The organism is Streptomyces sp. NPDC050121, from assembly GCF_044460385.1.
GTDB classification, from domain to species: domain Bacteria; phylum Actinomycetota; class Actinomycetes; order Streptomycetales; family Streptomycetaceae; genus Streptomyces; species Streptomyces soliscabiei.
This window is the reverse complement of record NZ_JBITJV010000023.1, coordinates 111,822-161,838: the sequence shown is the minus strand read 5'-3', so window position 1 is coordinate 161,838 and position 50,017 is coordinate 111,822. Positions and strand designations below refer to the sequence as shown.

The following is a 50,017-nucleotide window of genomic DNA, read 5'->3' as shown; positions in this document are numbered from 1 at the left end:
TCCGCGTACTGGGCGTACGCGGACGATCCCGACAACGCGGCGAGGCGCCGTGCCAGGCGTCGCGGGCCAGACGGGACTTTCGAAACACGCCCTAGGAACGGTCGCCGTCCAGTACTCGTGTGACGGAGCTGTACGTGACGCCGTGGTCGGCGAGGATCTCCGACGGGGCCCCGCGGCGGGCGGTCAGGGCGAGCAGGAGGTGCTCGTCGCCGATGGACCGTTCGCGGCGGCCCACGGCGATGCGCAGCGTGTCGGTGAGCAGGTCCTTGGCCCCGCGGTCGAAGGGCCGTCGATTCAGGAAGCGTCCGCCGGGAACTGCGCCGCCGTCGGCGGCCAGCGCCCCCTCCCCGTGCGCCTCCTCGACCCGCGAGACGATCTCCGTGACGTCGATGCCCAGCCCCGAGAGGGCGTCCGCGTCGGCGCGGGAGAGACCGCCCCGGCGGCGGACCTCGCCCAGATCCCGTACGACGCCCTCGCGCCGGCCCGGCGGCAGCCCGAGCGAGGCCAGCGCGAACGAGCCTCGGCTGCCCTCATGGTCGAGCAGCGCGAGCAGCACATGCCCCTCCTCGACCCGCTCCGCCCCGGCCCGCTCGGCATGCGTCACCGCCGCCTGCACCACGGCCCGGGCGTCCTTCGTGAACCGCTCGAACATCACTGCCTCCCGTATTTCTTGTGCACGGCCTGTCTGCTGACCCCGAGTTCCGCGGCGATCTCCTGCCAGGACCAGCCCTGATTGCGCGCACTGCGCACCTGCACCGCCTCCAACTGCTCCAGCAGTCGGCGCAGTGCGGCGACGGCACGCAGGCCGACCCGTGGATCGCGGTCGCCGGCCCGCTCGGCGAGATCCGTTGCTTCGGTCATGATGTCAACTTACATTGACATGAGAGCCATGTCAACCACAGTTGACAAGAACGGCATGCGAAAGGCGGGCCCGGATCCCCGGGCCCGCCTCAAAGCAGACGGACAAGCAGACGGACAAGCAGACAGACAGGCAGGCGGATAGGCCTGCGGAGAGGCCGTCAGCCGTGGGTGAGCACGATCTTTCCGAAGTGGTCGCCGGACGCGAGCCGTTCGAAGCCCTCGCGAGCCCGGTCGAGCGGCAGCACCTCGTCGATGACGGGGCGGACACCGGTGGCGGCGCAGAACGCGAGCAGATCCTCCAGCTCGTCCTTGGTGCCCATGGTGGAGCCGACGATCTTCAGCTCCAGGAAGAAGATCCGGGTGAGCTCGGCATGCGAGGGCCGGTCACCGCTGGTGGCGCCGGAGATGACGAGCGTGCCGCCGGGCCGCAGCGACTTCACCGAGTGCGACCAGGTGGCCGCGCCGACGGTCTCGATGACGGCGTCCACCCGCTGCGGCAGCCGCGCACCGGGCTCCACCGCCTCGACGGCGCCGAGTTCCAGCGCCCGCTTCCGCTTGGCCTCGTCCCTGCTGGTGGCGAAGACCCGCAGCCCGGCGGCCTTGCCGAGGACGATCGCCGCGGTGGCGACACCGCCGCCGGCGCCCTGGACGAGCACGGAGTCGCCGGGTCGCACCCCCGCGTTGGTGAACAGCATCCGGTACGCCGTCAGCCAGGCCGTGGGCAGACAGGCGGCCTCCTCGAAGGAGAGCTCCTTGGGCTTGGGCAGGATGTTCCAGGTCGGCACGGCGACCTGCTCGGCGAAGGTGCCCTGGTAGCGCTCGGTGAGGATGGACCGGGGTTCCTTGGGCCCGACCCCGTGCCCGGTCTGCCCGATCACGGAGTGCAGGACGACCTCGTTGCCGTCCTCGTCGATCCCGGCGGCGTCACAGCCGAGGATCATCGGCAGCCGGTCCTCCGGGAGGCCGACGCCTCGAAGCGACCAGAGATCGTGATGGTTGAGGGAGGCGGCCCGGACCTGGACGGTGCTCCAGCCCGGCCGGACCACGGGGGCCGGGAGCTCCCCCAACTCCAGTCCGGAAAGCGGCTGATCGCGGTCGATGCGGGCGGCGTAGGCGGCGAACATGCAGCCGACGATAGGCCGCGGGCGGGGTCGGCGAAACCGGACGCCGCTGTGAGACATGCCCTCTTGCGAAGTCGGCCGGTCCGGGCGCTCTCCTCGCGGGCCGGTCACGGCAGCCACCCGAAGGGGCAGGTGGAGCGCGGAAGTGGCCCCGCCCGGACGGACGGGGCCATTCACAGCCGCATCAGCGGCGAGCGACGCCCTCGGCACGAGCCGCGGCGGCGACCGCCGCGGTCACCGCGGGGGCGACCCGCTCGTCGAACGGCGACGGAATCACGTAGTCCGCCGCGAGATCGTCCCCGACGACCCCGGCCAGCGCCTCCGCCGCCGCGAGCTTCATGCCCTCGGTGATCCGCGACGCCCGCACCTGCAGCGCCCCGGCGAAGATCCCCGGGAACGCCAGCACGTTGTTGATCTGGTTGGGGAAGTCCGACCGCCCGGTGGCGACGACCGCCGCGTACTTGTGGGCGACGTCCGGATGCACCTCGGGGTTCGGGTTGGCCATCGCGAAGACGAACGCACCCTCGGCCATCGAAGCCACCGCCGCCTCCGGGACCGTACCGCCGGAGACGCCGATGAAGACGTCGGCGCCGGCCAGCGCGTCCTCCAGCGACCCGCTCAGCCCGGCCTTGTTGGTGAAGGAGGCCAGCTCGCGCTTGACGTCGGTGAGGTCCTCCCGGTCCGCCGAGACGAGGCCCTTGCGGTCGGCGACCGCGACGTCCCCGATGCCGGCCTCGACCAGCATCCTGGCGATGGCGACACCGGCCGCGCCGGCGCCCGAGATGACGGCCCGCAGCTCACCGATGCCCCGCCCGCTCAGCCGTGCGGCGTTGCGCAGCGCGGCCAGCGTCACGATCGCCGTGCCGTGCTGGTCGTCGTGGAAGACCGGGATGTCGAGCGCGTCCTGGAGCCGGCGCTCGATCTCGAAGCACCGCGGCGCCGAGATGTCCTCCAGGTTCACTCCGCCGAACGAGGGAGCGAGCCGCACCACGGTCTCGATGATCTCGTCCACGCCCGTGCAGGCGAGCGCGATCGGAACCGCGTCCACCCCGCCGAACTGCTTGAAGAGGATGGCCTTGCCCTCCATGACCGGAAGGGAGGCCTCCGGACCGATGTCCCCGAGCCCGAGGACGGCCGTGCCGTCGGTCACGACGGCGACGACGGACGACTTCCAGGTGTAGTCGTTCACCAGTTCCGGCTGCTCCGCGATCGCGGTGCACACGCGCGCGACGCCGGGCGTGTAGGCGAGGGACAGGTCGTCCTTGTCACGGACGGGGACGGTGGCCTGCACGGCCATCTTCCCGCCACGGTGCAGCGCGAACACCGGGTCGAACGAGTCGAGGGGCTCCGCACCACCCTCCTGGCCCGCTCGGTCGGCGCTCTCGCTGCGAGGATTGACGATCTCCGCTGCCACTGTGTCTTACCCCTTAGATGTTCATGGTGTTTGAGGGTGGCCACTCCTGATTGAGAAGTGGGCGGGCATCGCACAGGGCCCACGAGGTGATGCGTACGGGCGCCTGCGCGTCGGGCGCGCCGCACACGCGCCCTGAGCCCCGGATGAGGGGTGTAAAAAACCTTCTTACCGGACGGAGACCACGGCCGACGAGTCCATTCCGTGCAAGGTCACATCCCTCGCTCTGTTGACCTTCGACAGTGGTCACCACGAGTGACATGGTGAGCGACACGGCGAGCAACACGCGAGTGACATGATTCATGCCACAGGGACCACACCCAAACGATCACATGACGAGATGAACCGAAGATCTTTCGGCCGGAACGGGAGATTCCCGCAGATGGTCCGGCTCCGTCCGGTCGTGATGTACCGGAGTGATGCGGTTCGGGGGTCGCCCGTTATCCGATTTTGACATGGGTGGCCCCCTGATTGCCGCCGTCCGAATGGCAAGATGCGGTAATCACACGAGGTCGCGACACCCAAAGGTGTGTGTTCTCGTCGACCCATCGGCTTTTGTCGACCCATCGGCATCTCCATCCATCCGCCGGAGGAACCCACCATGACCGCAAGCTCCACCCGTCGCACGACCGCCGCGCGCACCCGCCTGGCAGCGGTCGGATCCCTCGCGGTCGCGGGCGCCTTGCTGCTCACCGCTTGCGGCGACCAGACCAATGGCGGCGGCAGCAGCAACACCTCGGAGTCGAGCAGCAGCAGCGCGGCCCCCCTCTTCTCGAAGCTCCCGGCCGGCATCCAGAAGGCGGGCGTCATCAAGGTCGGCACCAACGCCGAGTACGCCCCGATGGAGTCCGTCGAGGCCGGCAAGATCGTGGGCGTCGACCCCGACATCGCCGCCGCGCTCAGCAAGCAGCTCGGCGTCGAGTTCAAGTTCACCTCGGGCGCCTTCGACGGCCTGATCACGGCCGTCAACACCGGCCGCTACGACATCGCCATGTCGTCGATCACGGACAACAAGCAGCGCCAGGAAGGCCTGGACGACAAGGGCAAGAAGCTGGGCGAGGGCGTCGACTTCGTCGACTACTTCACCGCCGGCACCGCCATCTACGTCAAGAAGGGGAACCCGAAGGGCATCAAGTCCATCGAGGACCTCTGCGGCCAGACGGTGGCCGTGCAGCGCGGCACCACGTACGAAGAGGCCCTGCAGACGCAGGCCAAGGCCTGCACGACCGGCGGCAAGGCGGCCCTCAAGATCGAGTCGTTCGACAACGACACCGAGGCCCAGACCCGCGTGAAGTCCGGCGGCGCCGTGGCCGGCGTCAACGACTACCCGGTCGCGGTCGACCTGGCCCGCAAGGCCGACGGCGGCAACAGCTTCGAGGTCGTCGGCGAGCAGTACGAGGCCGCTCCGTTCGGCATCGTCGTCGACAAGAAGAACACCCAGCTGCGCGACGCCCTCAAGGAGGCCGTCGACGCGATCATCAAGGACGGCTCGTACCAGAAGGTGCTGGAGAAGTGGGGCGCCCAGAGCGGCGCGATCAAGGCTGCCGCGGTCAACGGCGGCAAGTGATCCACCCGCACCTCCTGAAGCCTTTGAAGGGCAGTCCCCATGACTGACAAGCTCCAGAAGTCCTCCGAGGGCGCGCCACCCGAGGACACCCCGCCGGTCTCGAAGGAGTCGGCGTTCTCCGGTCCTCCGGAGGCCATCAAGGCGATCCCGGTACGCCACTACGGCCGCTGGGTCAGCGCCGTGATCGTCGTCGCGCTGCTCGCGCTGCTCGTCAACGCGTTCGCGAACGGCGACATCCAGTGGCACGCGGTGTCCGACAGTCTGTTCGACTCGACGGTCGTCGCGGGCGCCGGCCGCACCCTGCTGATCAGCATCCTGGCCATGCTGCTCGGCGTGGTCCTGGGCGTCCTCCTCGCCGTGATGCGCCTGTCGAAGAACCCGGTGACCAGCACCATCGCGTGGCTGTACATCTGGTTCTTCCGCGGCACGCCGGTGTACGTGCAGCTGCTGATGTGGTTCAACCTGGCGCTGATCTTCCCCGTGCTGAATCTCGGTCCGATCTACAAGGACGAGATGGTGGACGTCATGACGCCGTTCATGGCAGCCCTGCTGGGCCTCGGCCTGAACGAGGCCGCCTACATGGCCGAGATCTGCCGGGCCGGCCTGCTGGCCGTCGACGAGGGTCAGACGGAGGCCGCGCACGCGCTCGGCATGAGCCACGGCAAGACGCTGCGCCGGATCGTCATCCCGCAGGCGATGCGGGTGATCGTGCCGCCGACCGGCAACGAGTTCATCAACATGCTGAAGACCTCGTCGCTGGTGTACGTCGTCACGTACAACGAGCTGTTGCGCTCGACCTCGGTGATCGGCTCGTCGTCGTACGCCGTGATGGAGCTGCTCTTCGTCGCCTCGATCTGGTACCTGGTCATGACCAGCATCTTCAGCGTCTTCCAGTACTACCTGGAGCGCTACTACGCCCGCGGTTCCAGCCGCAGCCTCCCGCCCACGGTCTTCCAGAAGATCAGGGCGAACCTGTTCGGATCCTCGAGGAGGACGGCATGACCGCGATGGTGAAGGCGGAGGGCGTCCACAAGTCCTTCGGCCTGGTCGAGGTCCTCAAGGGCATCGACCTGGAGGTCAAGAACGGCGAGGTGTTCTGCCTCATCGGCCCGTCCGGCTCCGGCAAGAGCACGTTCCTCAGGTGCATCAACCACCTTGAGAAGATCAACGCCGGCCGTCTCTACGTGGACGGGGACCTGGTGGGCTACCGCCAGAAGGGCGACAAGCTGTACGAGCTCAAGGACAGCGAGGTCGCGCTGAAGCGCCGGGACATCGGCATGGTGTTCCAGCGGTTCAACCTGTTCCCGCACATGACGGCGGCGGAGAACGTCATCGAGGCCCCGGTCCAGGTCAAGGGCGTCAGCAAGGCCCAGGCCAGGGAGCGGGCGCGGGAGCTCCTGGACCGCGTCGGCCTCGCCGACAAGGCCGGGAACTACCCCTCGCAGCTCTCCGGCGGCCAGCAGCAGCGCGTCGCCATCGCCCGGGCGCTGGCCATGGACCCGAAGCTGATGCTGTTCGACGAGCCGACCTCGGCCCTCGACCCGGAGCTGGTCGGCGACGTCCTCGACGTCATGCGCGACCTCGCCGAGTCCGGTATGACGATGGTCGTCGTCACCCATGAGATGGGCTTCGCCCGCGAGGTCGGCGACAGCCTGGTCTTCATGGACGGCGGCGTGGTCGTCGAGTCCGGCAACCCGCGCGAGGTCCTGACCAACCCGCAGCACGAGCGGACGCAGGCGTTCCTGTCCAAGGTGCTGTAGCGCGCACGACGGCGAAAGGGGCGGTACGGGATTCCCGTACCGCCCCTTTCAGCGCCGGGCGCCCGGCCGGGGGCCCGGGGCGGCCGCCCGCAGGTCGGTCACTTCAGCGCGAGCAACAGCGTGTCCGAAGGGGACGCCCACACCGGGCGGGCCTCCCCGAAGCCCTGCGCGAGCAGCACGCGCGCGTGCCATGCCGCCGAGGGCATGTCCCCGTCGGCGTGTTCGCCGTAGATCTCGAAGCGGCGGGCGGTCGGCGCGGCGAGGACCGGGTCCTGGGCGGCGAGCTGCCACCATTCGGCCCAGTCCGGGACCCCGCCCGCTTTGGCCTGATCCATACGGGCGTGACGCTGGGCGCGCTCCGCCGCGTTGATCCGGGGCGTCGTGTCGTCGATCATGTGGTCCGCGTTCATGAAGACACCGCCGTCGCGGACGAGTTCCGCGACCTGACCGTAGAGGGCCGCGAGGGGTTCGCTGTGCAGCCAGTGCAGGGCCGTGGCGGTCAGGACGGCGTCGTAGGAGTCGTACGGCAGGCGGGCCGGCCAGTCCGGGTCCTTGAGGTCGGCCGTCACGAAGGTGACGCGGTCGTCCCCCGCGAAGGTGCCCTCGGCGATGGTGAGGAGCGCCGGGTCGAGATCGAGGCCGGTGCTGGTGGCCTCGGGGAGGCGGGCGAGCAGCCGGGCGGTGATGGTGCCGGTGCCGCAGGCGAGGTCGAGGACGCGCGGGGCGGGTCCGACGAGCGCCTCCACCAGGTCGAGCATGATCCGGAAGCGTTCCTCGCGGTCGGGCATGTACCACTCCTGCTGGCGGTCCCAGCTCCGCTGCCAGGCCTCCCAGTCGGTGCCGGTCGTGGTCGTCTGCGCGTCCGTCATCGCAACCCTCCGCCGCATGTCACGTAATACCCTGGAAGCACGAACGGCCGTTACTCCGCCCGCACCCCGACCATAGAGCGCCACCGTAAGGACTACAAGTGGAACTGGCCTATTACTCGGACTACGCCGTGCGCCTCGTCAACAGCGAGGAGCCGGCCCGGGGCAAGGACGCCCTGACCTCGGTCGAGGCCGTCCGCGCCCTCTTCGGCGGCAACCAGTCGGCGGCCCGCCGGGCCACCGACGCCGACGTCACCCGGTTCCGCTCGGTCCGGGGCCGGCTGCGCGCGGTCTTCGAGGCGGCCGACGGCGGCGACGAGACCCTCGCGGTGGACCTGCTGAACTCCCTCCTCCTGGAGTTCCCGGTGAGCCCCCAGATCTCCGGCCACGACTTCCGCGACGACGACGGCAGGCCGCTGTGGCACATGCACCTGGCCGACCACCCGTCGAACGCGACGGCGGGCTACGCGGCCATCGCGGCGATGGGCCTGGCGTTCCACCTCACGGAGTACGGCGTCGACCGTCTGGGTCTGTGCGAGGCGGCCCCCTGCCGCAACGCCTACCTCGACACCTCCACCAACCGCTCCCGGCGCTACTGCTCCGACCGCTGCGCGACCCGCGCCAACGTGGCCGCCTACCGCGCCCGCAAGCGCCTGGAGGCGGACCGGACGGCCGTCACGGGCCTGGCCGCCGACAGCGCCCAGCGCACCAGCGCCAGCGGCGAGCGCCGGCCCGACTTCAGCGGGCGGTAGCGCAGCCGCACCTTGCCGAGGATCAGTTCGTCGGGCACGGTCCCGTAGTCGGTGCTGTCCCCTCCGGCGTACGCGTTGTCCCCGAGCACCCACCACCCCCCGTCCCGTCGCTCGACGGCCCGCTTGACCACCAGCAGGTCCTGCTGGAAGGGATGCCGCAGCACGACGACGTCACCGGCGCGCACCCTGGCCCCGTACTGCACCACCAGCTGGTCCCCGTGGTAGAGCGTGGGCACCATGGACGGCCCGGTCACCTCGGCCACCCCGAAGGACGCGACCGCCCTCCCCTGCTCGGTCTCCTGCGACAGCTCCGGCATCGCCGGCACCTCCCCGGTCCGTTCCTCCACCAGTCCCAGTCTGACCCCGGACTTTTGTCCTAAGCCCATGGGGGCACCCGCCAAAAGCCGTCCCTCAGGGAGTAATGTCCCACCTGAGAAGACGATCACGAGGAAGGAATGCTCCATGCTTTCCCGCCTGTTTGCCCCCAAGGTCAAGGTCAGCGCACACTGCGACCTGCCCTGCGGTGTGTATGACCCGGCCCAGGCCCGCATCGAGGCGGAGTCGGTGAAGGCCGTCCAGGAAAAGATGGCCGCCAACGACGACCCGCACTTCCAGGCGCGCGCCACCGTCATCAAGGAGCAGCGTGCCGAGCTCGCGAAGCACCACGTCTCCGTGCTGTGGAGCGACTACTTCAAGCCCCCGCACTTCGAGAAGTACCCCCAGCTGCACGAGCTCGTCAACGACACCCTGAAGGCCCTGTCGGCCGCCAAGGGCTCGACGGACCCGAAGACCGGTGAGAAGGCCCTGGAGCTCATCGCCGAGATCGACAAGATCTTCTGGGAGACCAAGAAGGCCTGAGGCACGCTCCTGTGCTCCGATCCGCGGCCGGTGCACCACCGCGGCCCGGGAAAGCCTCCAGAAGGGGCCGGTCCGCAACACGACCGGCCCCTTTCGGCGTTCGGCGGCCCACAAGTCAGCCAGCGGTCACACCCCGATGAAGCTCACCGTTTCTGTCAGGTCCGCCCGCCCCGTACGCGGCCGCGGCACGCCTTCCTTCTCGAACCCCACTGCGACACCGCAGAACAGCACGAGCCCGTCATCGGCTCCGACCAGTTGACTGACCGTCTTGCGGTACATCGTCCACATCACCTGGGGGCAGCTGTGCAACCCTTCCGCCCTCAGCAACAGCATGACCGTCTGCAGGTACATCCCCGCGTCCCCCCACTGCCCGGGCCCCATCGTCCGGTCGAGGTAGCAGAACAGCACGACCGGTGCCCCGAACGCCTCCGAGTTCAAGGCGGCGATCTTTGTGGGCCTGTCGCGGTCGTCGCGCTCGACCCCCAGCGCCTTGTACCGCTGGGCCGCCGCGGCGGAAAAGCGGTCAAGGTACGGCGAGGTCAGTTCGGCCGGGTACATCGGGTACTCCCGCTCATCACCCGGCTCACCCACGAGTGCCCTGGCCGTCGCGCGCCTCTTCAGTTCGGCCAAGGGCTCGCCGACCACGACGTACACATGCCACGGCTGGAGGTTCCCGCTCGACGGAGCCCGCGTCGCTGCGGCCAGCACTCGTTCGAGTACCGCTTTGGGTACCGGCTCATCGCTGAACGCCCGCACGGCCCGGCGACTGTCCACGGCTTCGTACACATCCACGTCTTCTCGCCCTCTCACCCTGTTGAGGCTCCTTGCAGTGCTGGTGCCCGGGCGGCGCTCAACGCGGCACGCTCCTTTCGGCGTTCGCCTTTCACCGGGTCCGCTTGAGTCTCCCCCGGGGGGGAGCGTCGAGGATGAGGGCGTGGACGGCGACGGCGGCATTCTCTGCTCGATCGGTGAACTGGCCCGGCGCACCGGGCTGACGGTCAAGACCGTCCGGTTCTACTCCGATCGCGGCATCGTGACGCCGGCCGAGCGCACGCCCGCCGGCTACCGCCGCTACGGCCCGGACGCCGTCGCCCGGCTGGCGCTGGTGCGGACGCTGCGTGAGCTGGGGCTCGGCCTCGACGTGATACGGCAGGTCGTCGACCGGGAGCTGACGCTCGGCGACGTCGCCGCGCAGCACGCCGCCGCGCTGGACGTACAGATCGGCGTCCTGCGGCTGCGGCGGGCGGTGCTGACGGCCGTGGCCAAGCGCGGACACACCCCCGAGGAGACGGCACGCATGCACCGACTGGCCCGACTCACCGAAGACGAACGTCGGCGGTTGACGGACGACTTCCTCACCGGCGTCTTCACGGATCTCGACGGCGGTGACGTCCACGCCGGGGTCCGACGCTCCCTGACGCCCGAACTTCCCGACGACCCGACCGACGAGCAGGTCGAGGCATGGGCGGAGTTGGCCGAGTTGATGCTCGACCCGGGCTTTCGCGCGAGTCTTCGGCGCGCGGTCGAGGACCAGGCGCGCCACGTGTCCGACGTCATCGGGCTGCAGGACCTGCTCGCCGCCGACGCGTCGGTGGTCGGCGACGGCGGCGGCAAGGCCCCGCAGCTGGCCAGGGCCGTCATGGGCGCGCGGAACGTGGCCCGGCTGTTCGCGTCCGTCTTCCCCCGGATGGCCCGGGTCGACGTGACGTTCGAACAGCACGAGGTGAACGGGCAGCCGGGCGCGATCTTCCGAGACCGGGACGGCAAGGTCCTCCAGGCCCTGACACTCGACGTGCTCGACGGGCGGATCCGGACGATCCGCGTGGTGATCAACCCCGACAAGCTCGCACACATGGGCCCGGTGGGAAACGCCTGGGCCGTAGCCCGAGAAGTGAAACAGGCCTCCCGACCGAGCTGACCTGACCCACGCGGGCCGGGCAGTCGGTCGGGCCTGGCGGTCGGTCGGTGCGTCAGCTGACGGCAACGGCGCCGGTGGCGGCGCCGTCGGCCGTGTCGTCCTCGCCTGCCTCCAGTAGGCCCGCCGCCGCGCCCACGACGCGCGGGTCGGCGGCGCCGACCACCTCCTCGTCCTTGTCGGCGTAGTCGAATCGGGCGAGCACGCTGCGCATGGCCTCGACCCGGGCCCGTTTCTTGTCGTTGCTCTTGACCACCGTCCAGGGCGCGTACGCCGTGTCCGTCTCGCGGAACATGGCGACCTTGGCCGCGGTGTAGTCGTCCCAGCGGTCCAGCGAGGCGAGGTCCATCGGGCTGAGTTTCCACTGCCGCACGGGGTCTATCTGACGGATCGTGAACCGGGTGCGCTGCTCGCCCTGCGACACCGAGAACCAGAACTTGATCAGGTCCACGCCGTCGTCGACGAGCATCCGCTCGAACAGCGGCGCCTGGCGCATGAAGCGCTGGTACTCGTCGTCGCTGCAGAAGCCCATGACCCGCTCGACGCCGGCCCGGTTGTACCAGGACCGGTCGAAGAGGACGATCTCGCCGGCGGTCGGCAGTTGTTCGACGTAGCGCTGGAAGTACCACTGCCCGCGCTCGCGCTCGGTGGGCTTCTCCAGCGCCACGACCCGGGCGCCGCGCGGATTGAGGTGCTCCGTGAACCGCTTGATGGTGCCGCCCTTGCCTGCCGCGTCCCGTCCTTCGAAGACGATGACGAGCCGGCGTCCCGTCTCCTTGATCCAGCTCTGCAGCTTCAGCAGTTCGATCTGCTGGAGCCGCTTGTGCAGGTCGTACTCGTTGCGCTCCATGCGGTGCGGGTACGGGTAGTTCTCCCGCCAGGTGTCGACCAGGCTCCCGTCCGGCCGGACGAGGACAGGGTCGTCGTGATCGCTGTAGTCGACTCTCAGGTCGGCCAGCTCGGACAGCAGGGGCGGCGTCGCCATCTCGTTCTCCTTCCGGTTCAGTGGAACTGCGGCACGATCAGATAGATCCCGTACGCCACCACGGCCGCGCACGCGAGGAAGCACAGGCCCGCCTGGGCCATGCCGAGCGACGACGTGCCGCCGCTCCGCCCGGCGCCGCCGCGCTGCTCGCGCGCGCCCTCCACACGGGCGAGGCCGAGCACGCCGAAGGCGAAGACGACGACCACGGCGACGGTGACGCCGATGCTCACCGCGGTGACCTGGCCGAGTGCGTTCCAGTCCAGATGCATCGAAACTCTCCCTTCCTCAGGCGGCCGTGCCGACGCCGGCCGGCGGCGCGGTGCGGACGTTGACCTCGTGGGTGTCGTTGACGTTGTTCGCGTGCACCGGGTTGCGGCGGGACAGGACGACGATGCCCGCGGCCACGGCGGCGCCCGCCAGCGCGACGACGACCGTGCCGAAGTTGCCGCCGTGCTTGACCACGCTCGCGGAGACGCCGCCGACCAGCGCGGCGGCGGGCAGCGTGATCAGCCAGGCGGCGACCATCCGGCCCGCGACGCCCCAGCGGACCTCCGCGAGGCGCCGCCCCAGGCCGGCGCCGAGGATGCTGCCGGAGGCGACCTGCGTGGTCGACAGGGCGAAGCCGAGGTGGGCGGAGGTGAGGATGACGGTCGTGGAGGCGGTCTCGGCGGCGAAGCCCTGCGGGGACTGGATCTCGGTGAGGCCCTTGCCCATGGTGCGGATGATCCGCCAGCCGCCCAGATAGGTGCCGAGGCCGATGGCGAGACCGGCCGAGGCGATCACCCACACCGGCGGGCCGGCGTCGTGGCCGAGCGCGCCCGCCGAGATCAGGGTCAGGGTGATGACGCCCATGGTCTTCTGCGCGTCGTTCGTGCCGTGCGCGAGCGAGACCAGCGAGGCCGAGGCGATCTGACCGAGCCGGAAGCCCTTGGTGACCGACTGCCTGCGGGCGCGGGCGGTGAGCTTGTACGCGAGGTAGGTGGCGATCAGGGCGGCGACACCCGCCACGAGCGGCGAGGCCACGGCCGGGATCAGCACCTTCTCGACAACCTTGTCGAAGTGCACGCCGTGCGAGCCCGCGCCGACCCACACCGCGCCGATCAGCCCGCCGAAGAGGGCGTGCGACGAGCTGGACGGCAGCCCGACCAGCCAGGTCAGCAGGTTCCAGAGGATCGCCCCGATCAGCCCCGCGAAGATCATCCCCGGGGAGACGAGGGTGTCGTCCACGATGCCGCCGGAGATCGTCTTGGCGACCTCCGTGGACAGGAAGGCGCCGACGATGTTGAGGGCTCCGCTGATCAGCACCGCAGTTTTCGGCTTGAGCGCGCCGGTGGCGATGGAGGTGGCCATCGCGTTCGCCGTGTCGTGAAATCCGTTGGTGAAGTCGAAGGCCAGAGCCGTGACGATGACGACCGCCACGAGGAACGTGATGTGGTCCATTCCCTCATGGGAACAAGCGCTTTCATACGAGAGGCGAACTGAAGGCAAAGCCTGTTCCAGGTCCTCGCACCCGCCAGGTGAGGATCGTGCGATGCTGGCGTGGTGACCCTCGAGGACCTGGTACGACTGCGGCAGGCCCGCGACCGGATGGACCGTGAGTACGCCGAGCCGCTCGACGTCCCCGCCCTCGCGCGCACCGCGCTGATGTCGCCGGGCCACTTCCAGCGGAGCTTCCGCGAGGCCTACGGCGAGACCCCCTACGGCTACCTGATGACCCGCCGGGTCGAGCGCGCCAAGGCCCTGCTGCGCCGCGGCGACCTGACCGTGACGGAGGTCTGCATGGCGGTCGGCTGTACCTCGCTCGGCTCGTTCAGCTCCCGCTTCACCGAGCTGGTGGGCGAGACGCCGAGCTCCTATCGGGCCCGCTCGCACGAGGAGAGCGCGGAGATCCCGCCCTGTGTGGTGCGAGCGTACACACGTCCGAGGCGGACGTGACGACGTAGCGCCCGCATCGACCTTAGGTTGGCCCCATGGACCTGAAACTGCACACCTGTTTCATCGCTGTCGACGACCACGACAGGGCCGTCACCTTCTACTGCGACATCCTGGGCCTGGAGATCCGCAACGATGTCAAGTACGAGGGGATGCGGTGGGTGACCGTCGGGTCGCCGCTGCAACCGGACGTGTCGATCGTCCTGGAGCCGCCCGCCGCGAACCCCGATCTCTCCCCGGCGGACCGGGAGGCGATGGAGCAGCTGCTGGCCAAGGGCGTGCTGCGCGGGGTCAACTTCACCACCGAGGACTGCGACGCCCTCTTCGCCCGTGTCCGGGAATCCGGCGCCGAGGTGATCCAGGAACCGATGGACATGCCGTACGGGGTGCGCGACTGCGCGTTCCGGGACCCGGCGGGGAACATGCTGCGGTTCATGGAGTCGAAGCCCCGATGAGCGCAACGGTGAAGGGGTCGGCGAGCGGGCCGGTCCGGTGGACCTACGCCTTCGTCGACCGGCCCGCCGCGCGCTTCGAGCGGGCCTGCGCGTTCTGGACCGCCGTCACGGACACCACGCTGTCGGAACTCCGGGGTGAGGACGGGGAGTTCGCGACCCTGCTCGCGGAGGGCGCCGACCCCTGCGTCAAGGTCCAGGGGGTGGCCGACGGCGACGGCGGCGCGCATCTCGACTTCGCCGTCGAGGACGTGCCCGGGTTCGTGGAGAAGGCGCTGAAGCTGGGCGCCGAGCCGGCCGCCGCATACGAGGGGTGGGCCGTACTGCGCTCCCCCGCGGGGCAGTTGTTCTGCGCGGTGCCGTGGCACGGGGAGACCGTGCGGCCGCCCGTGGTGGCCGGCAGCCGCCTGGACCAGGTGTGCGTCGACATCCCGCCGTCGGCGTACGAGGCCGAAGTCGCCTTCTGGGCAGGCCTGTTGCCCGACTGGCCGTCCCGGCCCGGCTCCCGGCCCGAGTTCCATGTGGTCCAGCCGCCGCCCGGCCTGCCGATTCGCATCCTGCTCCAGCGGCTCGACGAGGAGCGGCCCGGGGGCGGGGGTTCGGCCTGCGCCCATCTCGACCTGGCCTGCGGCCCGGACGTCGACGCGGTGCGCGTCCGCCACGAACGGCTCGGCGCGGTCCTCGTCGCCCGCCACCCCCACTGGACGGTGCTGCGCGACCCGGCCGGCGGCCTGTACTGCCTGACCGGACGTGACGCGGAGACGGGCGGGCTGCCGCGGGCGAGCGACTAACCGTTCGTCGGCCACGCGCAGACGACGATCAGGCGGTCGGTCGTCGCCTGGCCGTCCGGCGTCTCCTCGCCCCCGCTGTCCCCCTCGCCGTCGCCGTCGCCCTCGTTGTCGGCCTTGTCCTTGGCCTTGGCCTTGTTGCACAGGGCGTCGCCGTCCACGTCCATATGGAGCAGCGGAGCGGCGGACTCCTGGGGTGCGTGTCGGCCGTTCGGCTGTCGGGCCGGGGGTTCGGTGGAGTCCTGCAGCCACAACGTCAGTCCGGCCCCGACGGCCACGGCCGCCACCCACACCCCGACGGCCCATCGCCACCCCCGGCGCCGGCCTCTGCCCGATCCAGCCCCGGCCCCGGCCGCGGTCACATCCCCGTCTCCCCCGTCATGCGTCATGGGGGTCACGGTAGCGGCAGGGCGGGTGCGGCCGGAGGCCGACCGGTCCTGTCACGAGCTCCGGGCGGTGGGCGCTCCGGGCTCCTGGTCTGGCTCGGCGGCGTCGGGCCCGACGGCATCGGCACTGGAGGCGTCGGGCTCGTACGCGTCGGGCCGGGCGCCCGGCTCCACGTACGCCTCGCAGTCCGGGTTGTGGCACGGGCCCGGCACCCAGCGCGGGACCCACGCGCCCAGTGTCTTGTGCCGCCGGACGACGGACTGCACGGGCTGTCCACAGGCGGGGCAGACACGTTGTTCCCTGTCCATGCCCTCAGAGTAGGGCGGCCCGCACCCGAGCGCCCCCCGTCGTACGTCAGCGTTCCCTGCTGTACGTCCGTACGACCGCGCCGTTGCCGAAGGAGCGCACGCCGCCGAAGGTGAAGCGGGCGACGTCGAGCCCGGCGCCGAACATCGGCATGCCGGTGCCGTAGACGAGCGGGTAGGTCTTGATGACCAGTTCGTCGATCTCGTCGCACAGCTCGCCCGCGAGGCGGGAGCCGCCGCACAGGTAGATGTCGAGGTCGCCGTCCTCCGCCTTGAGCGCGCGGACCTTGTCGAGCAGGCCGTCGGCGATGATCTCGACGTCCGGGTCGGGCGACTCGGCGAGGGTGCGGGAGGCGACGTACTGGCGCAGGTGAGCGTAGGGGCTGGTGATGCCGTCCTTCAGAGCCAGGTCGTAGCTGGCCCGGCCCTGGATGATCGTGTCGAACCGCCGGTTGGGCAGGTCGTCGATGCCGAGCGGTCGGCGGCCGTGGGTGGGCAGGGTCTCCGGATACTCCGTCTTGAGGAAGTCGAAGAACTCCTCGTCGACGTAGGAGAGCATCGCCGTGGCGTCGCCGGTCACGTCACCGATGAACCCGTCGACGGAGCAGGCGATGAAGTACGTGAGCTTTCGCAAGCCGGGGCTCTTTCCGTAGGCTGACTTTCGAACAACTGCAGTTGTAGTACTTCAGATGTAGTGGTTGCAAGAGGGTTTCCCTGCGTTTCGGGAAACGGGGCGAAGTGAGAGGGGGGGTTCCGCATGGCCGGTAATCCGGAGCGCCGGGCGGCCCTGGTCGACGCCGGGGTCGAGGTGCTCGCACGGGAGGGGGCGCGGGGACTGACCTTCCGGGCGGTGGACGCGGCGGCCGGAGTGCCGGTGGGCACCGCCTCCAACTACTTCACCGGGCGCGACGACCTGCTGCGGCAGATCGACGCCCGACTGCACGTCCGGCTGGCGCCCGACCCCGAGAAGTTCGGCAGACTGATGGCGGGACCGCGGGACCGCTCCCTGGTCACGGCGTTCATGCACGACCTGATGGCCCGCGCGACCCACGACCGCAGCGGCTATCTCGCCCTCCTGGAAATGCGCCTCGAAGCCACCCGGCGCCCGGCACTGCGTGCCTCCTACACCACCTCGGTGCGCGGCGACCTCCAGCAGGGCATGGACTTCCACCGCGACGCGGGCCTGCCCGGCGGTGACGAGACCGTGGTCGTGCTGTACCTCGCGATGCTGGGGCTGATCCTGGAGCACCTGACCCTGCCGGGCGTCCTCAACGGCATCCTGCCCGGCGTGGGGGTCCCGGAGGGCCTGGTGGAGAGGATCGTGGCGACGGTCGTACCGGACGGGGACGTCAAACCCGCGTAGGCCGAACGACGGCGGGCCCCGCCCCCCATGGGGATGCACGGGACCCGCCGGACAAAGCCCCCTGACAAGCACCCGAAATCAGGAACCACCCGAAATCAGGAACCACCCCAAGTCAGGAACCACGCGAACTCAGGGGCCACGCGAACTCAGGGACCAAGCGGCGCGGGGGACGCCACCCCCACCGCGTCGTCGCCCTAGTTGCTGCGTCGGGTCACGAACTCCGCCAGGGAGAGCAGGCCGCCCGCCGACTCCGGGTTCGGGATCGCCCGGGACAGTTCGTGCATCGCGCGGGACATTCGGTCGGCCGCCTGGTCCTGGGCCCATGCGCGGCCGCCGGCCCGCTCGACGGCCAGCGTCGTGCGGTCCAGGTCGGCCGGCTCGTAGGGCGCCGCGTACAGCTCGGCCAGTTCGCCGGCCGCCGGGGTGCCTGAGGTCAGCGCGGCCACCACCGGCAGGGACTTCTTGCGGGCGGCGAGGTCCGCGCCGGCCGGCTTGCCGGTGTGGCGTGGGTCGCCCCATATCCCGATGACGTCGTCGATGAGCTGGAAGGCCAGCCCGGCCTCCCGGCCGAACGCGTCCAGCGCCTCGACGTCCTCCTCGGCCGCCCCCGCGTACAGCGCGCCCACGGCGCAGGCGCAGCCCAGGAGCGCGCCCGTCTTGGCCTCGGCCATGACGAGGACCTCGTCGAGGGTGATCTCGGCGGGGCCGCGTTTCTCCATGGCCGTGTCCGCCTGCTGGCCGGCGCACAGTTCGACCACGCAGGCCGCGACCCGGGCGACGGCCGCCGAGGACGCGGGGTGCGGGTCCCCGGCGAGCAGCCCCAGCGCGAGGGCCTGCAGCGCGTCCCCGGCGAGGATCGCGTCGGCGTCGCCGAACACCGTCCAGGCGGTGGGGCGGTGCCGACGCGTGGTGTCGCGGTCCATCACGTCGTCGTGCAACAGCGTGAAGTTGTGGACCAGTTCGACCGCCGCGGCCGCCCGGACGGCCGCCGCGCGGGCCGCCGGCCCGCCGAGCGCGGAGGCCGCGGCGAGCACGAGGGCCGGGCGGATCGCCTTGCCCGCGTTGTCCGCGGCCGGGGTGCCGTCCGCGTGCTCCCAGCCGAAGTGATAGAGCGCGACCCGGCGCATCGAGCCGGGCAACGAGTCGATCGCCGCCCGCAGTTCGGGGTCGACGGCGGCCCGCGACCGCTCCAGGAGCGCCGTCGCCTCATGCCCGTCGGCCGGTCCCGGACCGCCGTCGCCCTGACTCCCGATGGACCCGGTGGACCCGGTGGACCTCCGCCTTTCGCGTGCCTCGCCCCGGTACCGCCTGGTGGCGGACGTCACCGCCAGCGGCCGATCTCGACGTTCTCCAGAACGCCCAGCGCGTCCGGCACGAGGACCGCGGCCGAGTAGTAGGCCGTGACCAGGTACTTGATGATGGCCTGTTCGTTGATGCCCATGAACCGCACGGACAGGCTCGGCTCGATCTCGTCCGGGATGCCGGACTGGCGCAGGCCGATGACCCCCTGGTCCTGCTCGCCCAGACGCATCGCGATGATCGAGCTGGTGCGGGCCTCGGTCACCGGGATCTTGTTGCACGGGTAGATCGGCACCCCGCGCCAGGTGGGGATCCGGTTGCCGCCGACGTCGATCGTCTCGGGGACGAGCCCGCGCTTGTTGAGTTCGCGGCCGATCGCGGAGATCGCGCGCGGGTGGGCGAGCAGCATCTTGGTGCCGCGCCGCCTGCTGAGCAGTTCGTCCAGGTCGTCCGGACTGGGCACACCGTCGTGCGGCTGGAGCCGCTGGTCGTACTCGCAGTTGTGGAGCAGCCCGAACTCCCGGTTGTTGACGAGCTCGTGCTCCTGGCGCTCCTTGAGCGCCTCGACCGTCAGCCGCAACTGCTGCTCGGTCTGGTTCATGGGCTGGTTGTACAGGTCGGCCACGCGCGAGTGGATGCGCAGGACGGTCTGGGCGATGCTCAGTTCGTACTCGCGCGGCCGGGCGTCGTAGTCGACGAACGTGTGCGGGATGTCCGGCTCGCCGGCGTGGCCCGCGGCCAGGTCGACGGCCTTCTCGCCGTACTTGTTGGTGCGCTGCTCGGGGATCGCGCGCAGTTGCTGGAGGTGTTCGCGCAGGGTGTCGGCGCGCTCCGCGACCTGCTCGACGTCCTGCCGGGTCAGGATCAGCACGGTGCAGGCGGTGTCGGCGCGGGCCGTGTACTCCCAGATGGCGTCGGCGTCGAGCAGCGCCTGGTCGCCGAAGTACGCTCCGTCCGCGAGGACTCCGAGCACCTGGTCGTCACCGTAGGGGCCGGTGCCGACCTTCTCGACGCGGCCGTGGGCGAGGAGGTAGACCTCGTCGTTCTGGCTGCCGAAGGAGGTGATGAGCTCGCCGGGGGCGAACTCCCGCTGCCGGCAGCGCTGGGCGAGCTCGCCGAGCACCTCCTCGTCCTCATAGGAGCGCAGCGCGGGCAGTTCGCCCAGCTCGGCGGGGATGACCTCGACGCGGTCGCCGGTCTTCACGAACGTGATGCGTCCGTCTCCGACCGCGTACGTCAGGCGCCTGTTGACCCGGTAAGTACCACCCTGTACGTCCACCCAGGGCAGATTCCGCAGCAGCCAGCGGGAGCTGATCTCCTGCATCTGCGGTACGGACTTGGTCGTGGTGGCCAGGTTCCGCGCGGCCGCCGTGCCGAGACTCTGCTGCGGCTTGCCCGACTCCGCGCGGACCTCTTCGCCTACCGACATGAGAAATACCCTCCCGATTCATGCACGGGTGCCGAACTGCGCCGGTGCACTGTTCACGCGAGCAAGCCTTCCTCACGGAGCGTGAAGGTGCTATTACCCGAAAGAGCGGGAATGGATCAACGTGGGCAGGGAAGAGACACGTTTCACCGAACGGTGTTCGACAATGAGCGGGTGACCGACCTGCGCCCCCGCCTGCCCTCGCCGCTCCAGGACGTGGCCGACGACCGGTTCGAGCGGCACGGCGTAGGGCTGCTGCTGAAGCGGGACGACCTTATCCATCCGGAGCTGATCGGCAACAAGTGGCGCAAGCTGGCGCCCAACCTGGAGCGGGCGGCGGGGCGGACGATCGTCACCTTCGGCGGCGCCTACTCCAACCATCTGCGGGCCACGGCCGCCGCCGGACGGCTGCTGGGCCTGCCCACGGTGGGCGTGGTGCGCGGCGACGAGCTGGCCGGCCGGCCGCTGAACCCGTCCCTGGCCCGGTGCGCGGCCGACGGCATGCGGCTGCACTTCGTGGACCGCTCGACGTACCGGCGCAAGACCGAGCCGGAGGTGCTGACGAGCCTGCTGGACGCGGTCGGCGCCGAGGACGCGTACGTCGTCCCGGAGGGCGGCAGCAACGCGGCGGCGGTCCGCGGCTGCCGGGCGCTCGGCGAGGAGCTGCGCGACCACGGCGGTGTCGACGTGGCCGCCCTCGCCTGCGGCACCGGCGGCACGCTCGCGGGCCTGGCCGCCGGTCTCGGCCCCGGTCGGCGGGCCCTGGGCATACCGGTCCTCAAGGGCGGGTTCCTGGGCGAGGAGATACGGGCGCTGCAGCAGGAGGCCTTCGGGGGCCCGCGGGGCGAGTGGCGGCTGGACGAGCGCTTCCACTTCGGCGGCTACGCGCGCGTGCCCCCGGAGCTCGACGCCTTCGCCGAGGACTTCGAGCGGCGACACGGTGTGCCCGTGGAACGTCTCTATGTCGCCAAGTCGCTGTACGCCCTTGTCGCCCTGACCGAGGAGGGGGCCTTCCCGCGCGGGACACGGCTCGCGGCGGTCGTGACGGGCTCGCCGTTCACCGCGTGAGGCCCGGCTCACCCCGCTTCCCGGAACGCCGCCGCCTCCTCCAGGTCCAGTCGGCGCAGCAGCGTCCGCAGCATCTCGTCGTCGATGTGGCGGGCGTCGCGCAGCCGGACGAATATCTCGCGTTCGGCGCTGATCATCTCGCGTGAGAGGCGCCGGTAGGTGTCGTCGACGGTCTCGCCGGTGACCGGGTTGACCTGGCCGAGGCGCTCCCAGACGGCGTTGCGGCGGCGCTCCAGGACGCTGCGCAGCCGGTCGGCGAGGGGCGGGGGCAGGGTGTTGCGCTCGTCGGACAGCAGGGCGTCCAGGCGTTCCTCCGCGACCCGGGAGGCCTGTGCCTGGGCGTTGGCCTCGGCGAGGGTGGCGGCCTGCGGGTCGGGCTGGGGGAACCTCAGCAGGCGGATCAGCGGCGGCAGGGTCAGGCCCTGCAGCACGAGGGTGCCGATGACCGTCGTGAAGGTCAGGAAGAGGATGAGGTTGCGGTGCGGGAAGGGCGTGTCGCCGTGGTTCACGGTGAGCGGGATGGAGAAGGCGATGGCGAGCGAGACCACGCCCCGCATGCCGGCCCAGCCGATGACGATCGGCCCCCGCCAGGTCGGGTTGTCCTCCCGCGCGCGGATGCGCGCCGACACCATCCGGGGCAGGAAGGTCGCCGGATACACCCACAGGAAGCGGGCCGCGACGACCACGAGGAAGAGGACGACGGCGTACCAGGCGGCGTCCAGGCCCTCGTAGGCGCCGAGGCCCTTCAGGACGACCGGGAGCTGCAGGCCGATCAGTGCGAAGACCGCCGACTCCAGGACGAAGGCGACCATCTTCCACACGGCCTCCTCCTGGAGGCGGGTGGCGAAGTCGACCTCCCACGCACGGTGGCCGAGGTAGAGCGCGACGACGACCACGGCGATGACGCCGGAGGCGTGGAACTGCTCGGCGGCCGCGTACGCCACGAACGGGATCAGCAGGGAGAGCGTGTTCTGGAGGAGGGGCTCCTTGAGGTGGGTGCGCAGCCAGTGCAGCGGGGCCATCAGGACCAGGCCGACGACGGTGCCGCCGACCGCCGCCACCAGGAACTCCTCGATGCCGCCGCCCCAGGACGCGCCCTCGCCGACCACGACCGCGAGGGCCACCTTGTAGGCGGTGATCGCGGTGGCGTCGTTCAGCAGGGACTCGCCCTGGAGGATGGTGGTGATCCGGGACGGCAGGCCGACCCGGCGGGCCACGGCGGTGGCCGCGACCGCGTCCGGCGGCGCGACCACCGCGCCCAGCACCAGCGCCGCCGTCAGCGGCAGCCCGGGCACGAGCAGGTAGGCGGCCCAGCCGACGGCGAAGGTCGCGAAGAGCACGTATCCGACCGACAGCAGGGCCACCGGCCGCAACTGCGCACGCAGATCGAGGTAGGAGCTCTCGGTGGCCGACGTGTACAGCAGCGGCGGCAGCAGGAGCGGCAGGACGACGTCCGGGTCGAGGGTGTAGTCCGGGACGCCGGGCACGTAGGACACCACCAGGCCGACCGCGACCAGCAGCAGCGGCGCAGGCACCGGGGTGCGCCTGGCCGCCGCCGCGATCCCCGCACTGCCGGCCACCAGCAACAGCAGTGGCATCACGTCCATGTCTCGCCCGCTCTCGTTTTTCCGCGCGATCGTCCGCACAGCCGTCGTAATCTGGCCATCATGAAACAGTGCACGCACGCCGACGCGCTGCCCGACCCCGAACCCGTCCCGCTCGGCGAGACGTGTCCCGAGTGCCTGCGGGACGGCACCCACCCGGTTCAGCTGCGGCTGTGCCTGACGTGCGGCCATGTCGGCTGCTGCGACTCCTCGCCGAGCCGGCACGCCACCGAGCACCACAAGGAGTCCGGCCATCCGATCATGCGGACCTTCGAACCCGGCGAGAGCTGGCGGTGGTGCTTCGTCGATCACGTCCTGGTGTGAACTTCTCGGACGGCTCGGCCGTTGAACTCATGAGACGCCCCGGCCGTCCGGCGGGTACGGTTCGACCGTCTGACGTCTGGGTACGTCAACCCGGCGCGCCCTCTTCCCATTTGGGCCCGCAGACCCCTAGACACGGAGCGTATTCACAGCTTTACTGTGAGTGACGCCAGGGGGTTGGGGTCCCGGGGGCAGGAAACTTGAGAGCGCGATAGCGTCACCGCTGCACCACACACGCGTTACCCCGGGGGGCGACCCTCGGCCCCGAAAAGCTTGTACCACCTTGGAGGTGAGGGTGTCCCAGATCGCAGGCGAGCCCGCGACCCAGGACTTCGTGGAAGTCCGGCTGCCGGCTGCGGGTGCCTACCTGTCGGTGCTGCGGACGGCCACGGCCGGCCTCGCGGCCCGTTTGGACTTCACCCTGGACGAGATCGAGGACCTGCGCATCGCGGTGGACGAGGCCTGCGCGATCCTGCTCCAGCAGGCCGTGCCCGGCTCGGTGCTGAGTTGCGTGTTCCGACTCGTCGACGACTCGCTCGAAGTCACCGTCTCGGCGCCGACCACGGACGGCCACGCGCCCTCGCGTGACACCTTCGCCTGGACCGTCCTGTCCGCCCTCGCGGGCAAGGTGTCCTCGGCCGTCGACGAGGACAAGACCGTGTCGATCAGCCTCTACAAACAGCGCGGCGCGGGACCCGGGCCGGCGTGAGGAACGGGGACGGGCCGGTGCGGGACGAAGAGCGCGGCACACGGGAGCTGCCGGCCGAGAGCGCCGAGATTCCAGTCTCTCCGGACGGTTCCCGACGCATGGCGGACGGCATCGACGGCATCCCCGAGCAGGCCCGGCCGCATCCGGAGGACCACTCGGCCTCCGCGCAGGCGGGTCTGCCGGAGGGCGCCGTGCAGGGCTCGCCCCGGGAGAGGCGGACCGGGGGCTCGCCCCCAGGCCGAGCAGAGGCGAGGGCTCGACAGAGGGCGACGGGCGGGACAATGAGCGAGCACGAGCGAGACGGCGAACAGAGCGTGTCCGGCACGCAGCACGAACCAGCGGCACCCCCACCCCCGATGCCGGCGCCGACGCCGGGGGACCGCAGCGGGGCGCGGGCGATGTTCATCGAGCTGCGCAAGCTGCAGGACGGCAGCCCCGAGTACGCGGAGATGCGCAACCAGCTGGTCCGCATGCATCTGCCGCTCGTCGAGCATCTGGCGCGGCGCTTCCGCAACCGCGGCGAGCCGCTGGACGACCTCACCCAGGTCGCCACCATCGGTCTGATCAAGTCGGTGGACCGCTTCGACCCGGAGCGCGGCGTGGAGTTCTCCACGTACGCGACCCCGACGGTCGTCGGCGAGATCAAGCGGCACTTCCGCGACAAGGGCTGGGCGGTGCGGGTGCCGCGCAGGCTGCAGGAGCTGCGGCTGGCGCTGACGACGGCGACGGCCGAGCTGTCGCAGCAGCACGGCCGCTCCCCCACGGTCCACGAACTCGCCGAGAAGCTGGCGATCTCGGAGGAGGAGGTCCTGGAGGGCCTGGAGTCCGCGAACGCGTACTCCACCCTGTCCCTGGACGTCCCGGACACCGACGACGAGTCCCCGGCGGTCGCGGACACCCTCGGCGCGGAGGACGAGGCGCTGGAGGGCGTCGAGTACCGGGAGTCGCTCAAGCCGCTCCTGGAGGACCTCCCGCCGCGCGAGAAGCGGATCCTGCTGCTGCGGTTCTTCGGCAACATGACCCAGTCGCAGATCGCGCAGGAGGTCGGCATCTCGCAGATGCACGTCTCCCGGCTGCTGGCGCGCACGCTGGCCCAGCTGCGGGAGAAGCTCCTCGTGGAGGAGTAGGGCATGAAGGAGTCGTGACGTCGAGGAGCAGTCGGCCGGCTACTCCGAGGTGCGGCCGGGCCCCCGGATCCCGAGGGCCCGCGTCGTCTCACCGTTGACGAGCAGCACGAGCGACGCGACGGCGACAGCCGCGAGCGCGATGCCCGCCGGAATCGCCATGCTGTCGGCCTGCAGCAGGTTGTAGGCCACCGGCAGCGCCATGATCTGCGTGATGACGGCCGGCCCCCGGCTCCAGCTGCGCAGGCCCAGCAGCCCACGGGCGGCGAGCAGCGGCAGCAGTGCGAGCACGATCAGCGTGACCCCGCCGGTGACGGCGGACTGACGGTCGTCCGGGTCGCCGGTGATCCCCAGGACGAGCATCCACACCCCGCCGACGACCAGCGCCAGCCCCTCCAGGGCGGCGAGCGCGGCGGCGTACGTCAGCCGGCGCGGGCGGGGTTCTGCGGTTTCCGGGGCGACGGAGGTCTGCTCACTGCTCACCCCTGAAGGGTAGCCCGCGCCGTCCGCCGCGAATCGGGCCGCCCACGCGCGCGTGCGGCGCTCGTGTCGAGGCTCACTTCGTGATCTCTTACCTGATCCCCACCTCGGCCTGTGGTCGGTTCGACCCAGTAGGTACGCTGCAACTCATGCGTGCACTTCTCGTGGTCAATCCGGCGGCAACCACCACCAGTGCACGGACGCGTGATGTCCTCATCCACGCGCTCGCCAGCGAGATGAAGCTCGAGGCGGTCACCACCGAGTACCGCGGGCACGCGCGTGACCTGGGCCGGCAGGCCGCGGACAGCGGAAATGTCGACCTGGTGGTGGCCCTCGGCGGCGACGGCACGGTCAACGAGGTCGTCAACGGCCTGCTGCACGCCGGCCCCGATCCGGACAACCTGCCGAGCCTCGCGGTGGTCCCCGGCGGCTCCACCAATGTCTTCGCCCGCGCCCTGGGTCTGCCCAACGATCCCGTGGAGGCGACCGGCGCCGTGCTGGACGCCCTGCGTGAGAACAGCGTGCGCACGGTCGGTCTCGGCCTGGCCGCGGGCACGCCCGGCACGGAGGACGAGGCGGTGCCGTCGCGCTGGTTCACCTTCAACGCCGGGCTCGGTTTCGACGCCGGGGTGGTGGGCCGGGTGGAGCAGCAGCGCGAGCTGGGCAGGAAATCCACCCACGCTCTTTACATCCGCCAGGCGGTGCGCCAGTTGTTGGGTGAGTCACAGCGCCGGCATGGGTCGATCACCCTGGAGCGGCCCGGCGTGGAGCCGGTGACCGATTTGGTGCTGTCCATAGTCTGCAACACGGCTCCGTGGACGTATCTGGGCAATCGCCCGGTGTACGCGTCGCCTAAGGCCTCGTTCGATACTGGGCTCGACGTACTCGGTCTCAGCCGTCTGTCCACTGTCGCGGTTGCCCGATATGGCACTCAGTTGCTCACTTCGTCCCCCGAGAAGGGACCGCACGGCAAGCATGCCGTCTCACTGCACGACCTGGACCAGTTCACCTTGCATTCGAAGGTCCCCCTGCCCCTCCAGATGGACGGTGACCACCTGGGGCTGCGCACCAGCGTGACGTTCACAGGCGTACGCCGTGCACTGCGTGTGATTGTGTGAGCAGAAAGGGCTGAAGTCCTTTCACTCGAACGTTTAGGCCAGGGTCCACCCCATGGAAGTACGGCTGTGACCTAGTCGACACCGAGGAATCAAAAAAAACTTTCCGGTAGGGGTTGTATCCGCCGCTGAGGTTTGCGAGTCTCTACGTGGCGATCGGGACGGCCCGCAACACCAGCCTCCACTGATCACCGGAACCCCTCTTCAATCAACAGGACCCCGTCGGCGAACCTGGCGGGCGGCCCTTCACTTGTTGAGGGATTCGTGAAAGCGTTCACATTCACAAGCAACCTGCACGTAATACCAAGGAGAGGTAGCAGCCATGGACTGGCGTCACAACGCCGTTTGCCGCGAGGAAGACCCCGAGCTCTTCTTCCCCATCGGCAACACCGGTCCTGCGCTGCTGCAGATCGAGGAAGCCAAGGCCGTCTGCCGTCGCTGCCCGGTTATGGAGCAGTGTCTGCAGTGGGCGCTCGAGTCCGGCCAGGACTCCGGCGTCTGGGGTGGTCTCAGCGAGGACGAGCGCCGTGCCATGAAGCGCCGCGCCGCCCGCAACCGGGCCCGTCAGGCAACCGCCTGACAACACCCGCCCCACAAGCCTGAGCTTGGCGGCGCGTACAGCTAGTACGCTTCTCCCGCCCCCGAGCCGCAGCGCGCAGTACCCCCGATGCGCAGCACACGCTGACAACGAGCATTCGAGCCCCGGACCCCTGAACGGTCCGGGGCTTCTTGCTGTGCACCCGCCCCTTGCAGATCTCTTACGTGTGTTACTTCTGTGCCGCCACCGGAATGTCGAGGATCACCTGTGTGCCGTGTTCCGGGGCCGGGACCATGTCGAAGGTGCCGCCCAACTCGCCCTCCACCAGCGTCCGTACGATCTGCAGGCCGAGGTTGCCGGAGGTGTGCGGGTCGAAGCCCTCGGGCAGGCCGACGCCGTCGTCCTGGACCGTGACCAGGAGACGGCCCTCCTTCGTGGTGCCGCCGCGGACCGCGGAGACCTCGACCGTGCCGGTGTCGCCCTCGCGGAAGCCGTGTTCCAGGGCGTTCTGGAGGATCTCGGTGAGGACCATGGACAGTGGGGTGGCGACCTCGGCGTCCAGGATGCCGAAGCGTCCGCTGCGCCGGCCGGTGACCTTGCCCGGCGAGATCTCGGCGACCATCGCCAGCACACGGTCGGCGATCTCGTCGAACTCCACGCGCTCGTCCAGGTTCTGGGAGAGCGTCTCGTGCACGATGGCGATGGAGCCGACCCGGCGCACGGCCTCTTCGAGGGCCTCCCGGCCGCGCTCGGACTCGATGCGACGGGCCTGGAGGCGCAACAGGGCCGCCACCGTCTGGAGGTTGTTCTTCACCCGGTGGTGGATCTCCCGGATGGTCGCGTCCTTGGTGATCAACTCGCGCTCGCGGCGGCGCAGTTCGGTGACGTCCCGGAGCAGCACGAGTGCGCCGATCCGGGTGCCCTTCGGCTTGAGCGGGATCGCCCGGAACTGGATGACCCCGTCGTTGGCCTCGATCTCGAACTCGCGGGGCGCCCAGCCGCTGGCGACCTTGGCGAGCGCCTCGTCCACCGGGCCCCGGGTCGGGGCGAGTTCGGCGGTGGTCAGGCCGAGGTGCTGACCGACCAGGTCGGAGGCGAGGCCCATGCGGTGGTAGGCGGACAGCGCGTTCGGGGAGGCGTACTGGACGATGCCGTCGCCGTCGACGCGGATCAGGCCGTCGCCGACGCGCGGGGCCGCGTCCATGTCCATCAGCTGGTTGGGGAACGGGAAGGAGCCGGCCGCGATCATCTGTGCGAGGTCGGAGGCGCTCTGGAGGTAGGTGAGCTCCAGCCGGCTGGGGGTGCGCACGGTCAGCAGGTTGGTGTTGCGGGCGATGACGCCGAGGACGCGGCCCTCGCGCCGTACGGGGATCGACTCGACCCGGACGGGGACCTCCTCGCGCCACTCCGGGTCGCCCTCGCGCACGATCCGGCCCTCGTCCAGGGCCGCGTCGAGGAGGGGGCGGCGGCCCCGGGGGACGAGGTGGCCGACCATGTCGTCCTGGTAGGAGGTGGGGCCTGTGTTGGGGCGCATCTGGGCGACGGAGACATAGCGCGCGCCGTCGCGGGTGGGGACCCACAGGACCAGGTCGGCGAAGGAGAGGTCGGAGAGCAGCTGCCACTCCGAGACCAGCAGGTGGAGCCACTCGAGGTCGGAGTCGTCGAGTGCGGTGTGCTGGCGTACGAGTTCGTTCATGGAGGGCACGTCTGCGAGCGTACCTTCGGGTACGCGCGGGGCCTAAAACACCCGCGGGCCGCGGCGCCTGGGAGGGACCCTCAGCCCTCCCGGCACCGCAGCCCGGAGCAATATCGGCCGCGGGGTGTGCGGTCCCGTCGACCGAAGGTGAGGATCCGGGGCAGTCAGGGCAGAGAGCACCGGTTCCTCGGTCCGCCTTCCTGTGCGGGGAAGACGGAAGTTCTTGGTGTTTCCGTGGTTCTCCCCGCCATTGTGGACTAGACCACTAGGTGTGTCCATGCGCGGGAGCTTGTTCGTTGTTGTGAGTATTCGAACGCCTTGTCATCCACAACGCAGCCTAGCCTGTGGGGGTTCCGGTGCGGGGCCAGATGGAGAGGGCAATTTCCGCGACCGCCTCCAGTTGCTCCCGGCTCGCTCCGTCGCGCGCCTGGTGCGACATGCCCTGGAAGACCGCGCCCACCGCGCGGGCGAGTGCGCCGGTGTCGGTGCCCTGCGGCAGCTCGCCGGCGGCGACGCCGGCCGCGATGCGGCGCTCGACGGCGGCGAGGGCCGCACCCCGCCGCCGGCGCAGGGCGTCCTCGACCTCGGGGGTGGTGCAGTTGGTGGCCGCGTGGATCACCAGGGAGCCGTACGGGTGGCGGGGGTGGGTGAACTCGACGGCGGCCTCGCGCAGCAGGCGCTCGACGGCGGCGCGGGCGGTCGGCTCCTCGGCCAGGGCGCGCCCCGCGAAGGAACCGTATGTGTCGCCGTAGACGTTGACGACCTCCTCGAACAGCGCGCGCTTGTCGCCGAAGGCCGCGTAGAGGCTGGGGGCGCCGATGCCCATGATCCGGGTGAGGTCGGAGACGGAGGTCGCCTCGTAGCCGTGCCTCCAGAACGCCAGGACCGCCTTCTCCAGCGCGGCCGCGCGGTCGAAGGAGCGGGGGCGGCCGCGGGGCCGGGCTGCGGGCTCGGCCGGGGTCTGCTCACCGCTCACCATGAGTTCATTTTATAATGATCATTAGAGAAACGTCGTCGGCACCCGATTCTGTTAGATTGGCTCCATAGATTGGTCTAAACCACACGGATACGAGAACGGTAGGCCAGCGTGGAAGTTGTCATCGTTCCGGACGCCCGGTCGGGCGGCGAACTCATCGCCGAGGCCATGGCGCAGCTCCTGCGGCGCAAGCCGGACGCGCTGCTCGGCGTGGCCACCGGCTCCACCCCGCTGCCCATCTACCAGGCGCTGGCGGCCAGGGTGCGCTCCGGCGCCGTGGACACCGGGCGGGCGCGGATCGCCCAGCTCGACGAGTACGTCGGGCTGCCCGCCGAGCACCCCGAGTCCTACCGCTCGGTGCTGCGGCGGGAGGTGCTGGAGCCGCTCGGCATCGGCATGGAGGCGTTCCTCGGCCCGGACGGCACCGCCGCGGACGTGCAGGCGGCCTGCGAGGCGTACGACCGCGCGCTGGCCGCGGCCGGCGGCGTGGACCTCCAGTTGCTCGGCATCGGCACCGACGGACACATCGGGTTCAACGAGCCCTGCTCCTCGCTGGCCTCCCGCACCCGGATCAAGACGCTGACCGAGCAGACACGGGTGGACAACGCGAGGTTCTTCGACGGGGACATCGAGCAGGTTCCGCACCACGTCATCACCCAAGGAATCGGGACGATCCTGGAGGCGCGGCATCTGGTGCTGCTGGCCACCGGGGAGGGCAAGGCGGACGCGGTCGCGGCGACGGTGGAGGGGCCGGTGGCCGCGGTGTGCCCGGCCTCGGCGCTCCAACTGCACCCGCATGCGACGGTTGTCGTCGACGAGGGCGCCGCGTCCAAGTTGAAGCTCGCGGACTACTTCCGGCACACGTATGCCAACAAGCCAGCGTGGCAGGGGATTTAAGAAGCGGTCTCGTCTGCCGGGTTCTGTTTCGTTGCGGGCTGCGGGCCGGCGGGGGCCGGTCGCGCCCGCGCGGCGAAGCCGCGTATCGATGGAGCCCCCGGGCCTCTTAAAAATGGAGCCCCGGGCCCCTTAAGAAGCGAGACTGGCGCCGGCCCCTTTCCAAGGGGCCGGCGCCAGTCTCGTGGTGGGAACTACCGTCCCGCGATGACCTCGGCCGCCGCGCGGCCACAGACTCGGGCCGCCCCGTGGGTGGCTATGTGGAGGGCACCCCGGGGCGGGGCCTGGGGGACGCCCATCTCCACGACGACCGTGTCCGGGCGGGCCGTGAGCAGGGTGTCGAGGGCCGCCGCCATCCAGGGGTGCCGGTGCTCGTCGCGGACCACCGCGACGACGCGCCGCTCCCCCGCCGCGACCAGCGCCGCCTGCCCCGCCTCCGGGCCGGCGAAACTGCCCGTCTCCGTGCCCGGCAACAGCCGGACCAGCTCCGCAGCCACGCCCCACGGGGTCTCGTCGCCGACGGCGATGTTCGCGACGGGGGTGAGCGCGGCGACGTACGGCGGTTCGGTGAGGGGGCTGAAGACCTCCCCGCCGGTGAGCCGGAGGGCACGGCGGGCGGCGATCAGACCGACGTCGGCACGCATGCGGCCGTCGCCGCCGTCGCTGTTACCGCCGTCGTAGTCGCTCGCGGCCGTGGGCTTGGGCTCCGTGGCCGTCCATCGCGCGAGGTCCCGTACCCGGTCCGCGGCGTCCGCGAGGCGTTCCTCCGCGAGTTCGCCGGTGCGGACGGCGGTGACCAGGGCGTCGCGCAGACGACGTACCGTCTCGTCGTCCGCGAGGCCTCCGCCCACGCAGATGGCATCGGCGCCGGCCGCGATCGCGAGGACGCTGCCGCGTTCGATGCCGTACGTCGCGGCGACGGCCTGCATCTCCATGCCGTCGGTGACGATGAGGCCGTCGTAGCCGAGTTCGTCGCGCAGGAGGGCGGTGAGGATGCGGGGGGACAGGGTGGCCGGGCGGGTCGGGTCCAGGGCGGGAACCAGGATGTGGGCGCTCATGACGGCGCGGGTCCCGGCGGTGATGGCCGCGCGGAACGGGGTCAGTTCGCGGTCCCCGAGCACGGGCGTCCCGACGTCGATGCGCGGGAGCGCGTGGTGGGAGTCGACGGCCGTGTCGCCGTGGCCCGGGAAGTGCTTGGTGCAGGCGGCCACACCGGCGGACTGCAGGCCCGTGACATAGGCGGCGGTGTGGCGGGCGACCAGTTCCGGGTCGGCGCCGAAGGAGCGGACGCCGATCACCGGGTTGGCGGGGTTGGAGTTGACGTCCGCGGACGGGGCCCAGTTGAGGTTCACCCCGCACGCGGCGAGCCGACGGCCCAGTTCCGCGGCGACCTCCCGGGTGAGGGCGACATCGTCCACCGCGCCCAGGGCGTGGTTGCCGGGGAAGCTGGAGCCGGTGCGCACCTCCAGGCGCGTGACGTCCCCGCCCTCCTCGTCGATCGCGACCAGGACGTCCTCCCGCTCCGCGCGCAACTGCGCGGTCAGCGCGGCGAGTTGTTCGGGCGATGTGATGTTCCTGCCGAACAGGCCCACCGACGCCAGGCCCTCGCCGAGCCGGCGCAGCAGCCAGTCGGGGGCGGTGGTGCCGGGGAAGCCGGGTTGCAGGACCGTCAGGGCGTCGCGGGTGAGCCTGTCCTTGTCGAACGCGGTGGTGCCGCTGGCGAATGTCGTCATCGGGGGCGTTATCCCTTCACGGCGCCCGCGGTCAGCCCCGCGGCCATCTTGCGCTGGACAAGGAGGAACAGGACGACGATCGGCAGGGCCATCATCGTGGCGCCGGCCATCATCGGGGCGTACTCGGTGCCGTGCTTGGTGGTGAAGTTGCCGAGCCAGACGGTCGCCGTCTGGTTCTTCTGGCTGAGCAGCATGAGGGCGTACAGGTACTCGTTCCAGGCCTGGATGAAGCCGTAGACCGAGGTGGCGACCATGCCGGGGGCGAGGAGGGGGAAGACGACGCGGATGAAGGCGCTGGTCCGCGTGCAGCCGTCGACCATGGCCGCCTCCTCCAGCTCCTTCGGGATGTTGACGATGAAGCCGCGCAGCGTCCACACCGTGAAGGGCAGGATGAAGGTCAGGTAGGTGATGATCAGGCCGGAGAGCTTGTCGTACTGGCCCAGGTCGTTCAGGAGCAGGAAGACCGGGATGATCATGGCGACGATCGGGATCATCTGGACGGCCAGGATGCCGACGATCACGATCTTGCGGCCCCGGAAGGCGAACCGGGAGATGGCGAGCGCGGCCAGCATGCCGACGACGACGCCGATCGCGACGACCGCGAGGGAGACGATCAGGCTGCGGCCCACCGGGCCCCAGAAGTCGGCGATGTCCAGGGCGCGGCGGAAGTTGGAGAGCGTGAAGCCGGTCGGCAGCAGGCTCGGGTCCGGGTCGATCGCGTCCTTCGCGGGTTTGACGGCCGTGTTCACCATCCAGTAGGCGGGGAAGCCGGCGACGGCGAAGACGAGGAGACCGACGAGGTTCCAGCCGAGGCGCGAGGACCGCCGGGGTGCGAGCGTGCTCATTCGACCTCTCCGATCTTCAGCATCTGACGCATGTACACGGCGACCACCCCGAGCAGCAGCAGCACGGTGACGAGGGCGATCGCCGAGCCCTGTCCGTAGTCGTTGACGACGAACGCGCGGTCGTAGGAGTACGTCGTCAGGAGCTGGAACTCGGCCTCCGGATGCCCGCCCCGCATGACGAAGACCTGCGGGAAGACGCCCATGTCCCAGATGACCGACAGGGTCGTGAGCATCACGATGATCGGCTTGAGGATGGGCAGCGTGACGTACCGGAAGACGCCCCAGGCGCCTGCGCCGTCGAGGCGGGCGGCCTCCTCCAGTTCGGCGGGCACCTGGGTGAGGCCGGCGCTGAGGGTGATGACCACGAAGGGGACCGCGCCCCACACCACCAGGAGCATGATGACCGCGAGCCCCTGCGGGCCGCTCGCGAACCAGTTGTGGCCGATCAGCTCGACGCCCGGCAGCTTGCTCAGGACGGCGTTGAGGATGCCGTAGTCGGCGTCGAACAGCCACTTGAAGACGGTGGTGGCGACGATGACGGGCATGCCCCAGCTCGCCACCAGCGCGATGTTGACGAGGGTCTTCACCCAGCCGGAGACCCGCTGGAGCAGCAGCGCGATCAGCATGCCGGCGACCATCGTGAAGATCACGCAGCCTGCCGCGAAGACGATCGTACGGACCACGACCTGCCAGAACTCGCCGTCGCCCAGCACGCCCGTGAAGTTGTCGAACCCGACCGACTTCGCCGGCTGGAAGCCCCAGAGCTGGGACTGTCCGAACTTCTGGAAGGAGAGGGTGACCAGCCGGACCAGCGGATAGCCCATCACCAGGGCGAGGACCAGCAGACAGGGGGCGAGCAGCAGCCAGGGGGTGGCGGCCCCGCCGGAACGCCGGCCGCGCCTTTGGCCCTTGGGTCCTGGCTCGCCCACGGGCGGTGGTGGTGGCGACTGCCGCGTCGGCGGCACTTCGGCAGTGGTCGTGTCTGCGGCACTCATCCGCGCGCTCCTCAGCGGTCCCTCAGGTCGAACGGGTCGTACGGGTACGGGTCGTACGGGTACAGGTCGTACGGGGAGCAGGGCCCTGCTCGCTGCAGGGCCCTGACCTCAGGTCACTTCGTGTTGATGACCTTGTCGATCGCGGCGTCCGCTGCCTTCGCGGCGGCCTCGACCGACTGCTTGCCGGTGCCGATGCTCTGCAGCATGGTCTGCAGGACCTGGGCCTTCTCGACCTGGCCCCAGCCCGGGGCCATCGGGACGAACCAGTTGGACTCGGCGGCGGTGGCCGGGACGGCCGTCTTCGGGTCGTTCTTGAGGGTCGCGAGGTCGGTCTTGTTGTTGGGCAGGTTGCCCTTGGCCATCAGGCCCTTCTGACCCGCGGGGCCGGTGAACGCGTTGATCCACTCGGCGGCGAGGGCCTGCGCCTTCGACTTCACCGGAACGGCGAGGTCGGAGCCGCCCAGGAAGACGGGGAGGTTCTTGCCGGACGGGCCGGGCATCACGAAGTTCTCGAGGTTGCCCTTGAGCTTGCCGGTCTTGTCGTTCTTGGGGTCCTCGGAGGTCGCGCCCTCCCAGGCCGCGCCGAAGATCATGCCGGACTTGCCCTGGCCGTAGACGATGTAACGGTCGGACTCGTCCTTGGTCTTGTCGCCGTGCATGTACGTGTCGACGACGTTCTTGAAGTCGGTGAGGCCCTTGATCGACTCGGGCGAGGAGAGGTTGGCCTTCCACTGGCCGCCGTCCTCCTTGGCGATGGAGCCGCCGGCGTCGTAGACGAAGGACATGGCCGCATACCAGTCGCGGGTGGGCTGGTACCAGGCGGAGAACTGGTCGCCCTCCTTCTTCTGGACCTTGTCCAGGGCGGCGGTCAGCTCCGCGTACGTCTTCGGCGTGGACGTGACGCCCACCGAGGCGAAGAGGTCCTTGCGCCAGTTCCCGACGCGGCCGCCGGCGTAGTACGGAACGCCGTAGGTCTTGCCGTCGTACGTCACGGAGGCCTTGAGGCCGTCGAGCCAGGCGGAGGAGTTGTCGAACTTGGCGGCGTCCAGGGGGGCGAAGGCGCCCTTGACCATGTAGCCGAGCATCTCGGTGTTGCCCATCTCGACGACGTCGGGGGCCTTGTCGGTGGCGAGGACCGCGTCGAGCTTGGTGTTCTTGTCCGGCCAGCCGTAGTACTCGTGGTTGATCTTGACGCCCGGGTGTGCCTTCTGCACCGCGGCGTCGGCGGCCTTGACCAGGTCGGGCCAGTTGTTCTGCGCGTCGACGGTGAGCCAGACGGTCAGCTCCTTGGCGTCGGCGCCCTTCGAGTCCCCGCTCCCGCTGTCGTCCCCGCACGCCGCGAGGGAGACCATCATGCCCGCGATACCGATCGCGGCTATCAGCTTGCGCTTCACGCCATCCTCCTCAGGGATGCCACACCCCCCGCCCACGGGTCGGGACCTGAACCCAACCTGGACCTGGACCAATGGTGTAGACCAGTGCGCAGAGCTTGGCTCAGGCCAATAGGTCTGTCAAGGGTGGTCGAACCCCCTCCGACCAGCCGTTATTGGACCTACATATGCAGGAACCTTTAAGTAAGAAGCTGTCGAAAACATCGCCGCCGACGGGGGCTGTGCCGGTAGACCATTTGCTTGGTGGACTAGACCAGCAATGGTTGCGACGGTATACAGAGAGGATCACGGAACGGCGCGGCGGCATCGCCGCGGCCGTGCCACGATGTGACCCCATCCGTAGCCGGGAAGGCAGGCCATGAGCACCGATGTCAGCAGTGCGGAGAACGAGGGTGGGGCGACCGTCCGTACCGCGCGCGTGCCCAAGTACTACCGCCTGAAGAAGCACCTGCTCGACATCACGGAGACACAGTCCCCGGGCACTCCGGTCCCGCCGGAGCGCACCCTGGCCGCCGAGTTCGACACCTCGCGCACGACCGTCCGCCAGGCCCTGCAGGAACTCGTCGTCGAGGGCCGGCTCGAACGCATCCAGGGCAAGGGCACGTTCGTCGCCAAGCCCAAGGTGTCCCAGGCGCTCCAGCTCACCTCGTACACCGAGGACATGCGCGCCCAGGGCCTCGAACCGACCTCACAGCTCCTGGACGTCGGCTACATCACCGCCGACGACCGCCTCGCCGACCTGCTCGACATCACGGCCGGCGGGCGCGTGCTGCGCATCGAGCGGCTGCGCATGGCCAACGGCGAGCCGATGGCGATCGAGACGACCCACCTCAGCGCGAAGCGCTTCCCGGCGCTGCGCAGGTCACTGGTCAAGTACACGTCCCTCTACACGGCGTTGGCCGAGGTCTACGGCGTCCATCTCGCCGAGGCCGAGGAGACCATCGAGACCTCCCTGGCCACTCCGCGCGAGGCGGGCCTCCTGGGCACCGACGTGGGCCTGCCGATGCTGATGCTCTCCCGCCATTCGCTGGACAAGGACGGCCAGCCGGTGGAGTGGGTGCGGTCGGTCTACCGGGGCGACCGGTACAAGTTCGTGGCGCGCCTGAAGCGGCCTGCCGAGTAGAGGCTCTGTGGAGGGTCTTCCGCTGGGCTTATCCGTCACTTACATTGCCTGCGCATTACATCTGTGATCAAGGCGATCAGAGTGAGGGGACGGAACCGCCGATGTCCGACGAAGAAACGAGGGAACCGGTGGTGACGCCTGTGCGCGTCGTCATCGCCCTCTGTCTGATCGCGCCCTTCGTGGCGATGCTGTGGGTGGGTTCGTACGCGAAGGTGGATCCGGCGTTCATAGGGATCCCCTTCTTCTACTGGTACCAGATGCTGTGGGTGCTGATCTCCACGGCGCTCACGATGATCGCGTACAAGCTGTGGCAGCGGGACCAGCGCGGCCGCACGACCCAGGGCGGGGGTGCGTCGAAGTGAACGACGGCGTGAACGGCGTGGCACTCGCCGTCTTCATCTTCTTCTTCCTGGCCGTCACGGCCATGGGCTTCCTGGCCGCGCGCTGGCGCAAGGCCGAGAACGAGCACAGCCTGGACGAATGGGGCCTGGGCGGCCGGTCGTTCGGCACCTGGGTCACCTGGTTCCTGCTCGGCGGCGACCTGTACACGGCGTACACGTTCGTCGCCGTGCCCGCGGCGATCTACGCGGCGGGCGCGGCCGGCTTCTTCGCCGTGCCCTACACGATCCTCGTCTACCCGCTGATCTTCACCTTCCTGCCCCGCCTGTGGTCGGTCTCCCACAAGCACGGCTACGTCACGACCTCGGACTTCGTGCGAGGGCGCTGGGGCTCGAAGGGCCTGTCGCTGGCCGTCGCCGTCACCGGCATCCTGGCGACGATGCCGTACATCGCGCTCCAACTGGTCGGCATCCAGGCCGTGCTCGACGTGATGGGCGTCGGCGGCGGCGAGGACACCAACTGGTTCGTGAAGGACCTGCCGCTGCTGATCGCGTTCGGCGTGCTGGCGGCGTACACCTACTCGTCCGGACTTCGGGCCCCCGCGCTGATCGCGTTCGTGAAGGACACGCTGATCTACATCGTCATCGCGGTGGCGATCATCTACATCCCGATCAAGCTGGGCGGCTTCGACGACATCTTCGCCAAGGCGGGCGAGGCGTTCAGCCGGACCAACCCGGCCACGGGCAAGCCGCGCGGCGCGCTGGCCCCGGCGGAACCGGGCCAGTGGACGTACGCGACGCTGGCGTTGGGCTCGGCTCTGGCGCTGTTCATGTACCCCCACTCGATCACCGCGACGCTGTCCTCGCGCAGCCGGAACGTGATCCGCCGCAACACCACGATCCTGCCGCTGTACTCCCTGATGCTGGGCCTGCTGGCCCTGCTGGGCTTCATGGCGATCGCGGCCGGCGTCAAGGTCACCAACGGGCAGCTGGCGATCCCGCAGCTGTTCGAGGACATGTTCCCCGACTGGTTCGCGGGCGTGGCGTTCGCGGCGATCGGCATCGGCGCGCTCGTGCCGGCCGCCATCATGTCGATCGCGGCCGCGAATCTCTTCACCCGCAACATCTACAAGGACTTCATCAAGCCGGACGCGACGCCCGCGCAGGAGACGAAGGTCTCCAAGCTGGTCTCGCTCCTTGTGAAGGTGGGGGCCCTGGTGTTCGTCCTCACCATGGACAAGACGGTCGCCATCAACTTCCAGCTGCTGGGCGGCATCTGGATCCTGCAGACCTTCCCGGCCCTGGTCGGCGGCCTCTTCACCCGCTGGTTCCACCGCTGGGCGCTGCTCGCCGGCTGGGCGGTCGGCATGATCTACGGCACCTTCGCCGCGTACGGCGTGGCCTCCCCGACCCAGAAGCACTTCGGCGGCTCGGCGAAGGAGATCCCGGGCATCGGCGAGATCGGCTACATCGGCCTGACGGCGTTCGTCCTCAACGTCGTCGTCACCGTGGTCCTCACCTTCGTCCTGAAGGCGGCCAAGGCCCCCGAGGGCGTCGACGAGACAAAGCCGGAGGACTACACGGCGGACGCCGGGGACGCGGGGGTGCAGGTGGAGCTGCCTCCGGCGACGGCGGGCAGCGCCCACTGACGGCCCGACAGGCCAGGGCCCGAGCTCACGGGGAAGCACGCCCCAGTCGCGGGTCCGGCCGGCCATCACGTCCCAGAAGCGGTCCACTTCCCGGACGCGCATGCCGACCCAGTGCGGGGTCTTCCTGCTCAGGATCCCGGGGAAGCAGCGGCGGACCGGCCGGGGAGCAGGGCCTGCTGCCGGCGGCAGAACGGCTCGCGGATCTCTCCCCGGGGCACCGAGCCCCGGGGAGGGTGGGGGCAGAGCTGGAACTTGCATCAGGCAGACATGTGGAGCCCGGTACGGGCGGGAGCGAGGTACCGGGCTGCATGCCCGGCTGCAGCAGTTCGCTGAGCCGCACCAGGACGGCGGCCTTCCCCGCGCCCACGCCGCCGACGAGCAGACAGGGCCTGTAAAGGCCCTCCGCGCACCACGCGACGATGGCCGGCACGGCGATCAGCCAGACGAGCCTGTCAGGTTCGCGTAGGAGACCCATCGGCGCCACTTCTTGGGGCGGGTGACGCCGCGGCGGGCCTCCAGACGCCTCGGCAGTCGGTGCCGGCGGGCGAGGACGACGCCCCGACGCGGTGACAGCCGCATCTCGGATCGAGCGTCGCCATCGGCGCGTTGCGCGGCCGTTGCTTGCCGGGCGGGTGACGAACGCCCCTGGTCACGGTGTGTTCTGGAGGGCGACAACGCCTACCTCCATGGAATCACTCCCGCCACGCCCCGCGACTCGGCCGCCGCGTCGCGAAAGTCACGAGCCCGCGGGCGCGGGCGTCCGGCAGACTCGGGCCCATGGACATCGTGATACGGCGGGTGGAGAACGGCGAGTTCGAGGCGCTCGGCGAGCTGACCGCCCGCGCCTATCTGGACGACGGTCTCCTCGACTTCGGAGAGAGCGACCCGTACCTCCACAAGCTCAAGAACGTCGCGGAGCGGGCGTCGGCCGCCGAGGTATTCGTGGCCGTCGAGGGCGGCGTCCTCCTCGGCGGAGTCACCTTCGTCCCGGGCCCGGGCAACCTCATGACGGACATCGCGGGCCCCGGGGAGACCGAGATCCGTATGCTCGCGGTCGGCCGTACCGCTCGTGGCCGGGGCGCGGGCGAGGCTCTGGTGCGGGCCTGCGTCGAGCGCGCGCGAGCCGTCGAGGGCTGCACCACCGTCGTCCTGTCGACCCAGCGCACCATGTACGCCGCCCACCGCATCTACGAACGTCTCGGCTTCGTCCGTACACCCGAGCGGGACTGGAACCCCGTCCCGGAGCTGGGCGACTTCACTCTCCTCACCTATAAGTTGACGCTCTGAAACCACCTCGACACAACATCTGGGGGTGGCGTGACAGGCGAGCACAAGATGTATGCTCGTGCTCGCTGTCGCCACAGGGGAATCCGGTGCGAATCCGGAACTGTCCCGCAACGGTGTACTTGTGCACATCTGTATTCAGAACAGCCGCGCACGAGCGTCAGTCCGAGGACCTGCCGACAGCGTGCCCGGCCCATCAGGTCCGGGTGCCCTGACGTCCGGGCCTCGTGGAGTGGGCCGGTGGACGCGACGCCCCGTGCGCTCGTGTGCTGCCCCCTGCCCTCCGCCAGGTCCACCGCCGAGCGAGGGAGAGCCTCACGTGACCATCGCGCCAGCCGAACCGGCTTCAGTGACCGAGCTGGAGACCGACGGTCCCGGTACCGCGTTGCTGCGTACCCTGACCGAGCTGACCGCCGACCTGCCCGACGCCGACCCCGGCCGGGTCGCCGCCGCGGCCCTGCGCGGCCGGTCCGCGCGGGCCGACGAGGCGGAGCTGCGCGAGCTGGCCACGGAGGCGGCCGCCGGCCTGATCTCCGAGGACCCCGCCTACTCGAAGCTGGCCGCCCGGCTGCTGACCGTCGGCATCGCCGCGGAGGCCGCCTCGCAGGACGTCACGTCGTTCACCACGTCGGTCGCCGTCGGCCACCGCGAGGGCCTGATCGCGGACCGCACCGCCGAGTTCGTGCGCGTCCACGCGGCCCGCCTCGACGCGCTGGTCGACGCCGACGCCGACGACCGTTTCGGCTACTTCGGTCTGCGCACCCTGCACAGCCGCTACCTGCTGCGGCACCCGATCACCCGCAAGGTCGTCGAGACACCCCAGCATTTCCTGCTGCGCGTCGCCTGCGGCCTCGCCGAAAACACTGCGCCCAATTCAGAAGCGGGCGTCCGCTCCCTTGACGAGGTCGCCGCGCTCTACCGGCTGATGAGCCGGCTCGACTATCTGCCGTCCTCCCCCACCCTCTTCAACTCCGGTACGCGGCACCCCCAGATGTCCTCCTGCTACCTCCTCGACTCCCCGATCGACGAGCTGGACTCCATCTACGACCGCTACCACCAGGTGGCCCGGCTGTCGAAGCACGCCGGCGGCATCGGACTGTCGTACTCCCGCATCCGCAGCCGCGGTTCGCTGATCCGCGGGACCAACGGGCACTCCAACGGCATCGTCCCGTTCCTGAAGACCCTGGACGCCTCCGTCGCCGCCGTGAACCAGGGCGGCCGGCGCAAGGGCGCGGCCGCCGTCTACCTGGAGACCTGGCACTCCGACATCGAGGAGTTCCTTGAACTGCGGGACAACACCGGCGAGGACGCCCGCCGTACGCACAACCTGAACCTCGCGCACTGGATCCCGGACGAGTTCATGCGCCGGGTCAACGCCGACGCCGACTGGTCGCTGTTCTCCCCCTCCGACGTGCCCGAGCTGGTCGACCTGTGGGGCGAGGAGTTCGACGCCGCCTACCGCAAGGCGGAGGCGGACGGTCTCGCGAAGAAGACCATCCCGGCCCGTGACCTGTACGGCCGCATGATGCGTACCCTCGCGCAGACCGGCAACGGCTGGATGACCTTCAAGGACGCCGCCAACCGCACCGCCAACCAGACGGCCGAGCCGGGCCATGTCGTGCACTCCTCCAACCTGTGCACGGAGATCCTGGAGGTCACGGACGACGGCGAGACGGCCGTGTGCAACCTGGGCTCGGTGAACCTCGGCGCGTTCGTCGACGCCACGGCCGGCGACATCGACTGGGAGCGGCTGGACGAGACCGTCCGCACGGCCGTCACCTTCCTCGACCGGGTCGTCGACATCAACTTCTACCCGACCGAGCAGGCGGGCCGCTCCAACGCCCGCTGGCGGCCGGTCGGCCTCGGCGCGATGGGTCTGCAGGACGTCTTCTTCAAGCTGCGGCTGCCCTTCGACTCGGCCGAGGCGAAGGCGCTGTCCACCCGGATCGCCGAACGCATCATGCTCGCCGCATACGAGGCGTCCGCCGATCTCGCCGAGCGCAGCGGCCCGCTGCCCGCCTGGGAGAAGACCCGGACCGCCCGGGGAGTGCTGCACCCCGACCACTACGGCGTCGAGTTCACCTGGCCGGAGCGCTGGGCGGCGCTGCGCGAGCGGATCGCGGCGACCGGCCTGCGCAACTCGCTGCTGCTGGCGATCGCGCCCACCGCCACCATCGCCTCCATCGCCGGCGTGTACGAGTGCATCGAGCCGCAGGTGTCCAACCTGTTCAAGCGCGAGACGCTGTCCGGCGAGTTCCTCCAGGTCAACTCGTATCTGGTGAACGACCTCAAGGAGCTCGGCGTCTGGGACGCCCGCACCCGTGAGGCGCTGCGCGACGCCAACGGCTCGGTGCAGGACTTCGCCTGGATCCCGGCGGACGTGCGCGCCCTGTACCGCACGGCGTGGGAGATCCCGCAGCGCGGCCTGATCGACATGGCCGCCGCCCGCACCCCGTACCTGGACCAGGCGCAGTCCCTGAACCTGTTCCTGGAGACGCCGACCATCGGCAAGCTCTCCTCGATGTACGCGTACGCGTGGAAGTCGGGTCTGAAGACCACGTACTACCTGCGCTCGCGCCCGGCGACCCGCATCGCCCGCGCCGCCCAGGCCACCGTCCCCGTTCAGCAGCCGGCGCCCGCAGAGGCCGTCGCCTGCTCCCTGGAAAACCCCGAGTCCTGCGAGGCCTGCCAATAATGACCAGCCGTAACACGAACCTGCTCGACCCGGGCTTCGAGCTGACTCTGCGCCCGATGCGCTACCCGGACTTCTACGAGCGCTACCGGGACGCCATCAAGAACACCTGGACCGTGGAGGAGGTCGACCTCCACTCGGACGTCGCGGACCTCGCGAAGCTGTCCGAGGGCGAGCAGCACATGATCGGCCGGCTGGTCGCGTTCTTCGCGACGGGCGACTCGATCGTGGCGAACAACCTGGTGCTGACGCTGTACAAGCACATCAACTCCCCCGAGGCGCGGCTGTATCTGTCGCGGCAGCTGTTCGAGGAGGCCGTGCACGTCCAGTTCTATCTGACGCTCCTGGACACCTACCTTCCCGACCCGGAGGACCGCGCGGCCGCCTTCGACGCGGTGGAGAACATCCCCTCCATCCGCGAGAAGGCCGAGTTCTGCTTCCGCTGGATCAACGAGGTCGAGAAGCTGGACCGCCTGGAGACCCAGGCCGACCGCCGCCGCTTCCTCCTCAACCTGATCTGCTTCGCCGCGTGCATCGAGGGCCTCTTCTTCTACGGCGCCTTCGCGTATGTGTACTGGTTCCGCAGCCGGGGTCTGCTGCACGGCCTGGCCACCGGCACCAACTGGGTGTTCCGCGACGAGACGATGCACATGAGCTTCGCCTTCGACGTGGTCGACACGGTCCGCAAGGAGGAGCCGGAGCTCTTCGACGACAAGCTCCAGGAGCAGGTCACCGACATGCTCCGGGAGGCCGTCGAGGCCGAGCTGCAGTTCGCGCGCGACCTGTGCGGTGACGGCCTGCCGGGCATGAACACCGACTCGATGCGGCAGTACCTGGAGTGCGTCGCCGACCAGCGTCTGCAGCGGCTCGGCTTCGCCCCGGTCTACGGCTCCGAGAACCCCTTCTCCTTCATGGAGCTGCAGGGTGTTCAGGAGCTGACCAACTTCTTCGAGCGCCGCCCGTCGGCGTACCAGGTCGCGGTGGAGGGCACCGTCGACCTGGACGAGGACTTCTGAGGCTGCGGCCGAGGGGTCTTCGCGGCCTTCAGCCGGCGGTCGATCCGGCGCTCGTGGAGCAGTCCCACGAGCGCCGGAGCCGTGAGGAGGAGGAAGACGGCCAGGGCGGTCAGGTATCCGGTGAGTTCGTTCATGAGGTAATCGTCGTCCGCGACGAACACTCCTGACACTGGCAGGACTGCCGTACACCTTCAAATTACTGCCACTCCTACGGCACACTGGCAGCATGCTGACGAACGTGGCCGCGATCCTCCTGGACGGTGTGCACCCCTTCGAACTCGGCGTCGTCTGCGAGGTCTTCGGGATCGACCGCAGCGACGAAGGGCTGCCGGTCTACGATTTCGCCGTCGCCTCGGCGGAGGGGCCGACGCTGAGCACCCACGCGGGCTTCACCCTGAGCACGGAGCACGGGCTCGAACGGCTGGAGAGCGCCGACCTGATCGCCGTCCCCGCCGGGGAGACCTACGGCAAGCGGGACTTCCCGCCGGAGCTGCTCGACGCGCTGCGCCGGGCCGTGGACCGGGGGACGCGCGTGCTCAGCGTCTGCTCCGGGGTGTTCGTGCTGGGCGCGGCCGGACTGCTGGACGGGCGCCGGTGCGCGGTGCACTGGCGGCACGCGGAGCAACTGGCCCGGCAGTACCCGCGCACCGTCGTCGAACCCGACGTGCTCTACGTCGACGAGGACCCGGTGATCACCTCGGCCGGCACGGCCGCCGGCATCGACGCCTGTCTGCACCTGGTCCGCAAGGAACAGGGCCCCGAGGTCGCCAACCGCATCGCCCGGCGGATGGTGGTGCCGCCGCACCGGGACGGCGGCCAGGCCCAGTACATCGAACGGCCGCTTCCCCGTTCACGGTGCGACACCGTCGGCGACGTGCTCGCGTGGATGGAGCAGCACCTCGACCAGGAGGTCACCGTCGATCAGCTCGCCGAACGCGCCCATATGTCTTCGCGCACCTTCGCCCGCCGTTTCCAGCAGGAGACGGGCACCACGCCCTACCGTTGGCTGCTGCGTCAACGGGTGCTGCTGGCCCAGCAGTTGCTGGAGGCGACGGACGAGACGATGGACGCGATCGCCTGGCGGGCCGGCTTCGGCACGGCGGGCGCCCTGCGCCACCAGTTCGTGCAGGCGCTGGGAACGACCCCCAACGCCTACCGGCGCACGTTCCGCGGCCCTCAGTCGTTGGCGACCACGGGGTAGCGGGGCTCGTTCTCGGCCATCTGCCGCAGGGCGTCCTTGCGTTCGCGCTTGGACAGCCGGTCGATGTAGAGGTACCCGTACAGGTGGTCGGTCTCGTGCTGCAGACACCGCGCGAAGTACCCCGTGCCGCGTACCTTGATCGGGTTGCCCTGCTCGTCCTGCCCGGTCACCTCGGCGTAGTCGGGGCGGGCGAGCGGCGCGTACGCGGTCGGCACCGACAGGCAGCCCTCGTTGCTGTCGTCCAGCCGGCGCCGGTCCGCGGGGAGTTCGACGAGCTTGGGGTTGCAGACGACGCCGGTGTGCCGGGCGCCCTCGTCGTCGGGGCAGTCGTAGACGAAGACCTTCAGGTCGACCCCGATCTGGTTGGCGGCCAGGCCCACACCCTCGGCGGTGTGCTGCGAGGCGAACATGTCCGCGACCAGCCGGCGCAGCTCCTCACCGAACTCGGTGACGTCCTTGCACTCCTTGTGCAGCACCGGGTTCCCGACGACTGTGATCGGCCGCGAGGTACCGGCCTCACGCCAGGCCAGCTCGCGCGCCTCCGTCTCCTCGGTGTCGATGACGAAGCCCTCGTCGTCCACGGGGAGCACGCCCGCGTGCTGCTGATCGGTGTCCTGCTGCGCCATGACCGACGATGCCTTCCTCAGTAAAACAGGGGGTGAAGTTGCTGATACAGGGTACGGGGGATCGCGCCCCCTAAGGGGCGCGGGCGGCATCTGACGTGCGGCTCCGCCGCGATGGGGGTCCCTCCCGCTCGAGCGCAGCCGAGAGTGGGGGAGCGACCAGCCACGACGAACCCGCAGCCGAAAACCGGTCCTAGCAAACCTCTTCCAGATCCCGCCAGTCCCGAGAATCAGGGCTGTCCGCAACCCACCCGTCCAACAACCCCCTCACCAGCGAAGCCGGCGCAGCCACCCCGCACTCCCGCTCCGGCATCCACAGCTGCCCGTCGGTCCGGTGACCGAGCGGGCCAGGGTGCCCCGGCTCACTGTGATCGTGCGGATCCAGATGCTCGCCGTCCCCCTCGTCCGACGGCATCCGCGACTCCGAGCACATCCGGCACAGCAACCGCACCGACGACGACCAGTCCTCCGCCGCGAACCCCGCGTCGGCAGCCAGCTGCTCCAGCGCGTCCCGGTCCGCCTCGCTGGCCGCCTCCAGGAGGACCACCCAGGTCGGCACGGGCGACGGCGCCCACAGCTCGATCTCGTCGAAGACCGGGTAGGAGTGCCCGGCGGTCGTGGTCCGCTCCCCGTGGGGCACGCCGTCGTGCAGCACGACCTCGCCCCAGCGCCGCCCGGAGGAGGGCAGCGGGATCGACAGCACCTCCATGCGGGCGGGGTCCAGCCGCCGCCCCCACACCACCTCGGCCTCGCCCTCGGGCGACAGCCGCACGGCCGCGCTGCCCAGCTCCATGCCGACGGGTTCGCCGGCGCCGGTGGCGGCGCCCGGCACGTGCAGCCCGTAGGCCTGCCAGGCGCGGCGGGCCAGCGGCCAGTCCTGCAGGGCGGTCGCGGCGATGCCGACGTTCCACCAGTCGGGCGCCCCGGCCTCGCGGTCGAGCAGCGCGACGGCGCGCAGACCGGCGGTGCGGGCCTGCTCCCAGTCGTGCCGGAACTTGTGCAGCAGGGCGAGGTTGAACCAGGACTCGGACAGCCAGGGTTCCAGGTCCGCGGCACGTGTCAGCAGCGCGCCCGCGTCCTCGTACCGCCCGTCGCCGATCAGCGTGAACGCGCGGTCTGTGGCCTGCCGCCAGGAGGCGGAGGGCCGGTGCCGTCCCTTGCCGAAGATCCTCACGATTCCCGCCTGCCAGTTCCGTTCTGTGGGCTGGCCAGTGCCCCCGGACACTCTCTCCCTCGCATCCAACCACGTGTGGCCTCAGGGCCGCTCATTACCCATGGGTTACCCACCCTCGGGCAAGGTCAGACAGCTCCTCGACAGCACTCTGGCCAGCGCCTCCACCACGTCGGGCGCGTACTCCCCACCGGTGCCCAGACGCAGCTCCTCCAGGGCGGTGAGGGGCCCGCCGGGACCGGTACCCTGCACCTTCTCCTCGTACGCGTTGACCACCCTGACTATGCGGGCGGCCACCGGTTGCTCCGGGTAGGGGTCGGCCTGCCGCTCGACGACCGCCGCGACCTCGGCACCCGCTCCCGTCTGCCGGACGACGGCACCGCCGAGCAGCGCGATCCGCCGCTGCTCCGCCGCCGGCAGGTCCGCCGTGGCCCCGGCGGGGACCGGGTCGACGAGGCTGAGCTGGCCGATGTCGTGCATGAGCGCCGCGTACTCCAGGACGGTCCGCTCCGCCTCCGGCAGCCCGAGGTCCCGGCCCACGGCCTGGCTGAGGGCGGCCACCCGGCGGGCGTGCCCGGCCGGGGTGTACCCGGCGATCTCGGTGGCGCGGGCCAGGGAGGCGATGGTCTGCCGGTAGGTGGCCCGGACGGCCGCGTACCGGCGCAGGGACAGCTGGGTGAGCAGCAGCGGCACGGAGAACACGGGCAGCGCCCACAGTCCGACGACGGCCACCGCGAGCGCCATCACCGCGCCCGTCGCGCACACCGCCGACCCGATCCCGGGCACGGCGCGCAGCTCGTCGCGCAGCAGCGGGGCGAACGGCCAGCCGGTGCGGGAGTGGGCGAGCACCGCGGCGACCACGGCGTCGCACAGGACGGTCAGGACGAGCAGCGCGAGCAGCAGCAGCGCGTAGGCGGGACCGCTCCAGCCGTCGAAGACCCCGCGGTTGTAGAGGGGCTGGAAGCAGACGGCGGCGAACCCGACGGCCAGGACCCGGCGGACCAGGTGGTCGAGGACGGGCCCCTGCCCGCGGGCCAGGTGCGGCACGCTGCCCAGCAGGGAGGCGGCGACCACCACCGACACGACCTGCGCGACCCCGTGATGGGTGGGATGCCCGGCGTGCTCCCCGACCAGCGCGTAGGCCAGCGATCCGGCGGCGCCCAGCGGCGCGGCCTCGCGCAGCACGGGCCCGCTCCACCGGATCAGCTCGCCCGTGGCGACGAGGATCCCGAAGGCGAGTGCGACGACGCGTTCCTCGACGCAGGTCGTGAACGTGACGAGGAGGGAGCCGGCGACGAGGAGGGCGGCGGCGGCGTAGAGGGCGACGAGGGAGCGGCAGAAGGTCATCGCCGTGCCTCGGACCGGTCCTCGGGGGCCTGGACCGGCGAGGGCACCGCGGGCCGGGTCTCCTCGGCGGTCACGGCCGGATGCCAGCCGTCGCGCCCGACGACCCGGGTCAGCGCCGTGACCATCCGGGGGTCGAACTGGGTGCCCGCGCACCGCCGCAGCTCCTCCAGCGCCACCTCCACCGGCCGGGCCCGGCTGTACGACCGGGTCGACGTCATCGCGTCGAAGGCGTCCGCGACGGCGACCACGCGCGCGGACTCCGGGATCTGAACGCCCACCAGGCCGTACGGGTAGCCGCTGCCGTCGATGCGTTCGTGGTGGTGGAGGATCGCCGAGCGGGCCTCGCCGAGGAAGGAGATGCCCCGGGTGATCTCGTGCCCGTACTCGGGATGCAGTTCGATCACCCGCCGCTCCTGGGGCGTCAGCGGCCCGTCCTTGCGCAACAGCCGGGTGGGGACGCCGAGTTTGCCGACGTCGTGCAGGATCCCGGCGAAGCGGAGCATCTCGATCCGGCTGTCGGCCATGCCCAGTTCGCGCCCGATCATCATCGAGGCCTGTCCGACGCGCTCGCTGTGCCCGCGGGTGTAGCCGTCCTTGATGTCGACGGCCTGCACCAGCGCGCGGATCGTCGCCTGGTGGGCCGCGCGCTCCCGGTGGTACTGCGCGAACACCCACCACGACACGGCCATCGGGAACAGCACGAGCAGCGCGGCGACGGGCCCGAACGGGCTGCGCCACAGCACGGCCATCATCAGCCCGGCGAGCCCGTGCACCGTGAGGGGTGCCAGGGAGCGCAGGAACAGCTCCCGGCAGCACCGCCGCAGCGGCAGCCCCTCGGCGAGCGCGAGCATCCCGCCGTCGAGGAGGGCGAGCGCGGCGCAGAACACCAGCACGGCCGCGCCCGCCGGCAGCAGTACGCAGGGAAAGTCGGAGCCGACGACGGCGTCCCGCCCGCCGAGCGCCCCGTGCACCCGGGCCGCGGCCCACACGGCGAGCGAGGACTGGGCGGCCCGCCAGACGCGGCGCAGCACAATGGGGCGCTGCTCGACATGCGAGAACAGCGCCCCGGGCAGCGGAACGAGGGCGGCCGCGGGCGGCGCGAGCAGGAAGGCCGCGGCGAGCAGCACGGGGTGCAGGGCGCCGGCGAACCGGCGCCGGGCGAACTGATCGCTCCCGGCGTACAGGGCCGCGAGCAGGGCGACCGCCCACCAGGGGGTCCGTACGGAGTGCAGCGGCACCACCGTGCAGAGCAGGGCCACGAGGGCGGCGCAGGCGACGTAACCGCGTGCCCGCGCCGGAATGCCCTTCATGACGCCTCCCCAGCCGTGCCTGTCCGGGCTCAGGAGCCTAGGACGGCCGAGGGCGGGTGCGGGTGCATCACCCGCGGATTAGCACATTCGGGTGACGCCGACGCGATCACGGGTCCTGGGGTCAGGACTCCTGTGGCGTGGCGGTCACGTCATGGTCGGGGACGGCCTGACCGGAGCGGATCAGGTCGAGCCGGCCCATGACCTTGGCGCGCAGGTCGCTCGGCACGTCGTCATGCCCGCAGCACCGCTTGACCAGCTTCTTCACGGCCTCCTCCAGCCCGTACTTCTCCAGGCAGGGGGAGCACTCCTCGAAGTGGTGCTGGAACTTGTCCCGGTCGAGAGGAGGCATCTCACTGTCGAGATACTCGTACAGGTGGTCGAGGACCTCACTGCAGTCCGTCTCGTGCGGATCTCCGCAGCTCATGAGCCCGAACCTTTCGCTTCGTTCGACTCTCCGGCGCCGGCCGGGACCAGTCCGCGCTCACGGGCGTAGTCCTCGAGCATGCCGCGCAGTTGACGACGGCCCCGGTGCAGCCGGGACATCACCGTGCCGATGGGTGTCCCCATGATGTCCGCGATCTCCTTGTACGCAAAGCCCTCGACATCGGCGAGATAGACGGCGATGCGGAACTCCTCGGGGATCGCCTGCAGTGCTTCCTTCACGTCCGAGTCGGGCAGGTGGTCCAGCGCCTGCGACTCGGCGGAGCGCAGACCTGTGGACATGTG

General features: G+C 70.3%; 53 protein-coding genes and 1 riboswitch (1 of these 54 running past the window's edge). Of the genes, 24 read left to right on the top strand and 29 right to left on the bottom strand.

Annotated elements, in window-relative coordinates; translation table 11 throughout:
• Positions 1-91: 91 nt before the first annotated feature.
• From ACIBTS_RS30845 to ACIBTS_RS30830, 4 genes are all read right to left on the bottom strand, one after another.
• Positions 92-652 carry a Clp protease N-terminal domain-containing protein gene (locus ACIBTS_RS30845; RefSeq protein WP_399323662.1) on the bottom strand — a complete coding sequence of 187 codons (561 nt, stop codon included), beginning with the start codon at positions 650-652 and terminating at the stop codon, positions 92-94.
• Entirely contained in the window at positions 652-861 is a 210-nt protein-coding gene (locus ACIBTS_RS30840) for a helix-turn-helix domain-containing protein (RefSeq protein ID WP_018571396.1), read from the bottom strand. The genes ACIBTS_RS30845 and ACIBTS_RS30840 overlap by 1 nt, the downstream gene beginning before the upstream one ends.
• Before the next feature lie 158 nt (positions 862-1,019).
• The gene (locus tag ACIBTS_RS30835) at positions 1,020-1,985 is read right to left on the bottom strand and encodes a zinc-binding dehydrogenase (RefSeq protein ID WP_399323660.1); all 966 of its coding nucleotides are present in this window, start codon (positions 1,983-1,985) and stop codon (positions 1,020-1,022) included.
• Positions 1,986-2,166: 181 nt separating this feature from the next.
• The gene (locus ACIBTS_RS30830) at positions 2,167-3,396 is read right to left on the bottom strand and encodes an NADP-dependent malic enzyme (protein WP_319345765.1); all 1,230 of its coding nucleotides are present in this window, start codon (positions 3,394-3,396) and stop codon (positions 2,167-2,169) included.
• A gap of 598 nt (positions 3,397-3,994) precedes the next feature.
• On the opposite strand from ACIBTS_RS30830, the gene ACIBTS_RS30825 reads away from it, so the two are divergent.
• The 3 genes from ACIBTS_RS30825 to ACIBTS_RS30815 are packed head-to-tail and all read left to right on the top strand — an operon-like array spanning position 3,995 to position 6,720.
• Complete coding sequence (locus tag ACIBTS_RS30825; RefSeq protein WP_399323658.1) at positions 3,995-4,960, top strand: ABC transporter substrate-binding protein; 966 nt, start codon at positions 3,995-3,997, stop codon at positions 4,958-4,960.
• 39 nt (positions 4,961-4,999) lie between these two features.
• Positions 5,000-5,962 (top strand): amino acid ABC transporter permease, encoded by a 963-nt coding sequence (locus ACIBTS_RS30820; RefSeq protein WP_079659707.1) that lies wholly within the window; start codon positions 5,000-5,002, stop codon positions 5,960-5,962.
• Complete coding sequence (locus ACIBTS_RS30815) at positions 5,959-6,720, top strand: amino acid ABC transporter ATP-binding protein (protein ID WP_079659709.1); 762 nt, start codon at positions 5,959-5,961, stop codon at positions 6,718-6,720. The genes ACIBTS_RS30820 and ACIBTS_RS30815 overlap by 4 nt, the downstream gene beginning before the upstream one ends.
• A 98-nt stretch (positions 6,721-6,818) precedes the next feature.
• Here the strand turns inward: ACIBTS_RS30815 and ACIBTS_RS30810 are convergent, their stop codons facing one another.
• Positions 6,819-7,589: a class I SAM-dependent methyltransferase gene (locus ACIBTS_RS30810; protein WP_399323655.1), complete on the bottom strand. Its 771-nt coding sequence runs from the start codon at positions 7,587-7,589 to the stop codon at positions 6,819-6,821.
• 98 nt (positions 7,590-7,687) lie between these two features.
• Here ACIBTS_RS30810 and ACIBTS_RS30805 point away from each other — a divergent pair, with 98 nt between their 5' ends.
• A complete protein-coding gene (locus tag ACIBTS_RS30805; protein ID WP_079659712.1) occupies positions 7,688-8,338 on the top strand; it encodes an ABATE domain-containing protein in 651 nt (216 codons plus the stop codon).
• Here ACIBTS_RS30805 and sodX read toward each other — a convergent pair.
• A complete protein-coding gene (gene sodX, locus ACIBTS_RS30800) occupies positions 8,221-8,655 on the bottom strand; it encodes a nickel-type superoxide dismutase maturation protease (RefSeq protein WP_319345864.1) in 435 nt (144 codons plus the stop codon). The genes ACIBTS_RS30805 and sodX overlap by 118 nt on opposite strands.
• 145 nt (positions 8,656-8,800) lie before the next feature.
• Between sodX and sodN the strand changes: the two genes are divergently transcribed.
• Positions 8,801-9,196, top strand: a complete 396-nt coding sequence (sodN, locus tag ACIBTS_RS30795; protein ID WP_079664782.1) for a superoxide dismutase, Ni — start codon at positions 8,801-8,803, stop codon at positions 9,194-9,196.
• Between the two features lie 126 nt (positions 9,197-9,322).
• On the opposite strand, the gene ACIBTS_RS30790 is transcribed toward sodN, so the two are convergent.
• Complete coding sequence (locus tag ACIBTS_RS30790; RefSeq protein WP_399323676.1) at positions 9,323-9,988, bottom strand: nitroreductase; 666 nt, start codon at positions 9,986-9,988, stop codon at positions 9,323-9,325.
• A 142-nt stretch (positions 9,989-10,130) separates the two neighbouring features.
• On the opposite strand from ACIBTS_RS30790, the gene ACIBTS_RS30785 reads away from it, so the two are divergent.
• Positions 10,131-11,114 (top strand): MerR family transcriptional regulator, encoded by a 984-nt coding sequence (locus ACIBTS_RS30785; protein WP_399323652.1) that lies wholly within the window; start codon positions 10,131-10,133, stop codon positions 11,112-11,114.
• 52 nt (positions 11,115-11,166) lie between these two features.
• On the opposite strand, the gene ppk2 is transcribed toward ACIBTS_RS30785, so the two are convergent.
• Genes ppk2 through ACIBTS_RS30770 form a run of 3 tightly spaced genes read right to left on the bottom strand, consistent with a single transcriptional unit; the run spans position 11,167 to position 13,536 of the window.
• Positions 11,167-12,096 (bottom strand): polyphosphate kinase 2, encoded by a 930-nt coding sequence (ppk2, locus tag ACIBTS_RS30780; RefSeq protein ID WP_399323651.1) that lies wholly within the window; start codon positions 12,094-12,096, stop codon positions 11,167-11,169.
• 17 nt (positions 12,097-12,113) lie between these two features.
• Positions 12,114-12,365 (bottom strand): hypothetical protein, encoded by a 252-nt coding sequence (locus ACIBTS_RS30775; RefSeq protein WP_399323649.1) that lies wholly within the window; start codon positions 12,363-12,365, stop codon positions 12,114-12,116.
• Between the two features lie 16 nt (positions 12,366-12,381).
• Positions 12,382-13,536, bottom strand: a complete 1,155-nt coding sequence (locus ACIBTS_RS30770) for an anion permease (RefSeq protein ID WP_399323647.1) — start codon at positions 13,534-13,536, stop codon at positions 12,382-12,384.
• Positions 13,537-13,638: 102 nt separating this feature from the next.
• Here ACIBTS_RS30770 and ACIBTS_RS30765 point away from each other — a divergent pair, with 102 nt between their 5' ends.
• From ACIBTS_RS30765 to ACIBTS_RS30755, 3 genes are read left to right on the top strand one after another with little or no spacing between them, the layout of a single operon-like run.
• Positions 13,639-14,031, top strand: coding sequence for a helix-turn-helix transcriptional regulator (locus ACIBTS_RS30765; protein ID WP_319670132.1), 393 nt, complete (start codon positions 13,639-13,641; stop codon positions 14,029-14,031).
• A gap of 35 nt (positions 14,032-14,066) precedes the next feature.
• The gene (locus ACIBTS_RS30760; protein WP_399323645.1) at positions 14,067-14,483 is read left to right on the top strand and encodes a VOC family protein; all 417 of its coding nucleotides are present in this window, start codon (positions 14,067-14,069) and stop codon (positions 14,481-14,483) included.
• On the top strand, positions 14,480-15,271 hold the full coding sequence (locus ACIBTS_RS30755) for a VOC family protein (protein ID WP_399323644.1): 792 nt from the start codon (positions 14,480-14,482) through the stop codon (positions 15,269-15,271). The genes ACIBTS_RS30760 and ACIBTS_RS30755 overlap by 4 nt, the downstream gene beginning before the upstream one ends.
• Here the strand turns inward: ACIBTS_RS30755 and ACIBTS_RS30750 are convergent.
• From ACIBTS_RS30750 to ACIBTS_RS30740, 3 genes are read right to left on the bottom strand one after another with little or no spacing between them, the layout of a single operon-like run.
• On the bottom strand, positions 15,268-15,657 hold the full coding sequence (locus ACIBTS_RS30750) for a hypothetical protein (RefSeq protein WP_399323642.1): 390 nt from the start codon (positions 15,655-15,657) through the stop codon (positions 15,268-15,270). The genes ACIBTS_RS30755 and ACIBTS_RS30750 overlap by 4 nt on opposite strands.
• A 51-nt stretch (positions 15,658-15,708) precedes the next feature.
• Entirely contained in the window at positions 15,709-15,963 is a 255-nt protein-coding gene (locus ACIBTS_RS30745) for a hypothetical protein (protein WP_399323640.1), read from the bottom strand.
• Between the two features lie 46 nt (positions 15,964-16,009).
• Positions 16,010-16,594, bottom strand: coding sequence for a dihydrofolate reductase family protein (locus ACIBTS_RS30740; RefSeq protein ID WP_399323638.1), 585 nt, complete (start codon positions 16,592-16,594; stop codon positions 16,010-16,012).
• Positions 16,595-16,717: 123 nt separating this feature from the next.
• Between ACIBTS_RS30740 and ACIBTS_RS30735 the strand changes: the two genes are divergently transcribed.
• On the top strand, positions 16,718-17,323 hold the full coding sequence (locus ACIBTS_RS30735) for a TetR/AcrR family transcriptional regulator (protein ID WP_399323637.1): 606 nt from the start codon (positions 16,718-16,720) through the stop codon (positions 17,321-17,323).
• Positions 17,324-17,517: 194 nt separating this feature from the next.
• On the opposite strand, the gene ACIBTS_RS30730 is transcribed toward ACIBTS_RS30735, so the two are convergent.
• Positions 17,518-18,648: a family 2 encapsulin nanocompartment cargo protein polyprenyl transferase gene (locus ACIBTS_RS30730; protein WP_399323635.1), complete on the bottom strand. Its 1,131-nt coding sequence runs from the start codon at positions 18,646-18,648 to the stop codon at positions 17,518-17,520.
• A complete protein-coding gene (locus ACIBTS_RS30725; RefSeq protein WP_399323634.1) occupies positions 18,645-20,051 on the bottom strand; it encodes a family 2B encapsulin nanocompartment shell protein in 1,407 nt (468 codons plus the stop codon). Before ACIBTS_RS30725 ends, ACIBTS_RS30730 begins: the two co-directional genes overlap by 4 nt.
• Before the next feature lie 171 nt (positions 20,052-20,222).
• On the opposite strand from ACIBTS_RS30725, the gene ACIBTS_RS30720 reads away from it, so the two are divergent.
• The gene (locus ACIBTS_RS30720) at positions 20,223-21,116 is read left to right on the top strand and encodes a 1-aminocyclopropane-1-carboxylate deaminase/D-cysteine desulfhydrase (RefSeq protein ID WP_399323633.1); all 894 of its coding nucleotides are present in this window, start codon (positions 20,223-20,225) and stop codon (positions 21,114-21,116) included.
• An 8-nt stretch (positions 21,117-21,124) separates the two neighbouring features.
• On the opposite strand, the gene ACIBTS_RS30715 is transcribed toward ACIBTS_RS30720, so the two are convergent.
• Positions 21,125-22,723, bottom strand: coding sequence for a Na+/H+ antiporter (locus ACIBTS_RS30715; RefSeq protein WP_399323632.1), 1,599 nt, complete (start codon positions 22,721-22,723; stop codon positions 21,125-21,127).
• Positions 22,724-22,783: 60 nt separating this feature from the next.
• Between ACIBTS_RS30715 and ACIBTS_RS30710 the strand changes: the two genes are divergently transcribed.
• The 3 genes from ACIBTS_RS30710 to ACIBTS_RS30700 all read left to right on the top strand — a co-directional run bounded on the left by ACIBTS_RS30710 (position 22,784) and on the right by ACIBTS_RS30700 (position 24,877).
• The gene (locus ACIBTS_RS30710) at positions 22,784-23,044 is read left to right on the top strand and encodes a UBP-type zinc finger domain-containing protein (protein ID WP_079659737.1); all 261 of its coding nucleotides are present in this window, start codon (positions 22,784-22,786) and stop codon (positions 23,042-23,044) included.
• A gap of 292 nt (positions 23,045-23,336) precedes the next feature.
• Positions 23,337-23,750 (top strand): anti-sigma regulatory factor, encoded by a 414-nt coding sequence (locus ACIBTS_RS30705; RefSeq protein ID WP_004925829.1) that lies wholly within the window; start codon positions 23,337-23,339, stop codon positions 23,748-23,750.
• A 17-nt stretch (positions 23,751-23,767) separates the two neighbouring features.
• Positions 23,768-24,877, top strand: coding sequence for an RNA polymerase sigma factor SigF (locus tag ACIBTS_RS30700; RefSeq protein ID WP_399323629.1), 1,110 nt, complete (start codon positions 23,768-23,770; stop codon positions 24,875-24,877).
• A 39-nt stretch (positions 24,878-24,916) separates the two neighbouring features.
• Here ACIBTS_RS30700 and ACIBTS_RS30695 read toward each other — a convergent pair whose 3' ends face one another.
• Positions 24,917-25,357: a hypothetical protein gene (locus tag ACIBTS_RS30695; RefSeq protein ID WP_399323627.1), complete on the bottom strand. Its 441-nt coding sequence runs from the start codon at positions 25,355-25,357 to the stop codon at positions 24,917-24,919.
• A gap of 146 nt (positions 25,358-25,503) precedes the next feature.
• Here ACIBTS_RS30695 and ACIBTS_RS30690 point away from each other — a divergent pair, with 146 nt between their 5' ends.
• A complete protein-coding gene (locus tag ACIBTS_RS30690; protein ID WP_399323625.1) occupies positions 25,504-26,472 on the top strand; it encodes a diacylglycerol/lipid kinase family protein in 969 nt (322 codons plus the stop codon).
• Between the two features lie 319 nt (positions 26,473-26,791).
• Entirely contained in the window at positions 26,792-27,049 is a 258-nt protein-coding gene (locus ACIBTS_RS30685) for a WhiB family transcriptional regulator (protein ID WP_006380970.1), read from the top strand.
• 187 nt (positions 27,050-27,236) lie between these two features.
• On the opposite strand, the gene ACIBTS_RS30680 is transcribed toward ACIBTS_RS30685, so the two are convergent.
• Positions 27,237-28,703, bottom strand: coding sequence for a PAS domain-containing sensor histidine kinase (locus tag ACIBTS_RS30680; RefSeq protein ID WP_319670169.1), 1,467 nt, complete (start codon positions 28,701-28,703; stop codon positions 27,237-27,239).
• Between the two features lie 337 nt (positions 28,704-29,040).
• The gene (locus ACIBTS_RS30675; RefSeq protein ID WP_399323623.1) at positions 29,041-29,682 is read right to left on the bottom strand and encodes a TetR/AcrR family transcriptional regulator; all 642 of its coding nucleotides are present in this window, start codon (positions 29,680-29,682) and stop codon (positions 29,041-29,043) included.
• A gap of 108 nt (positions 29,683-29,790) precedes the next feature.
• Here ACIBTS_RS30675 and nagB point away from each other — a divergent pair, with 108 nt between their 5' ends.
• Entirely contained in the window at positions 29,791-30,576 is a 786-nt protein-coding gene (gene nagB, locus ACIBTS_RS30670) for a glucosamine-6-phosphate deaminase (protein WP_399323621.1), read from the top strand.
• Positions 30,577-30,767: 191 nt separating this feature from the next.
• Here the strand turns inward: nagB and ACIBTS_RS30665 are convergent, their stop codons facing one another.
• The 4 genes from ACIBTS_RS30665 to ACIBTS_RS30650 form a co-directional block, all read right to left on the bottom strand.
• Positions 30,768-32,306, bottom strand: coding sequence for a glycoside hydrolase family 3 protein (locus ACIBTS_RS30665; protein WP_399323619.1), 1,539 nt, complete (start codon positions 32,304-32,306; stop codon positions 30,768-30,770).
• Positions 32,307-32,314: 8 nt separating this feature from the next.
• Positions 32,315-33,151 (bottom strand): carbohydrate ABC transporter permease, encoded by an 837-nt coding sequence (locus ACIBTS_RS30660; RefSeq protein WP_319670146.1) that lies wholly within the window; start codon positions 33,149-33,151, stop codon positions 32,315-32,317.
• On the bottom strand, positions 33,148-34,146 hold the full coding sequence (locus ACIBTS_RS30655; RefSeq protein WP_399323617.1) for a carbohydrate ABC transporter permease: 999 nt from the start codon (positions 34,144-34,146) through the stop codon (positions 33,148-33,150). Before ACIBTS_RS30655 ends, ACIBTS_RS30660 begins: the two co-directional genes overlap by 4 nt.
• Before the next feature lie 113 nt (positions 34,147-34,259).
• Positions 34,260-35,540, bottom strand: coding sequence for an extracellular solute-binding protein (locus tag ACIBTS_RS30650; protein ID WP_399323615.1), 1,281 nt, complete (start codon positions 35,538-35,540; stop codon positions 34,260-34,262).
• Positions 35,541-35,895: 355 nt separating this feature from the next.
• Between ACIBTS_RS30650 and ACIBTS_RS30645 the strand changes: the two genes are divergently transcribed.
• From ACIBTS_RS30645 to ACIBTS_RS30615, 7 genes are all read left to right on the top strand, one after another.
• Positions 35,896-36,660 (top strand): GntR family transcriptional regulator, encoded by a 765-nt coding sequence (locus tag ACIBTS_RS30645; protein WP_334577359.1) that lies wholly within the window; start codon positions 35,896-35,898, stop codon positions 36,658-36,660.
• A gap of 101 nt (positions 36,661-36,761) precedes the next feature.
• Entirely contained in the window at positions 36,762-37,022 is a 261-nt protein-coding gene (locus tag ACIBTS_RS30640; protein WP_099935991.1) for a DUF3311 domain-containing protein, read from the top strand.
• The gene (mctP, locus tag ACIBTS_RS30635) at positions 37,019-38,647 is read left to right on the top strand and encodes a monocarboxylate uptake permease MctP (protein ID WP_319670150.1); all 1,629 of its coding nucleotides are present in this window, start codon (positions 37,019-37,021) and stop codon (positions 38,645-38,647) included. Before ACIBTS_RS30640 ends, mctP begins: the two co-directional genes overlap by 4 nt.
• 777 nt (positions 38,648-39,424) lie before the next feature.
• Positions 39,425-39,934 carry a GNAT family N-acetyltransferase gene (locus ACIBTS_RS30630; RefSeq protein ID WP_399323612.1) on the top strand — a complete coding sequence of 170 codons (510 nt, stop codon included), beginning with the start codon at positions 39,425-39,427 and terminating at the stop codon, positions 39,932-39,934.
• 35 nt (positions 39,935-39,969) lie between these two features.
• A riboswitch (cobalamin riboswitch) is annotated at positions 39,970-40,127 on the top strand.
• Positions 40,128-40,250: 123 nt separating this feature from the next.
• A complete protein-coding gene (locus tag ACIBTS_RS30625; protein ID WP_399323610.1) occupies positions 40,251-42,626 on the top strand; it encodes a ribonucleoside-diphosphate reductase subunit alpha in 2,376 nt (791 codons plus the stop codon).
• The gene (locus tag ACIBTS_RS30620) at positions 42,626-43,639 is read left to right on the top strand and encodes a ribonucleotide-diphosphate reductase subunit beta (RefSeq protein WP_319345807.1); all 1,014 of its coding nucleotides are present in this window, start codon (positions 42,626-42,628) and stop codon (positions 43,637-43,639) included. Before ACIBTS_RS30625 ends, ACIBTS_RS30620 begins: the two co-directional genes overlap by 1 nt.
• A gap of 226 nt (positions 43,640-43,865) precedes the next feature.
• A complete protein-coding gene (locus ACIBTS_RS30615; RefSeq protein ID WP_399323608.1) occupies positions 43,866-44,840 on the top strand; it encodes a GlxA family transcriptional regulator in 975 nt (324 codons plus the stop codon).
• On the opposite strand, the gene def is transcribed toward ACIBTS_RS30615, so the two are convergent.
• From def to sigR, 6 genes are all read right to left on the bottom strand, one after another.
• A complete protein-coding gene (def, locus tag ACIBTS_RS30610; protein ID WP_079659761.1) occupies positions 44,816-45,466 on the bottom strand; it encodes a peptide deformylase in 651 nt (216 codons plus the stop codon). The two genes, ACIBTS_RS30615 and def, sit on opposite strands and share 25 nt — an antisense overlap.
• 190 nt (positions 45,467-45,656) lie before the next feature.
• On the bottom strand, positions 45,657-46,637 hold the full coding sequence (locus ACIBTS_RS30605) for a hypothetical protein (RefSeq protein WP_319670155.1): 981 nt from the start codon (positions 46,635-46,637) through the stop codon (positions 45,657-45,659).
• Positions 46,638-46,742: 105 nt separating this feature from the next.
• The gene (locus tag ACIBTS_RS30600) at positions 46,743-47,981 is read right to left on the bottom strand and encodes an HD-GYP domain-containing protein (RefSeq protein ID WP_399323605.1); all 1,239 of its coding nucleotides are present in this window, start codon (positions 47,979-47,981) and stop codon (positions 46,743-46,745) included.
• The gene (locus ACIBTS_RS30595; RefSeq protein WP_399323603.1) at positions 47,978-49,291 is read right to left on the bottom strand and encodes an HD-GYP domain-containing protein; all 1,314 of its coding nucleotides are present in this window, start codon (positions 49,289-49,291) and stop codon (positions 47,978-47,980) included. The genes ACIBTS_RS30600 and ACIBTS_RS30595 overlap by 4 nt, the downstream gene beginning before the upstream one ends.
• A gap of 121 nt (positions 49,292-49,412) precedes the next feature.
• On the bottom strand, positions 49,413-49,715 hold the full coding sequence (gene rsrA / locus ACIBTS_RS30590; RefSeq protein ID WP_079659765.1) for a mycothiol system anti-sigma-R factor: 303 nt from the start codon (positions 49,713-49,715) through the stop codon (positions 49,413-49,415).
• Positions 49,712-50,017 carry the 3' portion of an RNA polymerase sigma factor SigR gene (gene sigR / locus ACIBTS_RS30585; protein WP_399323673.1) on the bottom strand. It continues 390 nt past the right edge of the window, so the window shows 306 of its 696 coding nt (coding positions 391-696); its start codon lies beyond the right edge, outside the window; it ends in the stop codon at positions 49,712-49,714. Before sigR ends, rsrA begins: the two co-directional genes overlap by 4 nt.

Excerpts from the sequence above, each read along its gene's own strand:
- ACIBTS_RS30845 (WP_399323662.1), bottom strand. The coding sequence starts at position 652 with ATGTTCGAGCGGTTCACGAAGGACGCCCGGGCCGTGGTGCAGGCGGCG.
- ACIBTS_RS30840 (WP_018571396.1), bottom strand. The coding sequence starts at position 861 with ATGACCGAAGCAACGGATCTCGCCGAGCGGGCCGGCGACCGCGATCCA.
- ACIBTS_RS30835 (WP_399323660.1), bottom strand. The coding sequence starts at position 1,985 with ATGTTCGCCGCCTACGCCGCCCGCATCGACCGCGATCAGCCGCTTTCC.
- ACIBTS_RS30825 (WP_399323658.1), top strand. The coding sequence starts at position 3,995 with ATGACCGCAAGCTCCACCCGTCGCACGACCGCCGCGCGCACCCGCCTG.
- ACIBTS_RS30820 (WP_079659707.1), top strand. The coding sequence starts at position 5,000 with ATGACTGACAAGCTCCAGAAGTCCTCCGAGGGCGCGCCACCCGAGGAC.
- ACIBTS_RS30815 (WP_079659709.1), top strand. The coding sequence starts at position 5,959 with ATGACCGCGATGGTGAAGGCGGAGGGCGTCCACAAGTCCTTCGGCCTG.
- ACIBTS_RS30810 (WP_399323655.1), bottom strand. The coding sequence starts at position 7,589 with ATGACGGACGCGCAGACGACCACGACCGGCACCGACTGGGAGGCCTGG.
- sodX (WP_319345864.1), bottom strand. The coding sequence starts at position 8,655 with ATGCCGGAGCTGTCGCAGGAGACCGAGCAGGGGAGGGCGGTCGCGTCC.
- sodN (WP_079664782.1), top strand. The coding sequence starts at position 8,801 with ATGCTTTCCCGCCTGTTTGCCCCCAAGGTCAAGGTCAGCGCACACTGC.
- ppk2 (WP_399323651.1), bottom strand. The coding sequence starts at position 12,096 with ATGGCGACGCCGCCCCTGCTGTCCGAGCTGGCCGACCTGAGAGTCGAC.
- ACIBTS_RS30775 (WP_399323649.1), bottom strand. The coding sequence starts at position 12,365 with ATGCATCTGGACTGGAACGCACTCGGCCAGGTCACCGCGGTGAGCATC.
- ACIBTS_RS30770 (WP_399323647.1), bottom strand. The coding sequence starts at position 13,536 with ATGGACCACATCACGTTCCTCGTGGCGGTCGTCATCGTCACGGCTCTG.
- ACIBTS_RS30760 (WP_399323645.1), top strand. The coding sequence starts at position 14,067 with ATGGACCTGAAACTGCACACCTGTTTCATCGCTGTCGACGACCACGAC.
- ACIBTS_RS30755 (WP_399323644.1), top strand. The coding sequence starts at position 14,480 with ATGAGCGCAACGGTGAAGGGGTCGGCGAGCGGGCCGGTCCGGTGGACC.
- ACIBTS_RS30750 (WP_399323642.1), bottom strand. The coding sequence starts at position 15,657 with ATGACGCATGACGGGGGAGACGGGGATGTGACCGCGGCCGGGGCCGGG.
- ACIBTS_RS30745 (WP_399323640.1), bottom strand. The coding sequence starts at position 15,963 with ATGGACAGGGAACAACGTGTCTGCCCCGCCTGTGGACAGCCCGTGCAG.
- ACIBTS_RS30735 (WP_399323637.1), top strand. The coding sequence starts at position 16,718 with ATGGCCGGTAATCCGGAGCGCCGGGCGGCCCTGGTCGACGCCGGGGTC.
- ACIBTS_RS30725 (WP_399323634.1), bottom strand. The coding sequence starts at position 20,051 with ATGTCGGTAGGCGAAGAGGTCCGCGCGGAGTCGGGCAAGCCGCAGCAG.
- ACIBTS_RS30715 (WP_399323632.1), bottom strand. The coding sequence starts at position 22,723 with ATGGACGTGATGCCACTGCTGTTGCTGGTGGCCGGCAGTGCGGGGATC.
- ACIBTS_RS30710 (WP_079659737.1), top strand. The coding sequence starts at position 22,784 with ATGAAACAGTGCACGCACGCCGACGCGCTGCCCGACCCCGAACCCGTC.
- ACIBTS_RS30690 (WP_399323625.1), top strand. The coding sequence starts at position 25,504 with ATGCGTGCACTTCTCGTGGTCAATCCGGCGGCAACCACCACCAGTGCA.
- ACIBTS_RS30685 (WP_006380970.1), top strand. The coding sequence starts at position 26,792 with ATGGACTGGCGTCACAACGCCGTTTGCCGCGAGGAAGACCCCGAGCTC.
- ACIBTS_RS30680 (WP_319670169.1), bottom strand. The coding sequence starts at position 28,703 with ATGAACGAACTCGTACGCCAGCACACCGCACTCGACGACTCCGACCTC.
- ACIBTS_RS30675 (WP_399323623.1), bottom strand. The coding sequence starts at position 29,682 with ATGGTGAGCGGTGAGCAGACCCCGGCCGAGCCCGCAGCCCGGCCCCGC.
- ACIBTS_RS30665 (WP_399323619.1), bottom strand. The coding sequence starts at position 32,306 with ATGACGACATTCGCCAGCGGCACCACCGCGTTCGACAAGGACAGGCTC.
- ACIBTS_RS30660 (WP_319670146.1), bottom strand. The coding sequence starts at position 33,151 with ATGAGCACGCTCGCACCCCGGCGGTCCTCGCGCCTCGGCTGGAACCTC.
- ACIBTS_RS30655 (WP_399323617.1), bottom strand. The coding sequence starts at position 34,146 with ATGAGTGCCGCAGACACGACCACTGCCGAAGTGCCGCCGACGCGGCAG.
- ACIBTS_RS30645 (WP_334577359.1), top strand. The coding sequence starts at position 35,896 with ATGAGCACCGATGTCAGCAGTGCGGAGAACGAGGGTGGGGCGACCGTC.
- ACIBTS_RS30640 (WP_099935991.1), top strand. The coding sequence starts at position 36,762 with ATGTCCGACGAAGAAACGAGGGAACCGGTGGTGACGCCTGTGCGCGTC.
- ACIBTS_RS30630 (WP_399323612.1), top strand. The coding sequence starts at position 39,425 with ATGGACATCGTGATACGGCGGGTGGAGAACGGCGAGTTCGAGGCGCTC.
- ACIBTS_RS30620 (WP_319345807.1), top strand. The coding sequence starts at position 42,626 with ATGACCAGCCGTAACACGAACCTGCTCGACCCGGGCTTCGAGCTGACT.
- ACIBTS_RS30615 (WP_399323608.1), top strand. The coding sequence starts at position 43,866 with ATGCTGACGAACGTGGCCGCGATCCTCCTGGACGGTGTGCACCCCTTC.
- def (WP_079659761.1), bottom strand. The coding sequence starts at position 45,466 with ATGGCGCAGCAGGACACCGATCAGCAGCACGCGGGCGTGCTCCCCGTG.
- ACIBTS_RS30600 (WP_399323605.1), bottom strand. The coding sequence starts at position 47,981 with ATGACCTTCTGCCGCTCCCTCGTCGCCCTCTACGCCGCCGCCGCCCTC.
- ACIBTS_RS30595 (WP_399323603.1), bottom strand. The coding sequence starts at position 49,291 with ATGAAGGGCATTCCGGCGCGGGCACGCGGTTACGTCGCCTGCGCCGCC.
- rsrA (WP_079659765.1), bottom strand. The coding sequence starts at position 49,715 with ATGAGCTGCGGAGATCCGCACGAGACGGACTGCAGTGAGGTCCTCGAC.